This window comes from Micromonospora sp. NPDC093243, from assembly GCF_044753725.1.
GTDB lineage: Bacteria > Actinomycetota > Actinomycetes > Mycobacteriales > Micromonosporaceae > Micromonospora.
This window is the reverse complement of record NZ_JBIVNT010000007.1, coordinates 1-54,851: the sequence shown is the minus strand read 5'-3', so window position 1 is coordinate 54,851 and position 54,851 is coordinate 1. Positions and strand designations below refer to the sequence as shown.

57 protein-coding genes and 1 pseudogene are annotated in these 54,851 nt (G+C 72.9%); 35 read left to right on the top strand and 23 right to left on the bottom strand.

Annotated elements, in window-relative coordinates:
• Positions 1-18 precede the first annotated feature (18 nt).
• The 3 genes from ACIP9D_RS23590 (at position 19) to ACIP9D_RS23580 (ending at position 1,410) form a co-directional block, all read left to right on the top strand.
• Positions 19-510, top strand: a complete 492-nt coding sequence (locus tag ACIP9D_RS23590; RefSeq protein ID WP_350873022.1) for a hypothetical protein — start codon at positions 19-21, stop codon at positions 508-510.
• Positions 511-574: 64 nt separating this feature from the next.
• On the top strand, positions 575-1,132 hold the full coding sequence (locus ACIP9D_RS23585; RefSeq protein WP_350873021.1) for a hypothetical protein: 558 nt from the start codon (positions 575-577) through the stop codon (positions 1,130-1,132).
• Positions 1,129-1,410 (top strand): hypothetical protein, encoded by a 282-nt coding sequence (locus ACIP9D_RS23580; RefSeq protein ID WP_350873020.1) that lies wholly within the window; start codon positions 1,129-1,131, stop codon positions 1,408-1,410. Before ACIP9D_RS23585 ends, ACIP9D_RS23580 begins: the two co-directional genes overlap by 4 nt.
• Before the next feature lie 261 nt (positions 1,411-1,671).
• Here ACIP9D_RS23580 and ACIP9D_RS23575 read toward each other — a convergent pair whose 3' ends face one another.
• Both ACIP9D_RS23575 and ACIP9D_RS23570 read right to left on the bottom strand, forming a co-directional pair.
• Positions 1,672-2,622, bottom strand: coding sequence for a TIGR03557 family F420-dependent LLM class oxidoreductase (locus ACIP9D_RS23575; RefSeq protein WP_350873019.1), 951 nt, complete (start codon positions 2,620-2,622; stop codon positions 1,672-1,674).
• Positions 2,623-2,673: 51 nt separating this feature from the next.
• Positions 2,674-2,799: a hypothetical protein gene (locus ACIP9D_RS23570; protein ID WP_350873018.1), complete on the bottom strand. Its 126-nt coding sequence runs from the start codon at positions 2,797-2,799 to the stop codon at positions 2,674-2,676.
• A 214-nt stretch (positions 2,800-3,013) separates the two neighbouring features.
• On the opposite strand from ACIP9D_RS23570, the gene ACIP9D_RS23565 reads away from it, so the two are divergent.
• Positions 3,014-4,513, top strand: coding sequence for a glycoside hydrolase family 3 protein (locus tag ACIP9D_RS23565; RefSeq protein ID WP_350873017.1), 1,500 nt, complete (start codon positions 3,014-3,016; stop codon positions 4,511-4,513).
• Positions 4,514-4,557: 44 nt separating this feature from the next.
• Here the strand turns inward: ACIP9D_RS23565 and ACIP9D_RS23560 are convergent, their stop codons facing one another.
• Together ACIP9D_RS23560 and ACIP9D_RS23555 are read right to left on the bottom strand one after the other, a co-directional pair.
• Positions 4,558-4,845: a GNAT family N-acetyltransferase gene (locus tag ACIP9D_RS23560; protein WP_350873016.1), complete on the bottom strand. Its 288-nt coding sequence runs from the start codon at positions 4,843-4,845 to the stop codon at positions 4,558-4,560.
• Positions 4,842-6,068: a cysteine desulfurase-like protein gene (locus ACIP9D_RS23555; RefSeq protein ID WP_350873015.1), complete on the bottom strand. Its 1,227-nt coding sequence runs from the start codon at positions 6,066-6,068 to the stop codon at positions 4,842-4,844. Before ACIP9D_RS23555 ends, ACIP9D_RS23560 begins: the two co-directional genes overlap by 4 nt.
• 63 nt (positions 6,069-6,131) lie before the next feature.
• On the opposite strand from ACIP9D_RS23555, the gene ACIP9D_RS23550 reads away from it, so the two are divergent.
• From ACIP9D_RS23550 to ACIP9D_RS23520, 7 genes are all read left to right on the top strand, one after another.
• Positions 6,132-6,500, top strand: coding sequence for a hypothetical protein (locus ACIP9D_RS23550; protein ID WP_350873014.1), 369 nt, complete (start codon positions 6,132-6,134; stop codon positions 6,498-6,500).
• Positions 6,501-6,562: 62 nt separating this feature from the next.
• A complete protein-coding gene (locus ACIP9D_RS23545; RefSeq protein ID WP_350873013.1) occupies positions 6,563-7,384 on the top strand; it encodes a DUF1206 domain-containing protein in 822 nt (273 codons plus the stop codon).
• Positions 7,385-7,464: 80 nt separating this feature from the next.
• Complete coding sequence (locus ACIP9D_RS23540; protein WP_350873012.1) at positions 7,465-8,661, top strand: mechanosensitive ion channel family protein; 1,197 nt, start codon at positions 7,465-7,467, stop codon at positions 8,659-8,661.
• 249 nt (positions 8,662-8,910) lie between these two features.
• Positions 8,911-9,345 (top strand): phage holin family protein, encoded by a 435-nt coding sequence (locus ACIP9D_RS23535; protein WP_350873011.1) that lies wholly within the window; start codon positions 8,911-8,913, stop codon positions 9,343-9,345.
• A complete protein-coding gene (locus ACIP9D_RS23530) occupies positions 9,342-9,683 on the top strand; it encodes a DUF3618 domain-containing protein (RefSeq protein WP_350873010.1) in 342 nt (113 codons plus the stop codon). The genes ACIP9D_RS23535 and ACIP9D_RS23530 overlap by 4 nt, the downstream gene beginning before the upstream one ends.
• Positions 9,680-9,952 (top strand): DUF4235 domain-containing protein, encoded by a 273-nt coding sequence (locus ACIP9D_RS23525; protein WP_350873009.1) that lies wholly within the window; start codon positions 9,680-9,682, stop codon positions 9,950-9,952. The genes ACIP9D_RS23530 and ACIP9D_RS23525 overlap by 4 nt, the downstream gene beginning before the upstream one ends.
• Positions 9,953-10,239: 287 nt before the next feature.
• Positions 10,240-10,443: a cold-shock protein gene (locus tag ACIP9D_RS23520; RefSeq protein ID WP_007075740.1), complete on the top strand. Its 204-nt coding sequence runs from the start codon at positions 10,240-10,242 to the stop codon at positions 10,441-10,443.
• Positions 10,444-10,582: 139 nt separating this feature from the next.
• Here ACIP9D_RS23520 and ACIP9D_RS23515 read toward each other — a convergent pair whose 3' ends face one another.
• Positions 10,583-10,777, bottom strand: a complete 195-nt coding sequence (locus ACIP9D_RS23515; protein WP_350873008.1) for a hypothetical protein — start codon at positions 10,775-10,777, stop codon at positions 10,583-10,585.
• A gap of 79 nt (positions 10,778-10,856) precedes the next feature.
• Entirely contained in the window at positions 10,857-11,840 is a 984-nt protein-coding gene (locus tag ACIP9D_RS23510; protein ID WP_350873007.1) for an aldo/keto reductase, read from the bottom strand.
• Positions 11,841-11,923: 83 nt separating this feature from the next.
• Between ACIP9D_RS23510 and ACIP9D_RS23505 the strand changes: the two genes are divergently transcribed.
• Together ACIP9D_RS23505 and ACIP9D_RS23500 are read left to right on the top strand one after the other, a co-directional pair.
• The gene (locus tag ACIP9D_RS23505) at positions 11,924-12,718 is read left to right on the top strand and encodes a trans-aconitate 2-methyltransferase (RefSeq protein WP_350873006.1); all 795 of its coding nucleotides are present in this window, start codon (positions 11,924-11,926) and stop codon (positions 12,716-12,718) included.
• A complete protein-coding gene (locus ACIP9D_RS23500) occupies positions 12,715-13,740 on the top strand; it encodes an adenosine deaminase (RefSeq protein WP_350873005.1) in 1,026 nt (341 codons plus the stop codon). Before ACIP9D_RS23505 ends, ACIP9D_RS23500 begins: the two co-directional genes overlap by 4 nt.
• 259 nt (positions 13,741-13,999) lie before the next feature.
• On the opposite strand, the gene ACIP9D_RS23495 is transcribed toward ACIP9D_RS23500, so the two are convergent.
• Positions 14,000-15,397, bottom strand: a complete 1,398-nt coding sequence (locus tag ACIP9D_RS23495) for a HAMP domain-containing sensor histidine kinase (RefSeq protein WP_350873004.1) — start codon at positions 15,395-15,397, stop codon at positions 14,000-14,002.
• 29 nt (positions 15,398-15,426) lie between these two features.
• Positions 15,427-16,116 (bottom strand): response regulator transcription factor, encoded by a 690-nt coding sequence (locus ACIP9D_RS23490; protein WP_350873003.1) that lies wholly within the window; start codon positions 16,114-16,116, stop codon positions 15,427-15,429.
• 73 nt (positions 16,117-16,189) lie between these two features.
• Between ACIP9D_RS23490 and ACIP9D_RS23485 the strand changes: the two genes are divergently transcribed.
• Positions 16,190-17,110 (top strand): ADP-ribosylglycohydrolase family protein, encoded by a 921-nt coding sequence (locus tag ACIP9D_RS23485; protein ID WP_350873002.1) that lies wholly within the window; start codon positions 16,190-16,192, stop codon positions 17,108-17,110.
• Between the two features lie 346 nt (positions 17,111-17,456).
• On the opposite strand, the gene ACIP9D_RS23480 is transcribed toward ACIP9D_RS23485, so the two are convergent.
• Positions 17,457-18,584 carry a DUF1775 domain-containing protein gene (locus ACIP9D_RS23480; RefSeq protein WP_350873001.1) on the bottom strand — a complete coding sequence of 376 codons (1,128 nt, stop codon included), beginning with the start codon at positions 18,582-18,584 and terminating at the stop codon, positions 17,457-17,459.
• Positions 18,585-19,014: 430 nt separating this feature from the next.
• Between ACIP9D_RS23480 and thrS the strand changes: the two genes are divergently transcribed.
• Complete coding sequence (gene thrS / locus ACIP9D_RS23475; protein ID WP_350873000.1) at positions 19,015-21,021, top strand: threonine--tRNA ligase; 2,007 nt, start codon at positions 19,015-19,017, stop codon at positions 21,019-21,021.
• 59 nt (positions 21,022-21,080) lie between these two features.
• On the opposite strand, the gene ACIP9D_RS23470 is transcribed toward thrS, so the two are convergent.
• Positions 21,081-21,818: a D-Ala-D-Ala carboxypeptidase family metallohydrolase gene (locus ACIP9D_RS23470; protein WP_350872999.1), complete on the bottom strand. Its 738-nt coding sequence runs from the start codon at positions 21,816-21,818 to the stop codon at positions 21,081-21,083.
• 211 nt (positions 21,819-22,029) lie between these two features.
• Here ACIP9D_RS23470 and ACIP9D_RS23465 point away from each other — a divergent pair, with 211 nt between their 5' ends.
• Positions 22,030-22,542 carry an HIT domain-containing protein gene (locus ACIP9D_RS23465; RefSeq protein ID WP_350873373.1) on the top strand — a complete coding sequence of 171 codons (513 nt, stop codon included), beginning with the start codon at positions 22,030-22,032 and terminating at the stop codon, positions 22,540-22,542.
• Positions 22,543-22,638: 96 nt separating this feature from the next.
• Here the strand turns inward: ACIP9D_RS23465 and ACIP9D_RS23460 are convergent, their stop codons facing one another.
• Complete coding sequence (locus ACIP9D_RS23460; protein ID WP_350872998.1) at positions 22,639-23,121, bottom strand: hypothetical protein; 483 nt, start codon at positions 23,119-23,121, stop codon at positions 22,639-22,641.
• A 94-nt stretch (positions 23,122-23,215) separates the two neighbouring features.
• Here ACIP9D_RS23460 and ACIP9D_RS23455 point away from each other — a divergent pair, with 94 nt between their 5' ends.
• The gene (locus ACIP9D_RS23455; RefSeq protein WP_350872997.1) at positions 23,216-24,274 is read left to right on the top strand and encodes an aldo/keto reductase; all 1,059 of its coding nucleotides are present in this window, start codon (positions 23,216-23,218) and stop codon (positions 24,272-24,274) included.
• Positions 24,275-24,295: 21 nt separating this feature from the next.
• Here the strand turns inward: ACIP9D_RS23455 and ACIP9D_RS23450 are convergent, their stop codons facing one another.
• On the bottom strand, positions 24,296-26,458 hold the full coding sequence (locus ACIP9D_RS23450; protein WP_350872996.1) for an elongation factor G-like protein EF-G2: 2,163 nt from the start codon (positions 26,456-26,458) through the stop codon (positions 24,296-24,298).
• Between the two features lie 252 nt (positions 26,459-26,710).
• Here ACIP9D_RS23450 and pgsA point away from each other — a divergent pair, with 252 nt between their 5' ends.
• The 8 genes from pgsA to ACIP9D_RS23410 all read left to right on the top strand — a co-directional run bounded on the left by pgsA (position 26,711) and on the right by ACIP9D_RS23410 (position 33,428).
• On the top strand, positions 26,711-27,343 hold the full coding sequence (gene pgsA / locus ACIP9D_RS23445) for a phosphatidylinositol phosphate synthase (protein WP_350872995.1): 633 nt from the start codon (positions 26,711-26,713) through the stop codon (positions 27,341-27,343).
• Positions 27,340-28,251, top strand: coding sequence for a phosphatidylinositol mannoside acyltransferase (locus tag ACIP9D_RS23440; protein WP_350872994.1), 912 nt, complete (start codon positions 27,340-27,342; stop codon positions 28,249-28,251). The genes pgsA and ACIP9D_RS23440 overlap by 4 nt, the downstream gene beginning before the upstream one ends.
• Position 28,252: 1 nt before the next feature.
• Positions 28,253-29,413 carry a glycosyltransferase family 4 protein gene (locus tag ACIP9D_RS23435; RefSeq protein WP_350872993.1) on the top strand — a complete coding sequence of 387 codons (1,161 nt, stop codon included), beginning with the start codon at positions 28,253-28,255 and terminating at the stop codon, positions 29,411-29,413.
• An 81-nt stretch (positions 29,414-29,494) separates the two neighbouring features.
• On the top strand, positions 29,495-29,998 hold the full coding sequence (locus ACIP9D_RS23430; protein WP_350872992.1) for a hypothetical protein: 504 nt from the start codon (positions 29,495-29,497) through the stop codon (positions 29,996-29,998).
• Positions 29,999-30,230: 232 nt separating this feature from the next.
• Positions 30,231-31,148 (top strand): pyridoxal 5'-phosphate synthase lyase subunit PdxS, encoded by a 918-nt coding sequence (pdxS, locus tag ACIP9D_RS23425; RefSeq protein ID WP_350872991.1) that lies wholly within the window; start codon positions 30,231-30,233, stop codon positions 31,146-31,148.
• Positions 31,149-31,155: 7 nt separating this feature from the next.
• Positions 31,156-31,761: a pyridoxal 5'-phosphate synthase glutaminase subunit PdxT gene (gene pdxT, locus ACIP9D_RS23420; RefSeq protein WP_350872990.1), complete on the top strand. Its 606-nt coding sequence runs from the start codon at positions 31,156-31,158 to the stop codon at positions 31,759-31,761.
• 295 nt (positions 31,762-32,056) lie between these two features.
• Positions 32,057-32,806 (top strand): YebC/PmpR family DNA-binding transcriptional regulator, encoded by a 750-nt coding sequence (locus ACIP9D_RS23415; RefSeq protein WP_350872989.1) that lies wholly within the window; start codon positions 32,057-32,059, stop codon positions 32,804-32,806.
• Positions 32,807-32,813: 7 nt separating this feature from the next.
• Positions 32,814-33,428, top strand: a complete 615-nt coding sequence (locus tag ACIP9D_RS23410) for a DUF402 domain-containing protein (RefSeq protein WP_350872988.1) — start codon at positions 32,814-32,816, stop codon at positions 33,426-33,428.
• Positions 33,429-33,610: 182 nt separating this feature from the next.
• Here ACIP9D_RS23410 and ACIP9D_RS23405 read toward each other — a convergent pair whose 3' ends face one another.
• The 5 genes from ACIP9D_RS23405 to ACIP9D_RS23385 form a co-directional block, all read right to left on the bottom strand.
• Positions 33,611-34,672, bottom strand: coding sequence for an ABC transporter permease (locus tag ACIP9D_RS23405; RefSeq protein WP_350872987.1), 1,062 nt, complete (start codon positions 34,670-34,672; stop codon positions 33,611-33,613).
• On the bottom strand, positions 34,669-35,562 hold the full coding sequence (locus ACIP9D_RS23400) for an ATP-binding cassette domain-containing protein (RefSeq protein ID WP_350872986.1): 894 nt from the start codon (positions 35,560-35,562) through the stop codon (positions 34,669-34,671). The genes ACIP9D_RS23405 and ACIP9D_RS23400 overlap by 4 nt, the downstream gene beginning before the upstream one ends.
• 82 nt (positions 35,563-35,644) lie before the next feature.
• Entirely contained in the window at positions 35,645-36,337 is a 693-nt protein-coding gene (locus tag ACIP9D_RS23395) for a response regulator transcription factor (protein WP_350872985.1), read from the bottom strand.
• On the bottom strand, positions 36,334-37,608 hold the full coding sequence (locus ACIP9D_RS23390; RefSeq protein WP_350873372.1) for a sensor histidine kinase: 1,275 nt from the start codon (positions 37,606-37,608) through the stop codon (positions 36,334-36,336). The genes ACIP9D_RS23395 and ACIP9D_RS23390 overlap by 4 nt, the downstream gene beginning before the upstream one ends.
• Before the next feature lie 19 nt (positions 37,609-37,627).
• Entirely contained in the window at positions 37,628-38,017 is a 390-nt protein-coding gene (locus ACIP9D_RS23385) for a hypothetical protein (protein ID WP_350872984.1), read from the bottom strand.
• Positions 38,018-38,205: 188 nt separating this feature from the next.
• On the opposite strand from ACIP9D_RS23385, the gene ACIP9D_RS23380 reads away from it, so the two are divergent.
• Together ACIP9D_RS23380 and ACIP9D_RS23375 are read left to right on the top strand one after the other, a co-directional pair.
• On the top strand, positions 38,206-39,012 hold the full coding sequence (locus ACIP9D_RS23380; protein ID WP_350872983.1) for a helix-turn-helix transcriptional regulator: 807 nt from the start codon (positions 38,206-38,208) through the stop codon (positions 39,010-39,012).
• Positions 39,003-39,215, top strand: coding sequence for a DUF397 domain-containing protein (locus ACIP9D_RS23375; protein ID WP_350872982.1), 213 nt, complete (start codon positions 39,003-39,005; stop codon positions 39,213-39,215). Before ACIP9D_RS23380 ends, ACIP9D_RS23375 begins: the two co-directional genes overlap by 10 nt.
• A gap of 64 nt (positions 39,216-39,279) precedes the next feature.
• On the opposite strand, the gene ACIP9D_RS23370 is transcribed toward ACIP9D_RS23375, so the two are convergent.
• From ACIP9D_RS23370 to ACIP9D_RS23360, 3 genes are all read right to left on the bottom strand, one after another.
• Complete coding sequence (locus ACIP9D_RS23370) at positions 39,280-40,230, bottom strand: permease prefix domain 1-containing protein (RefSeq protein ID WP_350872981.1); 951 nt, start codon at positions 40,228-40,230, stop codon at positions 39,280-39,282.
• Entirely contained in the window at positions 40,227-40,568 is a 342-nt protein-coding gene (locus ACIP9D_RS23365; protein WP_350872980.1) for a PadR family transcriptional regulator, read from the bottom strand. Before ACIP9D_RS23365 ends, ACIP9D_RS23370 begins: the two co-directional genes overlap by 4 nt.
• Before the next feature lie 149 nt (positions 40,569-40,717).
• Entirely contained in the window at positions 40,718-41,371 is a 654-nt protein-coding gene (locus ACIP9D_RS23360; RefSeq protein WP_350872979.1) for a hypothetical protein, read from the bottom strand.
• 144 nt (positions 41,372-41,515) lie between these two features.
• Between ACIP9D_RS23360 and ACIP9D_RS23355 the strand changes: the two genes are divergently transcribed.
• Entirely contained in the window at positions 41,516-43,000 is a 1,485-nt protein-coding gene (locus ACIP9D_RS23355; protein WP_350872978.1) for a serine/threonine-protein kinase, read from the top strand.
• A 9-nt stretch (positions 43,001-43,009) separates the two neighbouring features.
• Here the strand turns inward: ACIP9D_RS23355 and ACIP9D_RS23350 are convergent, their stop codons facing one another.
• Together ACIP9D_RS23350 and ACIP9D_RS23345 are read right to left on the bottom strand one after the other, a co-directional pair.
• Complete coding sequence (locus ACIP9D_RS23350) at positions 43,010-43,561, bottom strand: hypothetical protein (RefSeq protein WP_350872977.1); 552 nt, start codon at positions 43,559-43,561, stop codon at positions 43,010-43,012.
• Positions 43,554-44,093 carry an RNA polymerase sigma factor gene (locus ACIP9D_RS23345; RefSeq protein ID WP_350872976.1) on the bottom strand — a complete coding sequence of 180 codons (540 nt, stop codon included), beginning with the start codon at positions 44,091-44,093 and terminating at the stop codon, positions 43,554-43,556. Before ACIP9D_RS23345 ends, ACIP9D_RS23350 begins: the two co-directional genes overlap by 8 nt.
• 224 nt (positions 44,094-44,317) lie before the next feature.
• On the opposite strand from ACIP9D_RS23345, the gene dnaE reads away from it, so the two are divergent.
• From dnaE to ACIP9D_RS23310, 7 genes are all read left to right on the top strand, one after another.
• Entirely contained in the window at positions 44,318-47,851 is a 3,534-nt protein-coding gene (dnaE, locus tag ACIP9D_RS23340; RefSeq protein WP_350872975.1) for a DNA polymerase III subunit alpha, read from the top strand.
• A gap of 381 nt (positions 47,852-48,232) precedes the next feature.
• A complete protein-coding gene (locus ACIP9D_RS23335) occupies positions 48,233-49,273 on the top strand; it encodes an aminotransferase class V-fold PLP-dependent enzyme (RefSeq protein WP_350872974.1) in 1,041 nt (346 codons plus the stop codon).
• 312 nt (positions 49,274-49,585) lie between these two features.
• Positions 49,586-50,347 carry an ABC transporter ATP-binding protein gene (locus ACIP9D_RS23330; RefSeq protein ID WP_350872973.1) on the top strand — a complete coding sequence of 254 codons (762 nt, stop codon included), beginning with the start codon at positions 49,586-49,588 and terminating at the stop codon, positions 50,345-50,347.
• The gene (locus ACIP9D_RS23325) at positions 50,334-51,026 is read left to right on the top strand and encodes an ABC transporter ATP-binding protein (RefSeq protein WP_350872972.1); all 693 of its coding nucleotides are present in this window, start codon (positions 50,334-50,336) and stop codon (positions 51,024-51,026) included. Before ACIP9D_RS23330 ends, ACIP9D_RS23325 begins: the two co-directional genes overlap by 14 nt.
• Positions 51,027-51,071: 45 nt before the next feature.
• Positions 51,072-52,322 carry an ABC transporter substrate-binding protein gene (locus tag ACIP9D_RS23320; RefSeq protein ID WP_350872971.1) on the top strand — a complete coding sequence of 417 codons (1,251 nt, stop codon included), beginning with the start codon at positions 51,072-51,074 and terminating at the stop codon, positions 52,320-52,322.
• A gap of 7 nt (positions 52,323-52,329) precedes the next feature.
• A complete protein-coding gene (locus tag ACIP9D_RS23315; RefSeq protein ID WP_350872970.1) occupies positions 52,330-53,211 on the top strand; it encodes a branched-chain amino acid ABC transporter permease in 882 nt (293 codons plus the stop codon).
• Positions 53,208-54,224, top strand: coding sequence for a branched-chain amino acid ABC transporter permease (locus ACIP9D_RS23310; protein WP_350872969.1), 1,017 nt, complete (start codon positions 53,208-53,210; stop codon positions 54,222-54,224). The genes ACIP9D_RS23315 and ACIP9D_RS23310 overlap by 4 nt, the downstream gene beginning before the upstream one ends.
• A 283-nt stretch (positions 54,225-54,507) precedes the next feature.
• On the opposite strand, the pseudogene ACIP9D_RS23305 reads toward ACIP9D_RS23310, so the two are convergent.
• Positions 54,508-54,851 (bottom strand): annotated as a pseudogene (locus ACIP9D_RS23305) (hypothetical protein); the annotation flags it as partial.

Here is a 54,851-nt window from a genome sequence, read left to right as displayed (position 1 = left end):
CTGTGTCAAACTCCGGCAATGCTCCGATCCGTAGAGATCAACACGGTCGTCGCCCTGCCGGAGTCGCCCTTCCACAACATCCATTGGCGCGACACACTGGAACTGAGTCTGGACTGCTTCATCTGCCAACGCAGTGGCCGCACCACCATCTTCGTCATGGGGGCGGAACGGGCCGTCTGTTCCGGCGACGACCAGACCGAGGAGCACTACACCGCCGGGCGGATCGCCGCGTTCGACCATACGCAGGAAGCCCGCCGAACCAGCCTTCGAGCCGTGGTCGACTACTGGTGGGCGCCCTTCCAGGATGCGAAGCGGGATGAGCCTGCCACCGCTCTCACCCGGAGACCGTGGGTCCGGCATCACCTCGGCTATTACTGCCCGGAGCAGAACAAGTCGGGCCAGCTCGCCATCCAGACGAACGAGATTCGGCCGGTCTCCGGCTCCTGTGAACACTGCTCCGCGCTCCTCGTCCAGAGCCGGGAGGCGCCGCACATTCGGCTGTTGACGTAGCTCGCCACAATCTGGCGGGCCGGTGATGTAGCTGTGGCAACCGAAGGCGTGAAGGGCGGGGACTGTGGGCGCCGATGCCGAGATATTCCTGTTCGACTACGAGCGCTACCGCGACAAGGTGGTGCCGGCGCTGACCGAGCTGCTGCGTACCGGAACGGTGGTGCCGTGGCTCGGCGACGTCTTCGAGTCCGCGACACCGATGGGTGAGTACGGCTACGACGTGACCTGGCCGCGGTTGGCCGCGCAGCTGCGTGAGCGGCCCGTGGACCTCGCCCGACACCGCACCTGGCTGGGTTCCGACCTGCGCTACATCGGCGAGCAACGGCCTGACCGATCCCTCGGGCACCAACGCAGCTGCCCGTCAGCCGGGCGCCCGGAGGGCGAGTGGTGTCGGTTACATCCGGACGACGGGCCGCATGCCATCGAGGAGCTGAACGCGCTCCACGAGGCGCTCGTGGCGCTGCACTGCCTCGGGCCCGCGCAGTTCCTCGGCCGTTCCGTCACCCCGGATTTCTACCTGCCGGTGCTCGAAGTCAGCGGGTTCCAGCCGAAGACCCGCTGCGGAGCCTGCTCACCGGGCTGGCCACCCGCGGTGCGGTGCTGGGTTACCAGTTCGGGGTGACGGAGGGCATCCACGGATGGCTGGACCTCCCCGAGACCGCCGAGCTGGCCGTACGCCTCGACCGACTGGACCTGCCCCGCTACGAGCCGACTCTCACCGCGATGACCGACCATGCGAAGCGCGATGGGTTCACGGCCGACGAATGGCGAGAAATGAGCCTGTCATTCGTACGCACCATGGCGACGATCGCCGCCGGCGAGGGTCGGGCGGTGCTGTGGGGCAACGACGTGTCACCCGGCACCTGGCGCGAGACCCTCGGCGCGGTCACGTCACCGTAGGCCGAGCCACTGCCGATTCCACGTCGGCGATCAGGTCCGGACGTCAGTCCGCTGTCGTCGTGCCGGCGGCGCTCCTAGGACCGGTGCGGTGGTCAGGCTCGGGTGGCGAGGTGGCCGACGAACCCCCGCCTGGCGACCCTTCAGGTCGAGGCGGCCGAACAGCTCGCAGAGGTGAACGAGACCGCCACCCCCGCTGCCCTCGGCCGACGCTTCATCGGCTGGGCCCGCGCCCGCTAGCCTCGCCCTGTTCCAGGGCGCGGCTCACCGGAAGCGGGGCAGGATCTCCCGCTGGTAGAGGTCGAACAGGCCCGTCCAGTTGGGCCCGGTGTTGGCCACGTAGATCTCGTCGAACCCGGCCTTGGCGTACTGGTCGATCATCTCCAGGTGCGCGTCGACGCTGTTGCCGCAGACGAACGTCTCCTTCATCATCTCCGGCTTGACCAGCTGCGCGGCCTGCTCGAAGTGGCGCGGTGAGGGGAGCACCTGGGACAGCTCACCGGGCACCCCGGAGTTCGGCCACCGCTCGTACGCGATCCGCATCCCCTCCTCCTCGCTGTCGGCGTACGCCGCCTTGAAGCCGGCCTGGCACGGCTTGTCGCCGCCCCCGCCGTCGCGGAAGCGCTGGACCAGCTCGGCGTCCGGGATGGTGCTGACGTAGCCGTCGCCGAGCCGGGCGGCGAAGTCGACGGCCTTCGGGCCGAAGCCGGAGATGTAGATCGGCGGCGGGGTGTCCGGCAGGGTGTAGATCCGGGCCTGCTCGACCGTGTAGTGCTTGCCGTGGTGGTTGACGAAGCCGCCGGCCCACAGATCACGCAGCACGCCGATCGCCTCCTCCAGCATCTCCAGCCGGACGTCGGTCTGCGGCCAGGCGTCGCCGAAGATGTGCTCGTTGAGCGCCTCGCCGGTGCCGACGCCGAGGACGAACCGGCCGGAGTGCAGCACCGCGCTGGTGGCCGCCGCCTGGGCGATGACCGCCGGGTGGATCCGGACGGTCGGGCAGGTGACCGCGGTCGTCACCGGGAGCCGGCAGACCTGGCTGAGTGCGCCGATCATCGACCAGACGAACGGGCTCTGCCCCTGGGCGTCGACCCAGGGGTGGTAGTGGTCGGAGATCCACAGCGCCTGGAAGCCGGCCTGTTCGGCGCCGCGAGCCTGCTCCAGCAGCTCGGCCGGCCCGTACTCCTCACTGGACAGGAAGTAACCGATCTTCATCGTGCCTCCTCGCACCGTCTACCCGGTCAACGAGGAAGGCGGTACCCCGGCTCAGCGCCGCCGGAACATCGCGCGGATCGCGGCCAGCAGCAACAGGCCGCCCACCACCAGCCCGAGCAGGCGTACGCCGGGGATCTCGGCCGGGCTGGTCGCGTCGGCCAGCAACGTCGGTTCCATCCCCGCACTCTGCCCACCGGAGGCCCCGGCCGGCAACTGTAAGGTTTATTGACTATTCGAACCCGCAGTGTGACCATGGCAGCACCGCCCGCCCGGGCGGACCGCCAGGCGCGGAAGAGTGGGGGTACGGGGGCCGCATGAGCGAGCGCGTGCAGCGGACGGTCGGGCGGGGCGCCGGGGCGCCCGCGAACGCCGACCGGCGGGAGGCGTCAGCATGAGCCTTCCGGCCGGCAACCTGGCCGCGCTCGCGGCCGCCGTCCTGCAACCCGGATTCGTCGGCGTCACGCCACCGCCCTGGGTCTGCCGGTGGCTCGGCGAAGGGCTCGGGTCGGTGGTGCTCTTCGCCCGCAACGTGGTCGACCCGGAGCAGGTCGCCGCGCTCACCGCCGCCTTGCGCGCGGAGCGTCCCGACATCATCGTCGCGATCGACGAGGAGGCCGGCGACGTCACCCGGATCGAATCCGGCCGGGGCAGCTCACGGCCGGGCAACTTCGCCCTCGGCGCGGTGGACGACCCGGAGCTGACCGAGGCGGTCGCCCGGGACCTCGGTGCCGATCTGGCCGGCCTCGGCATCACCCTGAACTACGCCCCGGACGCCGACGTGAACTCGAACCCGGCCAACCCGGTGATCGGGGTCCGCTCCTTCGGCGCGGACCCGGAGCTGGTCGCCCGGCACACGGCCGCCTGGGTGCGCGGGCTGCAGACCGGCGGGGTGGCGGCCTGCGCCAAGCACTTTCCCGGCCACGGCGACACCCGGGTGGACTCACACCATGACCTGCCGCTGATCGCCGGCGGCCGGGACCGACTGGACGGCACCGAGCTGGCCCCGTTCCGGGCCGCCGTGGCGGCCGGGGTGCAGGCGGTGATGACCGGCCATCTGCTGGTGCCGGCGCTGGATCCGGAGCTGCCGGCCACGTTGAGCCCGCGCATCCTCGGCGGGCTGCTCCGCGACGAACTCGGCTTCTGCGGCGTGGTGGTCACCGACGCCGTGGAGATGCGGGCGGTCGCCGACCGGTACGGCTTCGCCGGCGCCACGGTCCGGGCCCTCGCGGCCGGTGCGGACGCGATCTGCATCGGTGGCGAGCGGGCCGACGAGGCCGCCGCTTCGGAGTTGCGGGACGCCATCGTCGCCGCGGTGATCGCCGGCGAACTGCCGGAGGAGCGGCTCGCCGAGGCGGCCAAGCGGGTCGGGCAGCTCGCCGCCTGGAGCGTCGCCGCCCGCGCCGAGTTGCCCGGCCGGGCCGGCCACCGGGCCGACGGCTCGCACGTGGGGCTGGTCGCCGCCCGCCGCGCCCTGCGGATCACCGCGACGCCGGCCGCCGCCCGGCGGATCCCGCTGACCACCCCGGCCTACGTGGTGGAGTTCGAACCGCCGCGCAACATCGCGATCGGGGCCGAGACGCCGTGGGGGATCGGCGCGCCGCTCACCGACCTGCTCCCCGGCACCGTCACCCACCGCTATGCCGAGGCGGAGGTGCCGGCCGACCCGATCACCGGGGCGGGCGCGCGGCCGGTGGTGCTGGTGGTCCGCGACCTGCACCGGCACGACTGGATGCGCGACGCGGTCGGCCGGGCGCTGGCCGCCCGACCGGACGCGGTGGTGGTCGAGCTGGGCGTGCCCGAGCTGGTCACCGGCACCGTGCACGTGGCGACGCACGGGGCCACCCGGGCCAGCGCGCGAGCGGCCGCCGAGCTGCTCGTCGGCGCCGCCTGAGGCGGCCGTCCCGGCCGCCGGCAACGGCCTCAGGCGCTCAGCGGTCAGGGCTGGACGGCCACCATGGTCGCGTACTCGGGGTGCCGGTCGATGAAGGCGGCCATGAACCGGCACACCGGGACGATCTTGCCACCGCGCTCACGCACCTCATCGAGGGTCTGGCGGACCAGCGCCGCTCCGACGCCCATGTTCTGGAACCGGGGATCCACCTCGGTGTGGGTGAAGACCAGCAGTTCGCCCCGCGGCTCGTACGCGGTGAACCCGGCCAGCGCGTCGTCGACCAGGATCTCGAACCGGTGCTTGGCGGGGTTGTCCTCGACCAGGGTGCTCACCCCGCCATTGTCCCCGCCCCGCCGGCCAGCCGGTCCAGTTCGCCGAGCAACCGGTCGACCTCGTCGGCCGTGTTGTAGTGGTAGATGCTGGCCCGCACCGCGCCGCCGCTGTCCCGCAGCCCCATCGCGGTGAAGTACTCGTAGGCGTAGTAGTCGCCGGCGGAGAGGCAGACGCCGACGGCGCCGAGCGCCGCCTGGGTCTGCGCCGGGGACATCCCGGCGAGCCGGAACGAGACGGTGGGCCAGCGCCGGGCCGGTGAGCCGTAGACGGTGACCGCGGGCCGCGCGGCGAGCCCGGCGAGGAGTCGGTCCAGCAGCGCCTCCTCGTGCGCCTGCGCGGCGGTCAGCCCGGCCCGGACCCGGGCCCGCCGGTCGCCGGTCGCCGCCGGATCCAGCCCGGCCAGGTGGTCCACCGCGGCGGCCACCCCGGCGAGCAGCGGAAAGCTCGGTGTGCCGTACTCGAAGCGCTCCGGAACCGCGTCGGAGGAGGGGATCAGCTTCGCCGGGCGCAGCGCCGCCCAGAACGCCGGGTCGGCCACCATCGCGGCGAGGTGCGGCCCCGACCACTTGTAGGCGCTGGTGACCAGCACGTCCGCGCCGAGCGTCGCCAGGTCGGTCGGCGCGTGCGGCACCGCGTGCACGCCGTCCGCGACGACCAGCGCGCCGACCGCGTGCGCGGTCTTGGCGATCGCCGGCACGTCCGGGACGGTGCCGATCGCGTTGCAGCCGGCGGTCACCGCGACCAGCCGGGTCCGCTCGGTGACCAGGTCGGCGTACTGGTCGGCGGGCAGCTCGCCGGTGGCCCGGTCGAACTCCGCCCACCGCACGGTCGCCCCGGCGGCCTCGGCGGCCTGCACCCAGGGCCGTACGTTCGCGTCGTGGTCGAGCCGGGAGAGGACCACCTCGTCGCCGGGGCGCCAGCCGGCGCCGAGGGTGCGGGCCAGGGTGTAGAGCAGCGCGGTCGCGCTCGGCCCGAGCACCACCCCGGCCGGGTCGCCGCCGACCAGGTCGGCCACCGCCGACCGCGCCCCGGCCACCAGGTCCAGCGATCGCTGGCCGGGGCGGAAGGCGGTGCTGCGGTTGCCGGTCGCGGCGCGCATCGCCGCGGTGACGGCGTCGATCACCGACCCGGCGGCCTGGGTGCCACCGGCACCGTCGAGGTGGACGAAGCCCTCGGCCAGGGCGGGGTAACCGGCCCGGACCCGGGTGATGTCGAACGGCATGTCGCCGACCCTATCCGCCGTCGCCGCCCGGCCCGTTCGCGGGCGTCTCGTACCCTTGGCCGGGTGACGAATCGACTCGGCAACTCCCCGCTGACCCCCACCCGCCGCGCCGCCGGCCTGTTGGCCGGCCTGGCGCTCGGCGTCGCCGTGCTGGCCGGCTGCAGCTCAGAGGGCGCCTCCACCGACTGCAGTCTCGCCGGCTCCTGCACGGTCACCTTCCAGCGTGGCGTCGACGCGAGCGCCAACATCCTCGGCGTCGAGGCCAAGCTGGTCGGCGCGCAGGACGACCAGGTGACCGTCGAGGTCGCCGGCGAGCAGGTCACCCTGATCACGGGCCAGCAGGCGGCCGAGGTCGCGGGCCTCGCGGTCACCCTCGACAGCGTCAGCGACCAAGAGGTCAAGATCCGCGTTTCGCAGAATTCCGGCAGCTGACAGCGCCGCGGGCGGCGGTGGCCGACGTTTGGGGATCTTCGCATTCGGAGATTGAGGGCGGCATGTCTCTCACCCGGAACGCCGAAGCCACCGCCGCCCGTACGGCGAACAGCAGGTGGCTGGAACTCCTCGCCCGGGCCGGATTCATCGGCTACGGCATCGTGCACCTTCTGTTCGCCTGGCTGGCACTGCAGATCGCGTTCGGCAAGTCCGCCGACGACGGCGACCAGTCCGGCGCCCTGCGTACCCTCGCCGAGCAGCCGCTGGGCAAGTTCCTGGTCATCGCGACCGCCGTCGGCCTGCTCGCGATGGCGATCTGGCAGGCCCTGGAGGCCGCGGTCGGGCACCGTGCCGAGCGCGGCAAGGAACGCGTGTGGGAGCGGCTCGCCTCGGCCGGCCGCACGCTGGTCTACCTCTACTTCGCCTGGACGGCCTACAAGGTCTTCTCGGACGCCGGCTCGAACTCCGCCGACAAGCAGGAGGCGCTCACCGGGCAGGCGATGCACTCCACCGGCGGTCGCTGGCTGGTCGGGCTCGCCGGGCTGATGCTCGCCGGGATCGGCGTCGGTCTGGTGATCTACGGCCTGGTCAAGCGCTTCGAGAAGCACCTGAAGACCGGCGAGATGAGCCCGCGGACCCGCAAGACCGCCCGCCGGCTGGGCATCGCCGGCTACGTGGCCAAGGGCATCGCGTACGGCATCGCCGGGGTGCTCGTCGTCGTGGCCGCGGTGACCTACGACCCGGAGAAGGCCCGCGGCCTGGACGCCGCGCTGCGTACGCTGCGCGAGCAGTCCTACGGCACCCTGCTGCTGACCCTGGTCGCCCTCGGCATCGCGGCCTTCGGCGTCTTCTGCTTCCTCCAGTCCCGCTACCGCAAGGTCTGAACTGGTCGATACCGGTGATGCCGGGCACGATAGGGGTTTTGCCCGAGGCCCCTCGCGCCCGGCCCGGAGGGAGAGAGTCTGTGCAGAGTTACCTCGGGACGGTCGTCGTCGCGCTCGCCGCGGCGGCGATCGCCCTTCTCGTGGTGGCGGTGGTGCACGGGATGACCCGGCGCTTCGGTCGCCGGTCGCGGCTGATGACCGAGCTCACCGACCACGCCCACCGCCCGTTCCAGGTGGCCGCCACCGTGCTGGCGGTCCAGTTCGCCGTCCGGTTCAGCACCGGCTACGCGGTCGGCACCTCGTGGCGGCGCACGCTGCTGCACCTGCTGGTGCTGGCCGTCATCGCCAGCGCCGCCTGGCTGGTCGCCGCGCTGCTGGTGGTGGTCGAGGACACCGCGCTGGCCCGTTTCCGGGTCGACGTGCCCGACAACCGGCACGCCCGCCGGGTGCGTACCCAGGTGGTGATGCTGCGCCGGCTGACCATCGCGGTGATCGTGATCCTGGCGGTCGGCGTGATGCTGATGACCTTCCCCAGCGTGCGAGGCATCGGCGCCGGCGTGCTCACCAGCGCCGGTGTGGTCGGTGTGGTCGCCGCGCTGGCCGCGCAGAGCCTGCTCGGCAACGTCTTCGCCGGGCTCCAGCTGGCCTTCAGCGACGCGGTACGGCTCGACGACGTGGTGGTCGTCGAGGGGGAGTGGGGACGGATCGAGGAGCTGACCCTCAGCTACGTGGTGGTGCAGATCTGGGACGACCGCCGGCTGATCCTGCCCACCTCGTACTTCACCAGCAAGCCGTTCCAGAACTGGACCCGGACCGAGGCGGCGGTGCTCGGCACGGCCGAGTTCGACGTCGACTGGGCGATCCCGGTGCAGGCGATGCGCGAGGAGCTGCGCCGCCTGGTCGAGAGCACCGAGCTCTGGGACGGCCGGGTCTGCGTCCTGCAGGTGACCGACGCGACCGGTGGCACGATCCGGGTCCGGGCGCTGGTGAGCGCCGCCGACGCCGGCAGCCTCTGGGATCTGCGCTGCCTGGTCCGCGAGCACCTGGTCGCCTGGGTGCGCGACCAGCGTCCGATGGCGATGCCCCGGATCCGCACCGAGGTCGGCGACGCCGGCAGCCAGTTGCCGTGGCAGTGGGTGCAGCCTCGCCGCCCGGCCCGGCGGCTCGCCGACGGCGACGTGCCCGACGACGCCCGGCTCTTCGGCGGCAGCGATGACGGGGACGCCCGCAGCGAGGCCTTCGTCGGCCCGGACGAGCCCGCCGAGTCCCGCCGCTGACCCGACGGTCTCCGACGCCCCCGGCCCGACGGCCGGGGGCGTCCACGTTTCCTGCCGAAGGGTGACGGCGTTTTCCGTGACGGGGGGACTGAGCCGGCCCGCGAGGAGTCGCCCGATCCGGGAGGTTTGACCGCGCGGTGACGGGGGACGTGCTGCCGGACGTCTAGCTCCGAATCCGGCGGTCCACGCACAGGATTGGCGCGCGGCGACTCCGGGCATACAGCGCGGTGACGACGAAAGGAGGACAGCATGGCTGACGTGGCGAACGCCCGCACATCCCGCAACGGGAGCGAGCCCTCCACCGCCGAGCTGGTGCAGCGGGCGACCGAGCAGGTCTCCCGGCTGGTGCGGGACGAGCTGGCGCTGGCCAAGGCGGAGTTGACCAAGAAGGGCAAGCACGCCGGCATCGGCCTCGGCCTCCTTGGCGGCGGCGGTGCGCTGGCGTTCTACGGCCTGGGTGCGCTCTGCATCGCCGTGGGGCTGCTGCTGGATCTGGTGCTGCCAGGCTGGGCCGCCGCGCTGATCGTCGCGGCCGGCCTCTTCTTCGTCGCCGGCATCATGGCCCTGGTCGGCGCGCTGCAGGTCCGCCGGGCGGTCCCGCCGGTACCGGCGGCGACGGTCCGCAGCCTGCGGGCAGACGTGGACACGGTCGCCGCCGCGGTGAAGGACAGGGGACGGTCATGACAGGTAACGGGCGGGGTGACACCGAGGCGCTCCGCGAGGAGATCCGGCGGACCCGGGTGGAGCTGGGCGAGACGATGGAGGCGCTGGCCGCGAAGGCCGACGTCAAGGCCCGGCTGCGGGAGTCGGCCGACCACGCGAAGCAGCGGATGCGGGAACAGGCCGCGGAGACCGTGGCCCGGGTACGCGGGCAGGCGGCGCAGAAGGCCCAGGTGGCCCGCGCCCAGGCGCATGAGAAGAGTGGCAGCCTCCGGGACAGCCCGGTGCCGTGGGCCGCGGTCGCGGCCGGCGCGGTGGCCACCATGATCGTGCTGTTGATCATCCAAGGGAGGCGCAGGTGAGCAAGGCCATCGGCAGGGCCGCGTACCGGCCGGTCGGCGTGCTGCTGGGCATCGCGGCCGGCACGGTAGCCGGCGCGATCTTCCGCCAGGTCTGGAAGATGACCGCGGGCGACGGCGAGGCGCCCAGCGCCACCGACGAGGACCGGCGCTGGGGCGAGATCCTCGCCGCCGCGGCGTTGCAGGGCGCCATCTTCGCGGTCGTCCGGGCGGCGGTGGACCGGGGCGGCGCGGTGGGCGTCCGGCGGCTCACCGGGCGCTGGCCGGACTGACCGGACATCGAGCGGGGCCCCCTCTCCGGACAGCCGTGGAGGGGGCCTTTCGCATGCCGTGCACCGCCACCCAGCGGGTCTCAGACATCCGTCAGGTCACATGTCGGAGAAATTCGTCGCTTAGGTCGTGCAGAGTTTTTGCGTACGTGATTTGCTGTCTCGGCTGTTGCGAGATGGCGTGGGTTGAGAGAAGTCTCCTTCGTGGGGGCCGCCTCAGGCGCCGCTGCTCGAAAACGGCCAATCGGCCGCACGGCGTGCAAGGCCGCCAGTTTTAGAAGGAGATACACATGGCGCAGGGAACCGTGAAGTGGTTCAACGCTGACAAGGGCTTCGGCTTCATCACCGTCGACGGCGGGGGTGCTGACGTGTTCGTCCACTTCTCGGCCATCCAGACCAGCGGCTACCGCACGCTGGAGGAGAACCAGCGGGTGGAGTTCGAGATCGCTCAGGGTCAGAAGGGCCCGCAGGCTGAGCAGGTCCGCCCCATCTGAGCACTACCGGCCGGCCCCCGCCGGCCAACGGGCCGATCCACTTTCGGATCGACAGTGGAGCCCCGCATCCCGGCCCCGGGATGCGGGGTTTTCCCGTTGACCCACATCGTCTCCCGGCGCTACTCCGGTGACGGTCGGGTCAGGACCGGCGGCGGGCCCGCAGGCCGAGCCAGAGCACCACCAACCCGGCCAGCGCCACCACCGGCCCGATCACCACCCAGATCCGCTCACCGGTCATCACGCTCCCGCTGACGAAGCCGAGACCCTGGACCGTCCAGACCGCACCGATCACCACCGCCAGCACGCCGAGCGTGAGCGGGAACCAACCCCTCATCGCGTCCCCCTCTCCCCGCACCCCGGGCCTCCAGCATCCCCGGCCGGCGCGCCCGCGGCGAGCACCCGCGGTGGGCGGGTCACCACCGGTCGTGCACTTGGGGGCGGATCAGCTCGTCGTAGACCTCGCGGACGCCGGTCAGTTGCTCCTCGGTGAGCGGCGGCAACTCGGCCGCGGCCACGTTGCGCCGGGCCTGCCCGGAGTCGCGGGCGCCCGGGATGACCACCGTGACCCCGGGCTGGTCCAGCACCCATCGCAGCGCGAACTGCGCCATGGTGCGCTCCGCGCCGACCAGCGGCGTCAGCCGCCGCACCGCGGCCAGCCCCAGGTCGAAGTCGACCCCGGAGAACGTCTCGCCCACGTCGAACGCCGCACCGTGCCGGTTGTAGCTGCGGTGGTCGTCCGCCGGGAAGGTGGTGTGCTCGTCGTACCGGCCGGAGAGCAGGCCGCTGGCGAGCGGCACCCGGGCGATGATGCCGACTCCGGCCGCGGCGGCCGCCGGCAGGACCTGCTCCAGCGGCTTGTGCCGCAGCGCGTTGAGGATGATCTGGACGCTCGCCACGCCGGGCCGGGCGATCGCGGTGAGCGCCTGGTCGCAGGTCTCCACGCTCACTCCGTAGCCGGCGATCGCCTTCTCGGCCACGAGCGTGTCCAGGGCGTCGAATACCGCGTCGTCGGCGAACACGGCGGTGGGCGGGCAGTGCAGCTGGACCAGGTCCAGGGTGTCCACCCCGAGGTTGCGCCGGGACCGGTCGGTCCACTCCCGGAAGTGCGCCAGGGTGTACGCCTCCGGCCGCTGCTCGACCCGGCGGCCCATCTTGGTGGCCACGGTGAGCGCGGCGTCCGGCCGGGTGCGCAGGAAGCGACCGATCAGCCGTTCGCTGCGACCGTCGCCGTAGACGTCGGCGGTGTCCAGGAAGGTGACCCCGGCGTCAACGGCGGTGGCGAGGATCGCCATCGCGTCGTCTTCACTCACCGTGCCCCAGTCGGCGCCGAGCTGCCAGGCGCCGAGGCCGACGATGCCGACGGTCCGGCCGAGCCGGTCGAAGGTGCGCTGCTCCATGCACTGAGCCTAGTGATCGCCTTGCCCGGCCGCCCACCGGGCCGTACGGTCAACAAGACGGACGTACGGTTTGGGAGGCGGCCATGTGGGATCCGGCGACGTACCTGCGCTACGGCGACGAGCGGTCCCGGCCGTTCCACGACCTCCTCGCCCGGATTCCCACCGAGCGGCCGCGGACGGTGGTCGACCTCGGCTGTGGTCCCGGCCAGCTAACCGCGACCCTGGCGACCCGCTGGCCGGGCAGCCGGGTGCTCGGGCTGGACTCCTCACCCGAGATGATCGAGAAGGCCCGCGAGCTGGGCGCACCGGTCGAGTTCGCCGTCGGCGACGTGCGTGACTGGCGGCCCGGGCCCGACGCCGACGTGGTGATGAGCAACGCGGTCCTCCAGTGGGTCCCCGGTCACCAGGAGCTGCTGGGCCGCTGGGCGCGGGAGTTGCCCGTCGGAGCCTGGCTGGCGGCGCAGGTGCCGGGCAACTTCGACGCGCCCTCGCACCGGGCGCTGCGCGAGGTCGCCGGTCGGCCGGCCTGGCGGGCCGAGCTGCTTCCGCTGCTGCGTGCGGCCCCGGTCGACGACCCGGCCGACTACGCCGCGCTGCTGACCGGTGCCGGCTGCGCGGTCGACGCCTGGGAGACTACCTACGTGCACCTGCTCCCCGCCGGCGCCGACGCCGCGCACCCCGTGCTCGCCTGGATGGAGGGCACCGCGCTGCGCCCCGTCCGCGCGGCGCTGGACGCCGCGCGGTGGGCCGACTTCCGGGCCGAGCTCGAGGTACGCCTCGCCGAGGCGTACCCGGCGCGCCAGGGCCAGGTGTACTTCCCGTTCCGCCGAGTCTTCGTCGTCGCCCGTACCGGCGCCCGTGCCGAGGAGAACCTGTGACCGATCTGTCCACCTTCATCGCCGGACTGCCCAAGGTGGAGCTGCACGTGCACCACGTGGGCTCCGCCTCACCCCGGATCGTCGCCGAACTGGCCGCCCGCCACGAGGGGCGCAGCCCGGTGCCGGCGGATCCGGCGGCGCTGGCCGACTACTTCGCGTTCCGGGACTTCGCCCATTTCATCGAGGTCTACCTCAGCGTCGTCGACCTGATCCGCGATCAGGAGGACGTCTGGATCCTCACCCACGAGGTGGCTCGTGAGCTGGCCCGCCAGCAGGTCCGCTACGCGGAGCTGACCATCACCCCGTACTCGCACGTGCACCGGGGCATCCCCGCGCCGGCGTTCTGCGAGGCGATCGAGGACGCCCGCAAGCGGGCCGAGGCCGACTTCGGCATCGAGCTGCGGTGGTGCTTCGACATCCCGGGCGAGGCGGGGCTGCCGGCGGCCGAGGAGACCCTGCGCATCGCGCTGGAGGAGCGCCCGGACGGGCTGATCAGCTTCGGCCTGGGCGGGCCGGAGATCGGCGTGCCCCGGCCGCAGTTCAAGCCGTACTTCGACCAGGCCCGGGCGGCCGGGCTGCGGTCGGTGCCGCACGCCGGCGAGACCACCGGCCCGCAGACCGTCTGGGACGCGCTGCGCGAGCTCGGCGCGGAGCGGATCGGGCACGGCATCTCCGCCGCCGACGACCCGGAGCTGCTGACCTACCTCGCCGAGCGGCGCATCGCCCTGGAGGTCTGCCCCACCTCCAACGTACGCACCCGCGCCGTGACCGGCCTCGACGCGCACCCGCTGCCCCGGCTGGTCGACGCAGGGGTGCTGGTCACCATCAACTCCGACGACCCGCCGATGTTCGGCACCACCCTCAACGACGAGTACGCGGTGGCGGCCCAGCTGCTGCGGGTCGGACCGGAGGGGATCGCCGCGCTGGCCCGCGACGCCGTCACGGCCTCGTTCCTGGACCCGGCCGGCAAGCAGCGGATCACCGCCGAGATCGACGCGTACCTGGCCACGGCCGGGCGCTGACCACGGCGGGCGGAACGGCGAGGAGGAGGGCGCGCGGCGGGAGCTGGTGTGGGGGGACCTGTCTCCCGCCGCGCGCGCGGCTCCACCGACCGGTGGGTGCGCGAGGCGCTGGCCGGTGGAACTGATGGGTTCGTACCGGAATCCTGTCAGCCGCCGGCCCGGTCCGCGCCGTCGTTAACCCGGATCTAAGGAAGACTTGCGCCAGCCCACAACCCGGGCCGTGGCCGGTGCCGGAACGCGGGCCGTGGCCGGTGCCGGATCAGGGCTGGTTGGGCCGCTGCCGGGGCCAGCGGCGACCGGCGGACTTCTGCTCGCGGGCCTCCCGCGCCATCCGGCCGACCAGCCCGAACCGGTTGACCTGCCGGGGCGTCGCCTCCGGATCGGCGAGCAGCATCACCACGCTGGCCCCACCCAGCCGGGCCCGGTCGATGCTCACCGAGCCGTTGGCCTGCAACGAGACCCGCTTGGCGATGTCCAGGCCGAGGCCGGTGGAGCCCTGGTCGCTGGCGCCCCGGCGCAGCGCCCGATCCGGATTGGCGATGCCGGGGCCGGCGTCGTCGACGCGGATCGCCACATAGCCGTCCCGCCGGGAGACCGCCACCTCGAACGCGGTGCCCTGCGGGGTGTAGCGGAAGACGTTGCCGATAACCGCGTCCAGCGCGGCCGCCAGCTCGGCGCGCGGCACCGGCGCGGGGGTGCGCAGCTGCGCCCCGATCACCCGGTGCGGCCGGTTCTGGTCGCCGGCGAGCGCCGCCCAGAACACCATCCGGTCCCGGACCACCTCGCTGACGTCACACATCGCCGGCCCGGTCTCGTGGGCGACCGCCTTGCGAGTGGTCTTGATCAGTACGTCGATCTCGCCCTCGAGCGTCACGATGGCCTGCCGGATCCGCCGGATCCCGCGCCGGCGGTCCAACTCGGCCTCGCTGAACGTGCCCACGCTGGTGTCGTCGGACTCCAGCGCCTCGGCGTCCAGCCGGAGCACCGTCAGCGGGGTACGCAGTCGGTGCGACAGGTCGGCGACCAGCTCACGCTCGTCGGTGTGGGCCGCGACCAACCGCTCGGCCATCCGGTTGAACGCCAACCCGGCCTCGGCCAGCTCACGCGGGCCGTTCGGCTCGACGCGGGCCCCCAGGTCACCGTCGCCGACCGCGAGCGCGGCCTCGACCAGCCCTCGGGTGGCGTCCACGGTGCGCGTGGCGACCCGGTCGACCACCACGACGGCCGCGCCCACCAGGACTGCGGCGACCCCGAGGAGCAGCAGCCAGCGTCCCTCACCGCCCAGCGCGTCGTCGGGCACGAACACCTCGACCACCGCGACCCGGTCACCGAGCACCACCGGGTCGAGCCGGACGACACCGCCGGCCACCTCCACCACCACCGAGCGCCGCTGCGCGCGAGCCTCGTCGAGCTGCGCAGGGTCGGCCCGGCCGGCGGAGGCGTCCACGTCGAGGCCGTGCACCACCGGACGGGTGGCCTGGTCGCCGCCGGTGGCCGCCACCGCGCGCTCGATCACCGCCGCGTCGGTGCTGACCGCCAGTGCCCCGGTGACCAGGGCGCTGCGCCGAGCGGCGTCGGCGATGGCCTCCTCCCGGGCCCGGTCGCTGAGACCGAAGCCCAGCGGAACGAGGAAGGCGAGCGCCGCGAGGGCGCACATGCCGGCCGTGACGAGGGCCAGCGTCGTCCTCAGTCCGGCGCCACCAGGCGAAAGCCGACCCCCCGCACGGTGCGCAGGTAGCGCGGCTTCGCCGCGGACTCGCCCATTTTGCGGCGCAGCCAGTAAAGGTGAACGTCGATGGTCTGATCCTCGCCGACCGATGGCTGCCGCCATACCTCCTCCAAGAGCTCCCGGCGGGACACTACCCGCCCGGGACGTGCGGCGAGATACGCCAGCAGGTCGAATTCCTTGCGGGTCAGCGCCAGCGGCTCGCCGTCGAGCTGGGCGCTGCGCTCACCGACGTCGACCCGCAGCCCGCCGACGACGTGCACGGCGGGCTGGACGACCCGGCTGGCCCGGCCGGCCCGGCGCAGCACGGTGGTGATCCGAGCATCCAGGTGGGCGCCGGTGAACGGCTTGACCATGTAGTCGTCGGCGCCGGCGCGCAGCAGCTTCACCACGGACTGCTCGTCGTCGCGGGCGGTGGCGATGATGATCGGCACGTCGGTGATGCCGCGCAGCATCCGCAGCGCGTCCGAGCCGTCCAGATCGGGCAGGCCCAGGTCGAGTACGACCAGGTCGGGCGTCTCGGCGGCGACCCGGCGCAGCGCGTCCAGCGCCGTGCCGACGGCGTGCACCGCATGCCCCCGATCGGCGAGGGAACGCAACATCGCGCCGCGTACGACGTGATCGTCTTCGACCAGGAGGACGGTGGCCACCCCAAGACGGTACTTGGCCTGGCAAGTTGATCGCGTTGCGGCGCACCTCGGAACCCGGCAAGCTGGTACAACGATGTCCTTCACGCTCTTCGACGACGCGCGCCTGGCGCTCGCCCGGGACAGCCTCGCCGGTCTCTCCGTCGGCGACGCGCTCGGCTCGCAGTTCTTCGTCCCCGGCCGGCATCCGGGCGACCTGGCCGCCGGCCGGCTCCCGCCGCCGCCCTGGGAGTGGACCGACGACACCGAGATGGCGTGCTCGGTAGTGGCGGAGCTGGCCGAGTCCGGCCGAGTCGACCGGGACCGGCTGGCCCTCGCCTTCGCCCAGCGCGCCGAGCCCTACCGGGGGTACGGGCCGGGCGCGGTGACCATCCTGCGGCTGATCCGCACCGGCACGCCCTGGCCGATCGCCGCCGCCTCGGCGTTCGACGGGCAGGGCTCCTGCGGCAACGGCGCGGCGATGCGGGTCGGTCCGCTCGGCGCGTACTTCGCCGACTCGACCGCCCGGGCCGCGGCCCAGGCCACCGCCACGGCCGAGGTGACCCACGCGCACCCGGAGGGGATCGCCGGCGCGGTGGCCGTGGCGGTGGCGGCCGCGTTGGCTGCCCGCGGCCGGCTGGACGGCAGCCGCCCCGCCGCCGACCGGCTGCTCGCCGGGGTCGGCGCCGCCCTGAACCCGGGCACCGAGGTGCACCGCCGGGTACGCCGCGCGGCCGACCTGCTGGGCCGGCCGCTGTCCCAGGCGGTGGCGACGCTCGGCAACGGCTCGCGGGTGACCGCGCAGGACACCGTGGGCTTCACCCTCTGGGTGGCCGCCACCCACCTGGACGACTATCCGGCCGCGATCCGGGCGTGCGTCGAGGCGGGCGGGGACGTGGACACCACCGCCGCCATCGTGGGCGCGGTGGTGGCCGCGTACGCCGGCGTCGGCACACCAGGTGGTGTCCCGACCGACTGGCTGGCCGCCCGGGAACCCCTGCCCGACTGGCTCCCCTGACCAACCCCGCCCTGACCGACTCCGAGCTGGCCGATCTGGGCGTGGCCGATCCCGGCGGCCTGACCGGCCTGGCCGACTCCGGCCCGGTCGAGCCGGGCCTGGCCGCCGTGGGCCTGCCGGATTGCGGCCCGGCCAACGTGGGCCTGGCGGACTCCGGCCTGGCCGACTCCGGCCCGGTCGGCCTGGGCCTGGCCTGCCTCGGGCGGGTGATCAACACCAGTTCGCCGACGTGGGGGTATCCGGTGGGGTCGGAGACCGCGATATCGGCGACATGGAGTGGATCACGCCGGTCATCGGGTCTTGATCGACTCGGATTCCGGGAAACGGGGGTATCCGGGTCGCCCGGTCACCCCGACTTCCCAGAACCCGAGTGGATCAGGGTGGGATTGGTGTCGGGCTGCACCCGCGCGGACCCCTGCCCGGCACGCACGACCGGGTCGGTGGGCTCGGCGTGGCCGGCACCTGTGGCAGGGCCGTTGACCTCGGCGTGGTCGCCACCCGCGGCGAGACCGGGGCGCTCGGCGGAGTCGGTGCTTTCGGCGGGGTCGGTCGTGGCGGGGTCGGTCATGGCGGGGGCGGCACCCGAGGCGAGGCCGGTGGGCTCGGTGGGTTCGGCGCTTTCGGCGGGCTCGGTCGTGGCTGGGTCGGCGGTCGGGGAGCGGCGGCGCCAGCGGCTGGCCAGCCAACCGATCGCCGCGCCGCCACCGAGCCCGGCGAGCAGGCCCGCGGCGAGGAGCGCGTCGGCGTTCCCACCGGCCGCGTTCCCAGCGGCCTCGTTCGCGGCGCGCGCGCCGGCCGCGCCGTCCACCGCGCCCCGGGCGCCGGCCGGGTCGGGGCCGGCCGGACCCGCTACGCCGCCCTCGCCGTTCGCCGCGCCGCCGTTCGCCGCGCCGCCGTTCGCCGCGCCGCCGTGGCCGGTGTGCCCGGCCGGGGCGCCGGCGGCTGCGGGCAGCAGGGTGAGTACCGGGGCACGGTGCGCGCCGGTCGGGTCCGCCCAGCGCACCACCGTGCCGTCGGCGTAGGTCTGGATCACCGGGAAGGTGAGCCGGTCGGTGCGGGGGAGCGGGCCCATCGAGAGCGCCAGCCGTGCCGGGCCGGCCGGGGCTCCGTCGACCCGGATCCAGGTCACCGCCGTGGTGACCGTGGTCACCCCGGTCGAGTGGATGCCGGCCACCGGCTGATCGAGCGTGCGGGAGCTGATCCGGGGCGCCCAGCCGGGCACCGACATCGGGTAGACCTCGGCGATCGGGGCGTCCGCCGGCAGCCGGACCTCGATCTGGCGGGTACGGGTGCCGGGCCGCTCCTCGGGCACCACGAACTCCAGCCGGACCGCGTCACCCTGCCGGGCCTGGCCAGGGTTGGTCGTCACCTCCGCCGCGTGCGCCGTACCGGGCCAGCCGAGCACCGTGGCCGCGGCCAGGGCGGCCAGCGCCGCGGGCCGGTGCCAGCGGCGGTTGCCATCCGTCATCGCCATCTCGTGTCCCCATCCCTGTCCGCGCGACCGGCGCCGGTCTCCGGCCACACCGGGTAGTTCGGCTCCGAGCCGCGAAAGGTTCAATCGCCGGCACGCCGGCTGCACGGAAGCGGCCCGTCGGCCGGGCGGCACCAGCACGGGACGGGCAAGACCGGCCCGTCGGCGGCGCGAAACCGGGCACCCGGGCCGGCGGGACCGGCACGTCGGCCGGGCGGCAGCGGCCCGTCGACCGGACGGACGGGCACTTCGGCGGGTCGGCCTGCCGGCCAGGCGAGGCGGAGTCGGGCGGGCAGGCGGTGCCGCCGGTGCCGGCGGTCGGCGCCCCGGCGCGTGCCTGCGGCGTCGGCGGTCGGGTCGGGCGGGGCGACCGATAGCATCGGCAGGGGCCGGACGCCGGCCCGATCCGTACCGTCTGCTGCGAGGAGTCACCGTGTCCGCACCCCGTACCCCCGCCGTGGCCGACCCCGTCGTCGTCACCGCCGGGACCACGGCGGCCGACGCGGTGGCCGCGGCCGGGCTGCCCGCCGCCGGTCCGAAGGCGATCGTGGTGGTCCGCGATCCGGAGGGCCAGCTGCACGACCTGGACTGGCGGCCGGCGGCCGACACCGAGGTCGAGCCGGTCAGCCTCGAATCGCCGGACGGGCTGAACGTGCTGCGCCACTCCACCGCGCACGTGCTCGCCCAGGCCGTGCAGGACGTCTACCCCGAGGCCAAGCTCGGCATCGGCCCGCCGATCGACAACGGCTTCTACTACGACTTCAAGGTCGACAAGCCGTTCCAGCCGGACGACCTGGCCAAGATCGAGAAGCGGATGCAGGAGATCGTCAAGTCCGGACAGCGGTTCCGCCGCCGCCGCTTCGGCAGCCTGGACGAGGCGCGCGCCGAGCTGGCCGCCGAGCCGTTCAAGCTGGAGCTGATCGACGTCAAGGGCGAGGGCCTGGACTCCTCCGAGGTGATGGAGGTCGGCGGTGGCGAGCTGACCATCTACGACAACCTCGCCGCGAACGAGGAGAAGGTCTGCTGGTCGGACCTCTGCCGGGGGCCGCACCTGCCGAACACCCGGCTGATCGGGGCGTTCAAGCTGATGCGCTCGGCGGCGGCATACTGGCGCGGGTCGGAGAAGAACCCGCAGCTGCAGCGGGTGTACGGCACCGCGTGGCCGACCCGCGACGAGCTCAAGGCGTACCTGAAGCTGCTGGAGGAGGCCGCCCGGCGCGACCACCGCAAGCTCGGCGCGGACCTCGACCTGTTCAGCTTCCCCGACGAGATCGGCTCGGGCCTGGCGGTCTTCCACCCCAAGGGCGGCATCATCCGCCGGGAGATGGAGAACTACTCCCGCCGTCGGCACGAGGACGCGGGCTACGAGTTCGTCAACACCCCGCACATCACCAAGGCGCAGCTCTTCGAGACCTCCGGCCACCTGCCCTACTACGCCGACACCATGTTCCCGCCCATGCAGCTGGAGGGCGCGGACTACTACCTCAAGGCCATGAACTGCCCGATGCACAACCTGATCTTCGGGGCGCGCGGGCGGTCCTACCGGGAGCTGCCGCTGCGGCTCTTCGAGTTCGGCACGGTCTACCGGTACGAGAAGTCCGGCGTGGTGCACGGCCTGACCCGGGTGCGCGGCCTGACCCAGGACGACTCGCACATCTACTGCACCCGGGAGCAGATGGCCGGCGAGCTGTCCACGCTGCTCACCTTCGTGCTCGACCTGCTGCGCGACTACGGCCTGGACGACTTCTACCTGGAGCTGTCCACCCGGGACGATTCGCCGAAGTTCATCGGCTCGGACGAGGACTGGGCGGAGGCCACCGAGGCGCTGCGTACCGCCGCCGAGCAGTCCGGGCTGGACCTGGTGCCCGACCCGGGCGGCGCGGCCTTCTACGGGCCGAAGATCTCGGTGCAGGCCAAGGACGCCATCGGGCGGACCTGGCAGATGTCCACCATCCAGGTCGACTTCAACCAGCCGGAGCGGTTCGGGCTGGAGTACCAGGCGGCCGACGGCACCCGGCAGCGGCCGGTGATGATCCACCGGGCGCTCTTCGGCTCGATCGAGCGGTTCTTCGGGGTGCTCACCGAGCACTACGCGGGCGCGTTCCCGGCCTGGCTGGCCCCGGTACAGGTGGTCGGCATCCCGATCCGCGAGGACCACACCGACTACCTGCACGGCTTCGTCGCCGCGCTGCGCGCCGAGGGGATCCGCGCCCAGGTCGACGCGGGCGACGACCGGATGCAGAAGAAGATCCGCACGGCGCAGCAGCAGAAGATCCCGTTCATGGTGATCGCCGGTGACGACGACGTGGCGGCCGGCACGGTGTCGTTCCGCTACCGGGACGGCTCGCAGCGCAACGGGGTGCCGATGGCCGAGGCGGTGACGCACGTGCTCGACGTGGTCACCTCGCGTACCAACAGCGGTCCGTCCGCCGAGATGTGACGTCGACGGCCCCCCGTCCCGACCGGCCGGTCGGGACGGGGAGCCGTCGAGCCGGGGCGTCAGATGCCGCAGTTCGGCGCCGACCAGGTGCGGGTCGACTTGTGCGCGACGTGGGTGTGGTCGTTGTGCCCGGGGTAGCCGGGGCCGAGGATCTCGTTGAACCCGTGGTTGCGGGCCTGCTGGGCGAGCCGGCACAGCGAGTGCGGCCCGGCGCCCAGATCGACGGCGTCGCCGTAGAGGTGCCGGCTCGTCGACGACCCGCCCACCGCGCTGTTGCAGGCGTAGCTGCGGAACGCGCTGGTCACCACGATCTGCTGGTCGCCGAGGGCGTGCCGCATCGCCTGGAGCTTCCACATCGAGACCCGGGCGTTGAACCGGGCCGTGCTGGCCGAGACCGCCCCGCCGGACCAGTCGCTGTTGCAGTCGTTGAACTCGGCGTAGCTGAAGTTCACCGGGGTGCAGTCGTCGTCCTGCAACGCGTAGATCCGGTTGAAGGTCTGCGGGCCGGCGATGCCGTCGGCGGACAATCCGTACGCCTGCTGGAAGCGGCTGACCGCCGACCGGGTGGCCGGGCCGTACGCCCCGTCGAGGGTGAGCACCGCGCCGTTGCCGGGGTAGCCGGCGACGCGGATCTGGAGTTGCCGGACGTCTTCGCCGGACATCCCCTCGGACAGGGTGCGTCCCCAGGTGTAGCAACCGTCGGCGTGGGCCGCGCCGGCGGTGGCGGTGACACCGACCACCGTGCTGACGGCGGTCAGCGCGAGGGCTGCGAGGAAGGTGCCGATTCGTCGGATCACAGGAGTCCTCCATCAGTCCATGCAAGTACATGAATGTATGGAAGTTTCAGCTGCGGGCTTTGGTTCGTCAACAACTTCCATTTGACGCGTTCCTGAACAGACGACATTCCGGTCGGAGAGCGCTGCCCTGTGCCGGCCGTCGCCGCCGGCCGGGATGGTCCGTAGGATCGCCCCTGTGACTGGGGTGGAACGGCACGCGAACAGTGGCGGGATGGCCGACGGCCTGGAGCGGCTCTGGACGCCGCACCGGATGACCTACATCTCGGGCGAGGACCGCCCCGCCGAGGGCTACGAGAAGCCGAGCGGCTGCCCGTTCTGCCGAGGGCCGCAGCTGCCCCCGGAGGAGAACCTGCTCGTGGCGCGGGGGCAGCACGTCTTCGCGGTGCTCAACCTCTACCCGTACAACCCGGGGCACCTGCTGGTCTGCCCCTACCGGCACGTCGCCGACTACACCGAGCTGGACGAGTCGGAGACCGTGGAGCTGGCGTCCTTCACCCAGACCGCGATGCGTGTCATCCGCAAGGTGAGCAACGCCCACGGCTTCAACCTGGGCATGAACCAGGGCGGAGTGGCCGGCGCGGGCATCGCCGCGCACCTGCACCAGCACGTGGTGCCCCGCTGGGGCGGCGACGCCAACTTCATGCCGGTGATCGGTCGGACCAAGGTCCTGCCGCAACTCCTCGGCGACACCCGCGACCTGCTCGCCCGCGCCTGGCCGTCCTGACCGCGCCGGCCGGCCCGCCGCCAGCGCGGCCCGCCCGCGATCGCGGCCCGGCCCGGCGCCGCGCCGGTCGGCCGCCGCGGGCCGACGCCGCGCCGGTCAGCCGCCGCGCAGCGCGCTGACCAGCTCGGGCCAGCTCTCCACCCGGTGTACGAGCGGCAGGTGGGCGTCGTGCCGGGACACCTCCGCCGCCCGGGGGCGGAAGAGGAAGCGGTGCGGCACCGAGTCGAGGTAACCCAGCACCTCGAGCTTGTCGTCGACGAAGTGGGTCAGCCCGAGCCGGCGGGCGATCGGGGCCTTCGCCGGTCGGGTACGGCAGAAGTGCACCCGCTGCGCAGGTATCCCCGTGCGGGTGTGGAAGTCGTGATGGACCAGCCACTCCCGGGTCCGCCGCTCGGTGTCCTCGCCGCACTTGCTGACCAGGTGCACCTCGTCGAACGGCTCGGCGGCCAGCGTGGCCAGCGCCTCGAACGCCCCGGCGACGACCGGCGTGCGCAGGTAGTGCTCCCCGAAGAACGAGGTGTCGGCGTCGTCGTCGGCCGGTTCGATGATCACGCCGCCGATGTCCACTCCCAGCCGCATACGGTCGATCATGCCGTACGGGTCGGTGTGCCGCCGTCCGCCGGGTTGGGTCAGATGTTGCCGTCGAGCGGACTCGAGGTGGCAGGATCGGCCGATGGCAGTCACGACGCGCATTCTGGGGCGCAGCGGTATCGAGGTCAGCGCCCTGGGCATGGGGTGCTGGGCGATCGGCGGCCCCTGGGCCGAGGGCAGCCAGCCGCTGGGCTGGGGGACTGTCGACGACGAGGAGTCGGTCCGTGCGGTGCGCCGGGCGCTCGACCTGGGCGTCACCCTCTTCGACACCGCCGACACGTACGGGGCGGGCCACAGTGAGCGGATCCTCGGTCGGGCGCTGGCCGGCCGGCGCGACGCGGCGGTGATCGCCACCAAGTGGGGTTACACCTTCGACGAGGCGACCCGGCAGGCCACCGGGCAGGACGCCTCCCCGGCCTACCTGCGCCGGGCGGTCACCGACTCGCTGCGCCGGCTCGGCACCGACCGGATCGACCTGTACCAGCTGCACCTCGCCGACCTGCCGGTGTCCCGCGCCGAGGCGCTGATCGGCACGCTCGAGGAGCTGGTCGCCGACGGGCTGATCCGGGCCTACGGCTGGAGCACCGACCGCCCGGACCGGGCCGCCGCGTTCGGTCCCGGCGCCGCCGGCGCGACCGCCGTGCAGCACAACCTCTCCGTGCTCCGCGACGCTCCCGAGCTGCTCGCCATCTGCGACAAGTACGACCTGGCCAGCGTCAACCGGGGGCCGCTCGGGATGGGACTGCTCACCGGCAAGTACACCGCCACCTCGACGCTGCCTCGCGACGACGTACGCGGGCTCGCGCCCGGCTGGCTGGAGTGGTTCCGCGGCGGCCGGCCGGCGCCGGAGTGGCTACGCCGGGTCGCCGCGGTGCGGGCGGCGCTGACCGGCGACGGACGCACTCTGGCCCAGGGCGCGCTCGGCTGGATCTGGGCGCGCAGCGGTCGGACGATCCCGATCCCCGGCTGCCGGACCGTCGCCCAGGTGGTGGAGAACGCCGCGGCGCTCGACCGCGGCCCACTCGCCCCCGACCAGTTCGCCGAGGTGGAGCGGCAGCTGGCCGCCCTGCGCTCGGCGGCTCTGCGGGGGGCCGACCACGCCCACTGGCCCGCCCCCGCCCTCCCCGCCGTCCACCCCTGACCGGGCTCTGCCGACGCGGGGTCAGGGGTGGGAGTTCTGTTCCTTGCGGATCTGGTCGGCCAGGTGGGCGGGCATGGGGTCGTGGCGGACGAAGCCGCGGCGGAAGGTGCCGGTGCCGGCGGTCATCGAACGCAGCTCCACCGCGTAGCGCAGCAGCTCGGTGGCGGGCACCTCGGCGCGCACCAGGGTGCGGCCCTCGCCGTCGGGATCCGGCTCGGTGCCGAGCACCCGGCCACGCCGGCCGGAGAGGTCGCCCATCACCGCGCCGACCGAGCCGTCCGGCACCCGGATGGTCACCTCGTCGACCGGCTCCAGCAGGGTCGGCTGGCCCTTCTCGGCCGCGTCCCGCAGCGCCAGCGCGCCGGCGGTCTGGAACGCCGCGTCGGAGGAGTCGACGCTGTGCGCCTTGCCGTCGACCAGCGTGACCCGCAGGTCGACCATCGGGTGGCCGGCGAGCACGCCCCGCTCCATCTGGGCCCGGACCCCCTTCTCCACGGAGGGGATGTAGTTGTGCGGTACCGCGCCGCCGACCACCCGGTCGACGAACTCGAAGCCGCTACCGCGGGGCAGCGGCTCGACCTCGATGTCGCAGACGGCGTACTGGCCGTGGCCGCCGGACTGCTTGACGTGCCGGCCGTGCCCCCGCGCCGGGGCGGTGAACGTCTCCCGCAGCGCCACCCGCACCGGCTCGGTCTCCAGCTCGACGCCGCCGGCGCGCAGCCGGTCCAGCACGACGTCGGCGTGCGCCTCACCCATGCACCAGAGCACCAGTTGGTGGGTCTCCGGGTTGCGCTCCAGCCGCATGGTCGGGTCGCCGGCCACCAGCCGGGCCAGGTTGCGGGCCAGGGCGTCCTCGTCGGACCGGCTCTTGGCCACGATCGCCACCGGCAGCAGCGGCTCGGGCATCTCCCACGGGGCGATCAGCAGCGGGTCGTCCTTGGCGGAGACCGTGTCGCCGGTCTCCGCGCTGCCCGACTTGGTGATCGCGCAGATGTCGCCGGCGACGCAGGCCGACACCTCGCGCAGCGCGACGCCGAGCGGGGTGTAGACGTGCCCGACCCGCTCGTCTGCGTCGTGGTCGGGGTGTCCGCGCTCGGCCAGGCCGTGCCCGGAGACGTGCACGGTCTGCTCGGGGCGCAGCGTGCCGGAGAAGACCCGGACCAGGGAGACCCGCCCCACGTGCCGGTCGATCGTCGTCTTGACCACCTCGGCCACCAGCGGGCCGTCGGGGTCGCAGGTCAGCGGCGGCCGGGGGGAGCCGTCCACCCCGGCGACCGCGGGCAGCTCGTGCTCCAACGGCGACGGGAAGGCGGCGGTGAGCACCTCGAGCAGCGCGTCCAGACCGACGCCGGTCTCCGCGCAGACCGGCACCACCGGGTAGAAGTGCCCGCGCGCGACGGCCTTCTCCAGGTCGTCGATCAGCACATCGGTGCCGATCTCCTCGCCCTCGAGGTAGCGGTCCATGAGCGACTCGTCCTCGCTCTCCGCGATGATCCCCTCGATCAGCTCGTCGCGGGACTCGGTGATCGCCGGCAGGTGCTCCGGATCCGGCTCGCGGACGTCGGCGGGCAGCCCGCCGGTGTAGTCGAAGACCCGGCGGGTGATCAGGCCGAGCAGGCCGACCGTGGAGACCCCGTCGTCGCCGAGCATCGGCAGGTAGAGCGGCATCACGTTGTCGCCGAAGACGCGCTGGCAGAGCGCCACCGCCTCGTCGAAGTCGGCGCGCGGGTGGTCCAGTCGGGCGACGGCGACCGCCCGGGGCATGTCCACCGCCGCGCACTCCTCCCACAGCGCCGCGGTGGCCGCGTCCATGCCGTCGGCCGCGGAGACGACGAAGAGCGCGGCGTCGGCGGCCCGCAGCCCGGCGCGCAGCTCACCGACGAAGTCGGCGTAGCCGGGCGTGTCCAGCAGGTTGACCTTGATGCCGTTGTGCAGCAGGGGTGCGCAGGCCAGGCTCACCGAGCGCTGCTGGCGCACGGCGGCCGGGTCGTGATCGCAGACCGTGGTGCCGTCGGTGACCGTGCCGGCGCGGCTGATCGTGCCGCTCGCGGTGAGCAGCGCCTCGACCAGGGTCGTCTTGCCCGCGCCGGAGTGCCCGACGAGCACCACGTTGCGAACCCTGGCGGGGTCGGTCACCACCGGCGCGCCGCCGGTGACACCCTTCTCCTGACTCTTCTGCGCCATCGGGCGCACCTCCCTCAGCCGGTGGTTGGTGGCGAACGCCGCGCGTGACGGGAAGCGGCCCGGGGCGAGTGCGCGGCGATATCCTCCGGTGTCCGCTGCACAGCGGGTTTTCAGACGGTCAGGAGGGTGAGCTGGCTCACCTCCCTGGCTCGATCAGACACCCGTTACGGGGTGCGCACAAGCCTCCGCACCGAGGCTCCACTGACCGGCCGTATCGCCGGACCTGCGGGGACCGTTATCGTGGGGACCGCCATGGCGAAGATCTTCCAAGTGTCGGCCCGCGCGGGGATGACCCGCGTCATTGAGCCGCTTGCCCGCGCCCTGCTCCGTGCGGGCGTCACCCCCAACGCGGTCACCGTGACCGGGACCGTCGGCGTGCTGGTCGGCGCGCTCGGCTTCGGCGCCCGCGGTCACCTGGTCGCCGGCGCGCTGATCGTCACGGTCTTCGCGCTCACCGATCTGCTCGACGGCACGATGGCCCGGATGAGCGGCGGCTCCACCCGGTTCGGCGCGTTCCTCGACTCGAGCATGGACCGGGTCGCCGACAGCGCCGTGTTCGGCGCGGTGGCGTACTGGCTGGCCACTCAGCACCAGTTCTCCGGTGTGGCCGCCGCGCTGCTCTGTCTGGCCGCCGGCGCCCTCGTCTCGTACGTCAAGGCCCGGGCCGAAGGGCTCGGCATGACCTGCAACGTGGGCATCGCCGAGCGCACCGAGCGGCTGCTGATCGTCGGCGTCGGTGGCCTGCTCACCGGCTTCGGCGTCGACCCGGCGCTGGAGATCGCGCTCTGGCTGCTCGCCGCCGTGTCGATCTTCACGGTCGGTCAGCGGATGACGCACGTGTACCGGCAGGCCCAGCGGGTGCACACGCCGGGTGGAAACGGGTGAATCTCACCGAGCTCGGCTACGTCGCCGGCTGGCGGGTGATCCGCGCGTTGCCGCGGCCCGTCGTGGCCGCGGCGTTCCGGGCCGGCGCCGACCGCACCCACCGGCGCGGCGGCGGGGGTACGGACCGGCTGCGCGCGAACCTGCGCCGGGTGGTCGGGCCCGAGCTGCCCGAGGCCGAGTTCGACGCGCTGGTCCGGCGGGCCCTGCGGTCGTACGCCCGGTACTGGATGGAGGCGTTCCGGCTGCCCGCGCTGAGCCGCGAGCAGATCCTGGCCGGGTTCCGCCTCGACGGCGAGGAACTGCTCGCCGCCGACGTGGCCGCCGGCCGAGGCGCGGTGGTGGCGTTGCCGCACGCCGGCAACTGGGACGCCGCGGGCGCCTGGGTGGCCGCCACCGGCTGGCCGATCACCACGGTGGCCGAGCGGCTCAAGCCGGAGGGCGTCTACAAGCGCTTCCTCGCCTTCCGGCAGAGCCTGGGCATGGAGATCCTGCCCACCCACGGCGGTGCGCGTCCCGCGTTCGACGTGCTGGTCGACCGGCTGCGAGCCGGCGCGGTGGTGCCGCTGCTGGCCGACCGGGACCTCTCCGCGCGGGGCATCGAGGTCGACTTCTTCGGGGCCCGGACCCGGATGCCGGCCGGGCCGGCGCTGCTGGCCCTGCGCACCGGAGCGCCGCTCTACGTGGCCTCCATGTGGTACGAACCGGACGCGGCGCACGCGGCGCTCGAGGGGCCGCTGCCGGTGCCCGGTCCGGAGGAGGGGCCGCTCGACGAGCGGGTCCGGACGCTGACCCAGCGGGTCGCCGACTCCTTCGCCGCGGGCATCGCCCGGCATCCGGAAGACTGGCACATGCTCCAGCGGATGTGGCTGGACCAGCGGAGCCCGACGGTCGCGAACAAGGGTCGTTGACGTGCGGGTCGGCATCGTGTGCCCGTACTCCTTCGACGTGCCGGGCGGGGTGCAGAACCACGTCATGGACCTCGCCGAGGCGCTGATCGCGCTCGGTCACGAGGTCAGCGTCCTCGCCCCGGCCGACGAGGACTCCCCGGTGCCGCCGTACGTGGTGTCCGCCGGCCGGGCGGTGCCGCTGCCCTACAACGGCTCGGTCGCCCGGATCGCGTTCGGCCCGGTCTCCACCGCCCGGGTACGCCGTTGGCTCACCCGGGGCGACTTCGACGTGCTGCACGTGCACGAGCCGTTGACGCTGAGCCTGTCCCTGCTTGCGGTGCTCTCCGCCCGGGGGCCGGTGGTGGCCACCTTCCACACCGCGATCACCCGGTCCCGGGCGCTGGCCGCGGCCCAGGGCGTGCTCCAGATCGTGCTGGAACGCATCACCGCCCGGATCGCGGTCAGCGCGCTGGCCCGCAAGGTGCAGGTCGAGCACCTGGACGGTGGCGCGGTGGAGATCCCGAACGGGGTGGCGGTCGCCAAGTTCGCCGACGCGGAACCGCTGCCCGGCTGGCCGGGGGAGTGCGGGCCGGGCACCGGGGGCACGATCGGCTTCCTGGGCCGGTTCACCGAGGCGCGCAAGGGCTTCCCGGTGCTGCGCGACGCCTTCGTCGAGCTGGCTCCGCACCGCCCCGGCCTGCGGCTGCTGGTGGCCGGGCCGGGCGACCCGGACGATCTGTTCGACCAGTTTCCGGCCGCGCTGCGGGACCGGGTCACCTTCCTCGGCCTGGTGTCCGAGGCGGACAAGGCGCGCATGCTGCGCAGCGTGCACCTCTACGTGGCGCCGAACATCGGCGGCGAGTCGTTCGGCATGATCCTCACCGAGGCGCTGGCCGCCGGGACCACGGTCGTCGCCAGCGACCTCGACGCGTTCCGTCGGGTGCTCGACGGCGGCCGGGCCGGGCGGCTCTTCCCGACCGGGAACCCGGCGGCGCTGCGTGACGCGCTGGTCGAGCTGCTCGACGATCCGCCGGCCCGGGCGGAGTTGACCGCCTGCGGCGACCAGGTGGTGGCGCACTTCGACTGGCCCACGGTGGCGAAGCGGGTCGTCGAGGTGTACGCGGCGGCGATCGAGGCCACCGACGGGCGGGTCATCGACCAGGAGTGGGTGGGGCTGGGCTGAGCCGGATGCCGGACGGCGCCGGCGTGACCTTGTCCCCCGTGCCGGCCGGGCCGGCGGAACCGGAAGTGGAGCAGCACTACGATGCCGGGCATGTGGTGGGTGACGGGAGCGATCGTGGCCGTCGGGCTGCTCTCGACGTACCTGATCTGGACCGCCGGCCGGGTCGAGCGGCTGCACGCCCGCGCGGAGTCGGCCGCCCGCGCCCTCGACGCCCACCTGTTGCGCCGTGCGGCGGCCGCTGCGGTGCTCGCCGAACGGCGCTACGGCGTCGAGCTGTACGCGGCGGCGCGGATCGCGCTCGACGCCCGCCCGGACGAGCGCGAGGCCGCCGAGAACGACCTCACCCGGCAACTGCGGGTGGTGCAGCTCGACCCGGCCGACCCGGACTGCGAGGCGGTCATCGCGGCCAGCCGCCGGCTCGCCCTGGCCCGGCAGGTGCACACCGATCTGGTCCGCGACGCCCGGTCGGCGCGCGGTCGCCCACTGGTCCGCCTGCTGCGGATGGGACGCGGCCGGGAGTGGCCGCGCTACTTCGACATCGACGACCCGACGCTCACCGTCCCCGCCGACGTCCCCACCGGCTGACCGCCCCGGCGGCATTTGATCCACTCCGTTTCGCCGATAGGGCGGTGTCCCGGCCGCCCGGATACCGCCACATCGGCGACCTGGAGTGGATCAGGCGTGGCGAGCGGCGGGGCCGGTGACGGGCGACACATTGCAGGCCACCGGGGGTCTGATTGGCTGTCGGACCGGCGTTGACCCCGGCGTAGCATTTTCGCTTGCCACCCCCCCGAGCACGTTCGAGGAGCGATAACCCGTGCCCGAAGCCACCGCCCAGAACAGCAGCGCCAGCCCGGTCGTCGGCACCGCCCGCGTGAAGCGCGGCATGGCCGAGATGCTCAAGGGTGGCGTGATCATGGATGTGGTCACCGCCGAGCAGGCCAAGATCGCTGAGGACGCCGGCGCGGTCGCGGTGATGGCGCTGGAGCGGGTACCCGCCGACATCCGCGCCCAGGGTGGCGTGTCCCGGATGAGCGACCCGGACATGATCGACGGCATCATCAACGCCGTCTCGATCCCGGTGATGGCCAAGGCCCGCATCGGTCACTTCGTGGAGGCGCAGATCCTCCAGTCGCTCGGCGTCGACTACGTCGACGAGTCCGAGGTGCTGACCCCGGCCGACTACGCCAACCACATCGACAAGTGGGCGTTCACCGTCCCGTTCGTGTGCGGCGCGACCAACCTGGGCGAGGCGCTGCGTCGGATCACCGAGGGCGCGGCCATGATCCGCTCCAAGGGCGAGGCCGGCACCGGTGACGTCTCCAACGCCACCACCCACATGCGCAAGATCCGCCAGGAGATTCGCCGGCTCAGCTCGCTGCCCACCGACGAGCTCTTCGTCGCGGCCAAGGAGCTGCAGGCCCCGTACGAGCTGGTCAAGGAGGTCGCCGAGACCGGCAAGCTGCCGGTGGTGCTCTTCACCGCCGGCGGGATCGCCACCCCGGCCGACGCCGCGATGATGATGCAGCTCGGCGCCGAGGGCGTCTTCGTCGGCTCGGGCATCTTCAAGTCCGGCAACCCGGCGCAGCGCGCCGCGGCGATCGTCAAGGCGACCACCTTCCACGACGACCCGGACGTGCTGGCGAAGGTCTCCCGCGGCCTCGGTGAGGCGATGGTCGGCATCAACGTCGACGAGATCCCGCAGCCGCACCGGCTGGCCGAGCGCGGCTGGTGACCGCCGCGTGAGCGCCGTACCCGTCATCGGGGTGCTCGCCCTGCAGGGTGACGTCCGCGAGCACCTCGCGGCCCTGGCCGCGGCGGGCGCGGACGCCCGCCCGGTGCGTCGCCGGCACGAGCTGGACGCCGTCGACGGGCTGGTCATTCCCGGCGGCGAGTCCACCACGATCAGCAAGCTGGTCGACGTCTTCGAGCTGCGCGAGCCGATCGACAAGCGCATCGCCGCCGGCATGCCGGTCTACGGCTCGTGCGCTGGGATGATCATGCTGGCGACCGAGGTGCTGGACGGCCGGGCCGACCAGCGCGGGTTCGACGGCATCGCGATGACCGTCCGCCGCAACGCGTTCGGCCGGCAGGTCGACTCGTTCGAGGCGTCCGTGGAGATCGCCGGGGTCGACGGGGAACCGTTCCACGCGGTGTTCATCCGGGCCCCCTGGGTCGAGCGGGTCGGCGCCGACGTCGAGGTGCTGGGCCGGGTCAGCGAGGGCCCGGCGGCCGGGCGGGTCGTGGCGGTGCGGCAGGGCAACCTGGTGGCCACCTCGTTCCACCCCGAGCTGACCGGCGACCGCCGGCTGCACCGCTACTTCGTGGACCTGGTCCGCGCCGCCTGAGCCCCCGCCCGGCCCGCCCGTCCTCGGCCCCGCGCCGGTGGCCCAGGCGGCCGGCGGGCATGATTTGCGGCCCCCGGTCGTTGTGTCTGGGGTGCGCCCGGGTGCCCGGCGCCGTCCCCGGTGGTAGCCGGGTGTGACATGCAGGGGCATGACCTCGGTAGGATTGCCGCGGTTCGGCAGGGCCATCACCCGCGTGGCGTTTCCCGCGGGGGCCGACGGCCACCGGATCGGCCCGATGCGGCGTGAATCGGCGTGCCAGTCGACGCAGGCGTGGAATGACAGACGGAGGTAGCAGATGTCCGGCCACTCAAAGTGGGCGACCACCAAGCACAAGAAGGCCGTCATCGACGCCAAGCGCGGCAAGATGTTCGCCAAGCTGATCAAGAACGTCGAGGTCGCCGCGCGGACCGGCGGCGGTGACCCGGCCGGTAACCCGACCCTCTACGACGCCATCCAGAAGGCGAAGAAGAACTCGGTCCCGAACGACAACATCGACCGCGCGGTCAAGCGCGGCTCCGGCCTGGAGGCCGGCGGCGCCGACTGGCAGACGATCATGTACGAGGGGTACGGCCCCAGCGGCGTGGCGATGCTGATCGAGTGCCTGACCGACAACCGCAACCGGGCGGCGACCGAGGTGCGTACCGCGCTGACCCGCAACGGCGGTTCGCTGGCCGACGCCGGCTCGGTGTCGTACATGTTCTCCCGCAAGGGCGTGGTGATCGTCCCCAAGACGGGGACGACCGAGGACGACGTGATGATGGCCGTGCTCGACGCCGGCGCCGAGGAGGTCAACGACCTCGGTGAGGCGTTCGAGGTGGTCTCCGAGCCGACCGACCTGATCGCGGTGCGCACCGCGCTGCAGGACGCCGGCATCGAGTACGAGTCGGCCGAGTCCTCGCTGATCCCGAGCGTCAACGTCCCGCTGGACGAGGAGGGCGCTCGCAAGATCTTCAAGCTGATCGACGTCCTGGAGGACTGCGACGACGTGCAGAACGTCTACGCGAACTTCGACGTCAGCGACGAGATCATGGCGGCGGTCGGCTGACCCGGCCGTGACGGCACGACGTTTCGCGCCGGGCGACGTGGTCGTCCGGCGCGAAGTGCTGCTCGGCGAGGTCTGGTTCGGTTGCCCGACCATCTGCGTCGAGGACTCGCCCGACCTGCTCGCCCTCTACCTGCCGCCGGGCGCCGAATTCGGCTTCCCGGAATCCGGCACGTTTCCGTGTGGCCGGCACCCGTGGCAGACCGCCGGGCATCGGGCCTGGAGCGGCCACGGCAAGCTGATGCTGCAACGCCCCGGCGAGGCGCACTCGGTGGACGTCTTCTGGTCGGGGCCGGAGCGCGCCTTCGCCGGCTGGTACTTCAACCTCCAGGACCCGCTGCGGCGCACCCCCGTCGGGGTGGACACCCTCGACCACGAGTTGGACCTCTGGTGGGGCGCGGACGCCGAGCGCTACGTCTGGAAGGACGTGGAGATGTTCGCGCAGCGCCTCGAGGAGGGGCGCTACCCGGGGATGGCCGACGCGATCCGCGACGAGGGCGACCGGATCGCCGCGCTGCTCGACGCGGGCCGACGCTGGTGGGACGAGAGCTGGGCCTCCTGGCAGCCCGACCCGGCCTGGCCGGTGCCCCGCCTGCCCGCCGGCTGGGACACCGTCCCCTGCTGACCGGCGCGACCCCCGCGCCGGACCGGCCAACCCCGCCGGGCCTGCCAGCCGGAACCCGCCGGACGGCCCGCCCGGCGGGGTGATCCACTCCAGATCGCCGACGTGGCGGTGTCCGCGTGACCGGGACACCGCCACGTCGGCGACGTGGAGTCGATCGTGTCGCTGCGCCGGGCTCGGCCGGTTCAGCCGAGCGTCTCGCGGGTCCGCCAGGCCGTCCGCACCGAGGTGCGCCCGTTGGTACGCAGCAGCGCGCCCTCGTACACCCGGGCGCCGGCCAGCAGGAACGCGGCGGCCGTGGCCAGCAGCAGGATCAGCGACAGCACCGGCTCCCAGCCGGCCGCGTCCCCGGTGAACAGCCGCAGCGGCATCGCGGTCGGCGCGGAGAACGGCAGGTAGGACAGCACCCGCATGGCGGTGGCGTTGTCGTTCAGGAAGATGACCGCGAAGAACGGCAGCATCACCGCGAGCTGCACCGGCATCGACACGCCACCGATGTCCTCCAAGCGGTTGACCAGCGCCCCCGCCGCCGCCCACATCGCCGCGATCAGCACGAAGCCGAGCAGGAAGAACGGCACGAACCAGCCGATCGCCGGCCCCAGCAGGGTCAGCAGCCCGGTGTCGCCGCCGAACGCCATGCCGGCCACCGCGACCAGGGCGACCAGGGCGATCTGGCCGAGGGCGAGCAGGGTGCCGGCGACCATCTTGCCGGCCAGCAGAGCCCGTACCGGCACCGCGGCGACCAGGATCTCCACGATCCGGGTCTGCTTCTCCTCGATGATGCTCTGCGCGATCTGCACGCCGAAGGTCTGCGACGTCACGAAGAAGACGAACGCGAAGACGAACGGCACCAGGAAGGCCACCACCGGGTCCACCGCGTCCGGGTCCAGCAGCCGGACCGGCGGCTCGCTGCTCAGCGCGGCCACCACGTCGTCGGGGGCCTCGTCCATGGCGAGCACCGCCGGGCCGGCGACGACCGCGGCGTCCACGTCGCCGTCGCGTACGGCCTGCTCGGCGGCGCGGTCGTCGGGCACCGTCCGCACCTCCAGCCCGGCCGCGCGCAGCGGCCCGGCCGCCTGCTCGGTCACCGCCACAGTGGACGGCCCGCCGGAGAACAGCGGCGGCAGGATGGTCGCCGCCGCGGCGATGAGCAGGAAGAACAGCGTGCTGATCAGGAACGTGCGGTCGCGTAGCTTGACCCGGATCTCCCGGGCGGCGACCAGGCGGGTGGCCTCGAAGGTGTTCACTGGGCGACCTCTCGGAAGATCTCGGCGAGGGAGGGGCTGACCGGCCGGAAGGCGCGGACCGGACCGCGGGCCAGCGCCGCGTGCAGCACCGGCTGCTCGTCGGCGCCGGGGGCGAGGTCGAAGACCGCGCGGGCGCCGTCCAGGTCGACCAGGGTCACCCCGGGCTGATCGCGCAGCCAGCCGGCGTCGGCCTCCACCACCAGCTCGAAGCGGGGCGAGGTGTACGAGGCGCGCAGCTGCTCACGGCTGCCGGCGGCCCGGATCACCCCGTCCCCGATGATCACAAGGTCGTCGCAGAGCCGCTCCACCACGTCCAGCTGGTGGCTGGAGAAGAGCACCGGCACCCCGGTGGCGGCCCGCTCGCGCAGCACCGCGACGACCGTGTCCACGGCCAGCGGATCGAGACCGGAGAAGGGCTCGTCGAGCACCAGCACCGCCGGGTCGTGCACCAGCGCGGCGGCGATCTGGGCCCGCTGCTGGTTGCCCAGCGACAGCGTCTCCAGCAGATCGTCGCCGCGCTCGCCGAGACCGACCCGCTCCAGCAGCGCGTCCGTGCCGCGGCGGGCGGCCTCGGCGGTCATGCCGTGCAGCCGGCCCAGGTAGGTCACCTGTTCCCGGACGCTCATCTTCGGATAGAGGCCGCGCTCCTCCGGCATGTAGCCGAAGCGCCGACGGATCTCCCGGGTCAGCGGCGCGCCCTGCCAGCTCACCCGCCCGGCGTCGGCGGCGAGCACGCCGAGGATGATCCGCATGGTGGTGGTCTTGCCGGCGCCGTTGCCGCCGACGAAGCCGGTCATCCGACCGGCGACCACGTCGAAGGACACGTTCTTGAGCACCTGGCGGTCGCCGAAGCTCCGGTCGATGCCGTCGAGGCTTAGCACACTGGTCACGGCGTCCACGCTAGATCCGCGGCTGCCGGCCGCCGTCCGCCCGCCGGTGGAGATCCGGGGTCCACCGCGCGGGGGAGGCCCGTCACCCGCCCGGCCGGACCACCCCGTGCTCGTAGGCGAAGACCACCGCCTGGACCCGGTCGCGCAGGCCGAGCTTGGCCAGCACCCGACTGACGTGTGTCTTCACCGTCGCCTCGCCGAGGTGCAGCTCGGCGGCGATCTCCGCGTTGCTGGCGCCCCGGGCGAGCCGGGCCAGGACGTCACGTTCGCGCGGGGTCAGTTCGTCCAGCGCCGCCTCGCCGGTCCGGGGGTCGGCGGCGGCGCCGGGCCGGGCGAAGGTGGCGATCACCCGTCGGGTGATTTCCGGGGCGAGCAGGCCGTCGCCCCTGGCCAACACCCGGATCGCCTCGACCAGCGCCTCCGGGGTGCCGTTCTTGAGCAGGAAGCCGCTCGCTCCGGCGCGCAGCGCGGCGAAGAGGTAGTCGTCCCGATCGAAGGTGGTGAGGATCAGCACGGCCGGCCCGTCGGGGTCGTCCGTGCCGGTGATCCGCCGGGTCGCCTCCAGGCCGTCGACGCCGGGCATCTGCACGTCCATCAGCACCACGTCGGGGCGTACGGCGCGGGTCATGCTCACGGCCCGCTCCCCGTCGGCGGCCTCGCCGACCACCTCGATGTCCTCCTCCACCTCGAGGATGACCCGGAACCCGGTACGGACGAGGTGCTGGTCGTCGGCGAGCAGCACCCGGATCGGCCGGTCGACGCCCGGTGCGCTCACGCCGACTCCCGTACGGTGGCCGGCACCGGGAACCGGGCGCGTACCCGCCAACCGCCGCCGGCGCGCGGGCCCACCTCCAGCTCGCCGTCGTGCGTGGTGACCCGCTCCCGCATCCCGACCAGGCCCAGCCCGTCGGCGTTGGGCGGGCGGGTGGCCCGTCCGTCGTCGGTCACGTCGACCTCCACCTCGGTGGCCAGGTACCGGATCCGGACGTCGAGCACGCCGGCGCCGGTGGCGTGTCTGAGCACGTTGGTCACCGCCTCCTGGACGACCCGGTACACCGCCTGGGAGAGCGACTCCGGCAACGGCGCCGGGTCCCCGTACACCCCGAGGGTCGCCCGGAGCCCGGCGTCGCGGGCCCGCTGCACCACCGCGTCGACCTGGTCGATGCCGGCGGGCGGCTCGGCGCCCGCCGGGCCGACCTCCGAGGCGCGCAGCACGCCGAGCATCCGGCGCAGCTCGTCGACGGCGTTGCGGGCGGACTCCTCGATCGCGGTCAACGCCGTGCGGGCCTTGTCCGGGCTCCGGTCGATGACCCGCCGGGCCGCTGACGCCTGCACGCCCATCACCGACACGTGGTGGGCCACCACGTCGTGCAGCTCCCGGGCGATCCGGACCCGCTCGCCGATCACCGCCCGCCCGCGCGCCTCGGCCTGCGAGCGGCGCAGCTCCTCCGCCTGCGCCGCCAGCTCGTGCTGACGGCGGGCGGCCAACCACGCGGTCTCCCCGAAGAAGTACGCGAGACCGAAGTAGAGCACGTTCACCAGCACGCCGCTGACGATCGCGGCGAGCACGGGAGGCACCGGCCCGACGGCGTGGGCGAACGCGTCCTCGGGGATGCCGCCGATGGAGATCGCGTAGTACACCCCCAGCCAGACGAACATGGTGGCGATGACGCCGATCCGCAGCCGCCGGGCCAGCCGGCGGTCCTGCCCCCACGCGCCCAGGGTGTAGAGGGCGGCGAACAACGCCCACGAGGAGAGCTGCGTCTCCGGGGCGGAGCGCGCCTGCGCGGCGATGAACGCCGCCGACACGACCAGCGTGGTGGTCGCGGGGAACCGCCGCCGCCAGATGAGCGGCAGGGTCACCGCGACGGTCCAGAGGATCTGCTCCGGCCAGGACGGCGGCGGGCCGAGCAGGAACGCTCCGGTGCTGCGGGTCAGGGTGAGGCTGAACAGGGCAAGCACGGTGATGGCCAGCCCGCCGTAGAGGTCCAGGCGCCGCTGCTCCGGGGTCGGCCCGCGCCGACGCCAGTCGTCGCCCGTGTCGATGTTCACCTGGTCAACGATCTCATCCCGCCGGCCGGCGCCGTCCGGGTGCCCGGCCCGGCCGAAGAATCCCGCTCGGGTGGCGGGTGCCGCGCTGCGGCGCGGGTGATGTGGCGGCCACCCGGTCGAGCAACCGGTCCACCCGGCCGCGCTCGGCGTCCGACCCTGTCGGTCGGGTCCATGCGACGAAGCGCGTGAACAGTTCCGCCGGGTCCGGCGGGTGTGGCCATAGCCGCAGCCAGTCTCCGGCGGCCTCGTGCAGCAGCACGCAGAGGTAGACCGAGAGCCCCACCGGGTCGTGCGCGTACTCGACACGCAGCGCCAGCTTCGCCGGCTGGCACGGCCACGGTGCGGCGCAGGCCCGGCACCGCCAGGCCGGCCGAGCGGCGACGTGCCGGTCCCGGCCGGTCACCGTTCATCCCGGCGTACGAACTCCGCCCAGTCACGCATGTCGCTCCTCCTCGTCGTGCCTTGTTCACACTCTGCTGCCGAGCCGACTACGGTCGGAAGGCGTCGACGGTCCACCGCCCGGTGGTGCCGCCGGCGCGGCCATCGGTGGTTGGCAGTGGCGGACGGTGGCGCGGTTGTGGTGGAGGCGTGATGGGCGAGGGGCAGCTGTCGACGTTGGAGTTTCTCGGTGGCGAGCTACGCCGAAGTCGTCGTGATCGCGGGCTGAGTCAGGAGGAATTGGCCCAGCAGATCAACTACTCGTCGTCGCTGATCGGCATGGTGGAGATCGGCCACCGGACCCCGTCGCAGGATTTCGTCGGTCGGGTGGACGCGGCGCTGGAGTCCGGCGGCTTCTTCGAACGCCTGCTGACGCTGGTCCGGGCGGACGCCGCTCCGCCGTGGCTACGGGAATGGATCTCCGTCGAGGCGGAGGCCACCCTGATCCGCTGGTTCGAGCCGTCCCTGATCCCCGGCTTGCTCCAGAGCGAGGCGTACGCCCGCGCGGTGCTCACCGGCGGCGGCATGCTGCGCGAGGCCGAGGTCGAGCAGCGGGTAACCTCGCGGCTGGCCCGCCAGGCCGTGCTGACCCGGGAGAGCCCGCCCGAGGTGGTCTTCGTCGTCGACGAGACGGTGCTGCGCCGGCAGATCGGAAGCTCGGCGGTGATGGCCGATCAGTTCGGGCGCCTGCTGGACGTCACCGCGCTGCCGCACGTCGACCTGCTGGTGGTGCCCGCCGACGCCGGCATGCACGCCGGGCTGGCCGGCGCGTTCATCCTGGCCCGGACTCCGGAGGGGGGCGAGGTGGCGCATGTCGACACCCCGCTGCGCGCGCACGTGAGCGACCGTTCAAATGACGTTGATAGCCTTCAACGCAGGTGGGAGAGCCTGCGCGGCGAGGCGTTGCCCCGCCGGGCGTCGCGGGAGCTTATTGCGGAGGTGGCGCAGTCATGGACCTGATCGGTGCGATCTGGCACAAGTCCACCCGGAGCGACAACGGCGGGTCCACCTGCGTCGAGGTGGCGACGAACCTGGCCGGCGTGGTCGGCGTACGGGACAGCAAGGACCGGGGCGGGCCGGTGCTGGCCTTCGCCCCCGCCGCCTGGACCGGCTTCCTCGCCGCAGCCACATCCGGGGAACTGCGGGCCGGCGAAGGCCGGTAGCCGACCCGAACGCGCCGCGGCCCGGCACCCCTCGGGGGTGCCGGGCCGCGGCGTGATCCGTCGGTCAGTGCCGGTTGCGGTAGGCCTTGATCGTGCTGTCGACGACGTCCCAGAGCGTGATCAGGATCGTGCTGACCACCACCACGGTGGCGACGGTGTTCAGGTTCTCCTCCCGCCCGAGCCACTCCCAGCGGGCCACGAAGTCCGGGTTGAGCAGCCGGTCGGTCGACATCAGCCAGATCACCGGCACCGCGAACGCCAGGTCGAGCAGCGCGTTCACCGCCACCAGCGGCCAGGTCCAGCGCCCGGCCCGGTACTTGGCGAACTCCAGCCCGACGGTGGCGACCAGCACGGCGATCAGGAACGGCAGCCAGAAGCTCCACAGGGCCGGGTCGAGGATCGGCAGGTTGCCGCCGTTCGGGTTGGGGACGAACGAGTGGAAGTGCTGCACCGGCAGGTACGCGATGACCAGGACGAGCCAGCCGATGCCGGCGGCGGTGTCGGTCAGGGTGATCTGCCGGTCGGCGCGGTATTCGGGGAGCTGGTCGACGGTCCAGTCCGGCAGGTTGAGCGGAGTGTTGGTCCGCTCGAGGATCGCGAAGACCAGGGTGACCCAGAAGGCGATCTGGATCGCGACCTCGATGGCGCTGCCGATCCCCGCGCCGACCGCCCCGCCCGTCTTGTCGCCGTCGGTCGCCTCCAGCAGGCCGACCACGATGCCTACCAGGGCCGGTATGAAGGAGAGCAGCAGCTTGAGCAGGCGTTCCCAGGCCAGGTAGTAGGTCGGCCCGATGAGCTGCAGCCGGCGGTCGGCGTAGCGGGCGGCGAGCTGCGCCGGGTTGCCCAGCTCGGTGAGCACCTCCCGCTCGGCGGTGGCGGTGTCGTGTCCGTCGGCCGTCCGGCCCTCGATCATGTCGTCGATCGACGCGCGCAGCTCGGTGGCGATCTCTTCGCGGCGCGCGGCCGGGACCGAGCGCAGGGTGGCGGCGAGGTAGCGGTCGGTCAGGGAGGTCATCGGTCCACTCCTTGGATCAGGCCGGTCAGGGAGGTCTGTACGGCGGCGAGGTCGTCGAGGAGTCGGCCCAGCAGCGCCTCGCCCGAGTCGCTGGTCCGGTAGAACTTGCGCGGTCGGCTCTCTTCGGTGTTCCACTCGCTGGTCAGCAGCCCCTGCTCTTCGAGGCGCCGCAGCAGCGGGTAGAGCGTGTTGGCGTCGACCGGGAAGCCGTGGCCGGTGAGCCGTTGTAGCAGCGCGTAGCCGTAGCCGGGTTGGCGCAGGGCGACCAGGCTCGCCACCACGACCGTGCCCCGCCTCAGCTCCTGAAGATGGGTCCGGAGGATCTCGTCGCTGACCATGCGTCACACGATACTGTGTGCCACACAGCATTGTCTACCCCCATAACATCGTGGCAGCTCACGATGATGTGAGCGAGCCGCGCCTGGGCGGGGGTGGCACGCCGACGGCCCGGTCCGCGAGTGCGGACCTGGCCGTCGCGTCGCTCGGGTCAGCAGGACGGCGCGTGCCGGAAGTTCCGCTCGACGAAGGAGGCCGGCCCGACCTGGAAGTAGCCGACCCCCGGACGGATCGGGTGACCGGTGAAGAGCTCCACCCGGGATCCGTACCGGACGAGGTAGGCCGAGGCGGTTCCGGCGTCGTTCCAGACCAGCGCGCCGCGCCGGCCGTAGATCGCCTCCAACTCGGCGAAGGACATGCCGACGGTCGCGCCGGCGGGAGAGTGCGGCGGCGCGGTGGCCGTACCCACCTCGATCAGCCGACCGGCCGAGAAGGCCAGCAGGATCACGCCGGCCCAGGCGCCGGTGACCCCGGCGTGCTGGACGCCGGCGCACCCCGGCGCCACCCAGTCGATCAGGCCGGCCGCGGTGAGCCGATCCAGGCGCGCGCCGATGCGGAACGGGCCGGCACCCCGGACGCTCAGCACGGCGGTCTGCGCGGGCCGGACGGCGGTGGCTGTCCGGCCGCTCGCCGAGCCGGCGGAGGCCGCCACGGTCGCCGGCACCACCGCCCGGACGGGCGCGGGCGAGGCGTCGGCGAGGGCGGCGGCGTGGGGCGCCGCGACGGCCGGGGCGGCGACGGCCACCGGCGCGACGGCGGTGAGCGCCAGCAGGCCGGTGAGGACGGTGGACGGGAGACGGTTCATGGTGGATCTCCTTCCGGAATTCGAGCTCCTGTCCTGTTGGTCTCCGCCACGGCCGCTCCGGTTCGTCGGGTACCCGACCCAGCCGGCGGACGTCTACCGTCGAGGGATACGGCGGCCCGGTGCCGATCGGCGGGGGTGATGTGGTTGACCGCGCCGAGCTGGATCGGGCCCTACCGGGTCGAGCGGCTGCTCGGCGCGGGGTCGTTCGCGACGGTGTGGCTCGGCCACGATCCGGTCCTCGACTGTCGAATGGCGATCAAGGTGCTGGCCGAGAACTGGAGCCACGACCTGCGGGTCCGGGAGCGGTTCCTCGACGAGGCCCGGCTGCTGCGGCGGCTGGAGCACGAGCGGCTGGTCCGGGTGCACGCCGTCGGCGAGCTGACCGACGGCCGCCCGTACGCCGTGCTGGCCTGGGCCGACGGCGGCAGCCTGCGGGACCGGCTGGCGCGCGGGCCGCTGCCGGTGCCGGACGCGCTGGCCCTGCTGGACCAGATCGCCGCGGGCGTCGCCGTTCTGCACCGGCACGACGTGGTGCACCGCGACCTGACCCCGGGCAACATCCTCTTCCGCAGCGGACCGCGGGCCGGGTCCGGGCCGCCCGGCGAGCACGGATCGGGGCCCGAGCGGGTGCTCATCGCCGACCTCGGGCTGGCCAAGGCGCTCGCCGCCGCGTCCGGGCTGACCGCCCGGGCGGGCACCCCCGGCTACATGGCGCCCGAGCAGGACGACCCGCTGGCCGTGGTGGACACCCGCGCGGACGTGTTCGGGCTGGGCCGGCTCGGCCTGCGCCTGCTCGGTGCCGCCGCCGTACCGCCCAACCCGCCGGCCCGGCCGCCCGACCGGGATTCCGGCGCGCCGGTCCGGCTGCGCGACGGCGTACCGCCGGCGGTCGCCGCCGTGCTGACCCGGGCCACCGCCTCCCGCCCCGCCGAGCGCTACCTGGACGCGGCCGCGTTCCGGGCGGCGCTCGCCCGGGCCGTCGGCGGCGGCTCGGAGCGGGCGGCGGTCGCAAAGAGGCGGCCGGTCCGCCGTCGAACCGCCAGCGCCGGCTCGGACCGGGCGACGGGTCGAGGGAGGGGGCCGGTACGCCGCCGGCTCGCCACCGCCGGCGCGGGCCTGCTGGCGCTCGCCGCGCTCGGCCTGCCGGCCGGCGACGCGGGCACCCGCCGCCACACCGCCGGCACCGCCGCCAGCGGGCCGGTGAGCGTGGCACTGCCGGCCGGGTGGCGGGCCACCGGCACCGGCTGGTCCGGCCAGTACGGCGACGACGGCCTCCTGGAACCCGCGCTGGTGATCTCGCCCGAGCCGGCGCGGTGGGCGGCGGACCCGAGCGTGCCGGGCGCCTTCGTCGGCCTCTCCGCCAGCACCGCCCGGCGCACCACCGTCGAGGGCTGGTTGGCGGAGCGTCCGCACGCGGACTGCGTGCCGCAGCCGGTGCGGCGGACCCGGCAGGGCGGGATCGACTGGGTGGTGGCGGGCTTCACCTGCCCGGCGGGGCGGTCGGTCATCGTGGAGGCGGCCGGGCTCGCCGCCGGGTCGGCCGGCCTGCTCTACGTGCAGGTCACGCCGCCGCCCGGACGCGGCGCGGACTTCGTCGACGCGCTGCTCGCCGGGGTGCGGGTCGGTTGACCCGGCCGGTCAGACCACCACCACGCTGATGGTGTGCGCCGCGTCGGCCTGCGGGATGGTCACCGCGACCGTGCCGGCGCGCAGGAACCGGATGTCCACCACCCCGGCCTCGTAGCTGCGGGAGACCAGGTCCTGCCGGTCCACGGTGACCTCGCCCGGGCCGATGCCGATGATGCGCAGCACCGCGCCGGGGGCGAAGCAGAGCGACCGGATCAGGGTCAGCTCGGTCTCGGCGAGCACCAGGTCGTAGCGGACCGCGCCGAGGCAGGCGCTCGGCAGCGCGGTCGGCGAGGCCGACGGCGTCCGCGTGGCCGGAGTGCGAGTCGGTGCGGGCAGGGCGGCCGGCGGCCGGCGTACGGTCGGCGCGCCGGTGCTCGGCGGCGGGGATGCCGCCGCGGTGGTCGGCCCGGCGGCGGTGGTGGGGCTGGTCGGCGCCGGCGGCCGCACCGGCAGCGGCGCGACCGGGGTGGCGTCGCCGCAGGCCGCCACACTCACGGCCAGCGCGGCGGCGATGGTCGCCACCGCGCCGGGCCGGCGGGCCGGGCGGCCGGGCTCAACCACCGGACATCCGCTGCCGGACCTGCTGCCGGGCCTGGTGCAGGCGGGACTTCACGGTGCCCTCCGGCACGTCGAGCAGGGCGGCTATCTCCCGGTAGTCCAACCCGAGCACGTCGCGCAGGGTGACCGCCTCGGCCAGTTCGGGCCGGACCGCGTCGAGCGCGTCGAGCAGGTCGAGCCGGGTGCCGGCCACCACGCTGGTCCGCCGGGGATCCGGCGCCTCGGGCAGCGGCACGCCGCCGGCCTCCACCAGCCAGCGCCGGCGCAGCACCCGGTAGGTGGAACGGGCCCGGTTGGCGGTGAGCCGGTACAGCCAGGTGTGGAACGCCGAGCGCTGCTCGAACCGGCTGATTCCCCGGGCCACCGCCAGCAGCGCGTCCTGGCAGGCCTCCTCGGCGTCCTCGCGGTGCGGCAGCAGGCGGGCGCAGAGTCGCAGCACCTCGGGCCGTATCGCCGCCAGCAGCGCGTCGAGGGCGGCCGGGTCGCCGCGCGCGGCTGACCGGGCCAGCTCGTCGGTACCCTCCGGGAGGGGCATCGGCGCCTCCAGTCGTTCGCCGGAGTGCGGGCCCATCCAGGCTATGGCCGCCGCGGCCCGGGCGCGCGGGGGAGTCCGGCAGCCGACTGCCGGCGTCCGGAGAGATCCACACCACCCGGCCCGTGGATCCTCCGCGCGGCTGCTGGAGAGGGCCCCGGCAGCGGGGATAGGGTAGGCCGACCGACCTCGACCATCCCATGATCCGACCCGGGGGGGCGCTCTGCATGGGCGATTCGTTCGCGCATCTGCACGTGCACACGGAGTACTCGATGCTCGACGGAGCGGCCCGGCTCAAGGATCTGTTCGCCGAGGTCAGCCGGCAGGGAATGCCGGCGGTGGCGATGACCGACCACGGCAACATGCACGGCGCGTACGACTTCTACAAGCAGGCGACGGCGGCCGGTGTCACCCCCATCCTCGGCATCGAGGCGTACGTGGCGCCGGAGTCGCGGTTCCACAAGCAGCGGGTGAAGTGGGGCCGCCCGGAGCAGAAGAGCGACGACGTCTCCGGCAGCGGCGGCTACACGCACAAGACGATCTGGGCGCGGAACAAGACCGGCCTGCACAACCTCTTCGCGCTGACCTCCCGCGCGTACACCGAGGGTTTCTTCGTCAAGTGGCCGCGGATGGACGCCGAGCTGATCGCGGAGTACTCCGACGGCCTGATGGCGACCACCGGCTGCCCCTCGGGTGAGGTGCAGACCCGGCTGCGGCTGGGCCAGGACGCGCAGGCGTTGGAGGCCGCGGCGAAGTACCAGGAGATCTTCGGCCGGGAGAACTACTTCCTGGAGCTGATGGACCACGGCCTGGACATCGAGAAGCGGGTCCGGGACGGTCTGGTCGAGATCGGCCGCAAGCTCGGCATCCCGCCGGTCGTCACCAACGACTCGCACTACACCCACGAGGTGCAGTCCGAGTCGCACGACGTGCTGCTCTGCGTGCAGACCGGCAGCAACATCGCCGACCCCAACCGGTTCAAGTTCGGCGGCAGCGGCTACTTCATCAAGTCGGCCGACGAGATGCGCGGCGTCGACGGCTCCGACGTGTGGCTGGAGGGCTGCCGCAACACTTTGCTGGTGGCCGAGAAGGTCGACCCGGCCGGGATGTTCGAGTTCCACAACCTGATGCCGCGCTTCCCGGTACCGGAGGGCGAGACCGAGGAGTCCTGGTTCCGCAAGGAGACCTTCGCCGGGCTGGTCCGCCGCTACCCGGGCGGCATCCCGGAGGGGCACGTCGTCCAGGCGGAGTACGAGCTGGGCGTCATCAACCAGATGGGCTTCCCCTCCTACTTCCTCGTGGTCGCCGACTTCATCCAGTGGGCCAAGAAGCAGGGCATCGCGGTCGGTCCGGGCCGTGGCTCGGCCGCCGGCTCGCTCGTCGCGTACGCCCTGGGCATCACCGACCTCGACCCGATCCCGCACGGCCTGATCTTCGAGCGGTTCCTCAACCCCGAGCGCGTCTCCATGCCGGATGTCGACATCGACTTCGACGAGCGTCGGCGCGGCGAGGTCATCCGGTATGTGACCGAGAAGTGGGGCGAGGACAAGGTCGCCCAGATCGCCACCTTCGGCACCATCAAGGCGAAGGCCGCGATCAAGGACTCGGCCCGGGTGCTCGGCTTCCCGTACGCGGTGGGCGACCGGATCACCAAGGCGATGCCCCCGGCCGTGATGGGCAAGGACATCCCGCTCACCGGCATCTTCGATCCGAAGCACCCGCGTTACGCCGAGGCCGGTGAGATCCGTGGTCTCTACGAGTCCGACCCGGACGTGCGCAAGGTCATCGACACCGCGAAGGGCATCGAGGGGCTGATCCGGCAGACGGGCGTGCACGCCGCCGGCGTCATCATGTCCGCCGAGCCGATCATCGACCACATCCCGCTGATGCGCCGGGACGCCGACGGGGCGATCATCACCCAGTTCGACTACCCGAACTGCGAGTCGCTCGGGCTGTTGAAGATGGACTTCCTCGGCCTGCGAAACCTGACGATCATCGACGACGCGGTCAAGAACATCCAGCTCAACCACGGCAAGCAGCTCGACCTGCTGGCGTTGCCGCTGGACGACAAGGCCGCGTACGAACTGCTCGCCCGGGGCGACACCCTCGGCGTGTTCCAGCTCGACGGCGGGCCGATGCGCTCACTGCTGCGGCTGATGAAGCCGGACAACTTCGAGGACATCTCGGCCGTCCTGGCGCTCTACCGGCCCGGCCCGATGGGCGTCGACTCGCACACCAACTACGCGCTGCGCAAGAACGGCCTCCAGGAGATCACCCCGATCCACCCGGAGCTGGAGGAGCCGCTGCGGGAGATCCTGGAGCCGACCTACGGCCTGATCGTCTACCAGGAGCAGGTGCAGCGCGCCGCGCAGATCCTCGCCGGCTACACCCTCGGCCAGGCCGACCTGCTGCGCCGGGCGATGGGCAAGAAGAAGAAGGAGATCCTCGACAAGGAGTTCATCCCGTTCCGGGACGGCTGCCGCGAGCGCGGCTACTCCGACGAGGCGATCCAGGCGGTGTGGGACGTCCTGGTGCCCTTCGCCGGCTACGCGTTCAACAAGGCGCACTCCGCCGCGTACGGGCTGGTCTCCTACTGGACGGCGTACCTGAAGGCGCACTACCCGGCCGAGTACATGGCCGGGCTGCTCACCTCGGTCGGTGACGACAAGGACAAGATGGCGCTCTACCTGTCCGAGTGTCGCCGGATGCGCATCCAGGTGCTGCCGCCGGACGTGAACACCTCCGCCGGGCCGTTCACCCCGGTCGGCAAGGACATCCGGTTCGGCCTGGCGGCGGTGCGCAACGTCGGCGCGAACGTGGTCGCCTCGATCATGCGCTGCCGCGACGAGAAGGGCGAGTACGGCGACTTCTACGACTTCCTGTCGAAGGTCGACGCGGTGGTCTGCAACAAGAAGACCATCGAATCGCTGATCAAGGCCGGTGCGTTCGACTCGCTCGGGCACACCCGCAAGGCGTTGCTCCAGGTGCACGCGGACGCCATCGACGCGTACGCCGACGTGAAGCGCAAGGAGGCCACCGGCCAGTACGACCTCTTCGGCGCCGGCTTCGGCGATGTGGAGACCTCCGGCAGCAGCACGGTCATGCCGGTGATCGGCGACGGCGAGTGGGACAAGCGCGACAAGCTCGCCTTCGAGCGGGAAATGCTCGGCCTCTACGTCTCCGACCATCCGCTGTTCGGCCTGGAGCACATCCTCAACGCCGCCGCGGACACCACCATCGCCGCGCTCGCCGAGGACGGCGCGGTGCCGGACGGCGCGGTGGTCACCCTCGCCGGCATCCTCTCCGGCGTGCAGCGCCGGGTCACCAAGCAGGGCCGGGCCTGGGCCTCGGCCACCCTGGAGGACCTCGCCGGCGGGGTGGAGACCCTCTTCTTCCCCAACACCTACGAGGTGATCGGGCAGTACATCGCCGAGGACGCGATCGTGGTGGTCAAGGGGCGGGTCGACCGCCGCGACGACACCCCGCGCATCATGGCGATGGACATGTCCATGCCGGACGTCAGCACCAGCGCGACGAACAAGCCGGTGACCCTGACCATCCCGGTGCACCGGTGCACCCCGCCGCTGGTCGAGCGGCTCAAGGAGACCCTGGTGCTGCACCCGGGCGACACCGAGGTGCACGTCAAGCTGCTCAACGGCGGCAAGACCACCACCCTGCGGCTGGGTCCGTTCCGGGTCGCGGCCACCACCGCGCTGATGGGCGACCTGAAGAGCGTCCTCGGCCCGGCCAACGTCAGCTGACCCCGCCCGGCGACCCGTCTGACCAGCAGATATAACGCTGAGTACACCTCCGCGCCAGGTAGCGGCCCTACGGTCGTCCGGGGCGCACCGGGGTGGTGCGCACGACCCTCGACCCTGGGAGCCACCATGGAGCAGGTGCTCATCGCCATCGCGGTGAACGTCCTCAGCGCCGCGCTGATCGCGCTCGTCACCGCCGCCGTCCGACGCTTCGCGGCGCCCGCGACCTGACCCGTTCGGTCTCGCCCCGATCCTCGACCGCGTCGCCGCGGCGATCCGGGCCGCCCGGGCAGGGCGACTGACGCCGGATTCCGGCGCGCGGCGAAGGCCGCCGACCTCGCATTGGCCGTCCGCCGAAACGACGGGCGGCGTTAGCGTCGGCCCATGGAACTCGACGAGGCGCAGAAGTTGTGGCAGCCGGAGCCCGGCTGGTTGAACACCGCCAGCTACGGGCTGCCGCCCGAGCCGGCCTGGGCGGCGTTGCAGGAGGCGCTGGCCGACTGGCGGATCGGCCGGACGTCCTGGGAGGGGTGGGGCGAGGCGGTCAACCGGTCCCGCGCCGCCTTCGCCCGGCTGATCGGCGGCGTACCGGCCGAGGACGTGGCGGTCGGCAGTACGGTCTCCCAGCTGCTCGCCCCGGTCGCGGCGGCGCTGCCCGCCGGCTCGACCGTGGTGGTGCCCGAGGTCGAGTTCACCTCCAACCTCTTCCCCTGGCTGGCGCAGGCCGAGCGGGGCGTGCAGGTGCGCACCGTTCCGCTCGCCGGGCTGGTCGACGCGATCGACGCGGACACCGACCTGGTCGCGTTCAGCCTGGTGCAGTCCGCCGACGGCGCGCTCGCCGCGTACGACGAGATCGTGGCGGCGGCCCGCGCGCACGGCGCCCTGGTCGCGGTCGATGCCACCCAGGCCTGCGGTTGGCTGCCGTTCGACGGCGGCCTGGCCGACGTGGTCGCGGTGGCCGCCTACAAGTGGGTGATGGGGCCGCGGGGCGCGGCGCTGGCCTACCTGGCTCCGACGCTGCGCGAGCGGCTGCGGCCGGACGCCGCCGGCTGGTACGCGGGCCGTGACCCGCACGCCTCCTACTACGGCCCGCCGTTGCGGCTGGCCGAGGACGCCCGCCGCTTCGACATCTCGCCGGCCTGGTTCAGCTGGGTCGGCCTGGCGCCCGCCCTCGACCTGCTCCTCGACGTCGGGCTGCCGGCGATCCGGGAACACGACGTCGCGCTGGCCAACCGCCTGCTCACCGGGCTCGGCCAGCCGCCGGGGGAGAGCGCGATCGTCACCGTCGAGGTGCCGGACGCGCAGCACCGGCTGGAGCGGGCCGGCGTCCGCGCGGCGGTACGCGCGGGCCGGGTCCGCGCCTCCTTCCACCTCTACTCCACGGTGGACGACGTGGATCTGGCCCTGGACGCGCTCACCTCCTGACCGACCAGCGCGCCGCCCGGACGCCGGGCGGCGCGCGGCCCCGGCGGCGTCGCAATCACCGGATGCCCGCGCGGTCGAGGTGGGGCCGCCACATGCCCGGTGGTCGCATCCCGGGCACTGACCACCCTCGATGGCTGTCGAGCCGGGCCGTAACGGGTGGCGGTGGTGACCGGGTACGGGTCGACGCATAGGAATATGTGGCTGATCGACATGGCTCGACTCCGGCACCCCGCCGTAGGTTTCCTGCACGCGACGGCCATGTGACCACGGTCACCGTTCCGACCGTCGCCGGAGACCTCGGAGGACATGGCGATGGCCGGGCAAGCGATCCTGTCGGCTCGCGGGCTGACCCGCGATTTCCGGGGCTTCCGGGCGGTCGACGGGGTCGACCTCGACATCGCGCCGGAGAGTGTGCACGCGCTGGTCGGCCCGAACGGCGCCGGCAAGACCACCCTGTTCAACATGCTCACCGGGTTCCTGCGGCCCAGCAGTGGGCGGATCGAGCTGGCCGGCCGGGACGTCACCGGGCTGCCCCCGGAGCAGGTCGCCCGGCTCGGCGTGGCCCGCTCCTTCCAGATCACCAGCCTCTTCCCGCAACTCTCCGCGCAGGAGCACGTCGAGCTGGCGTTGCAGTCGCCCAGCGGGCTGGGCTGGCGGTTCTGGCGCTCGGCGAAGCTGATGGGCCGCTACCGCGACCGGGCCGCCGAACTGCTCGACATGGTCGGGCTCACCGAGCTGGCCCTGGCGCCCGCCGAGGCGCTGGCGTACGGGCGCAAGCGCGCGTTGGAGCTGGCCATCGCCCTCGCGCTGGACCCGAAGGTGCTGCTGCTCGACGAGCCGACCGCGGGCATGGGCCTGGAGGACGTCGACCGCACCGTCGAGCTGATCGGGCGGGTCCGCCAGGGCCGGACCGTGGTGATGGTGGAGCACAACATGAGCGTGGTCGGCCGGCTCGCCGACACGGTCACCGTGCTCCAGGCCGGCAAGGTCCTCCTCGAAGGCCCGTACGACGAGGTCCGCGCCGACGAGCGCGTGATCACCGCCTACCTGGGAGCCGCTGATGCTGCGCATTGAGAACCTCTCCGCCGCCTACGGCGAGGCGCAGGTCCTGCGGGACGTCAGCCTCGACGTCGCCGCCGGCGAGGTGGTCACCCTGGTCGGGCGCAACGGGGCCGGCAAGTCGACGCTGCTGCGCTGCGTGATGGGCCTGCACCAGGGTCAGAAGGGCACGGTGGAGTTCGACGGGCGGGACATCGGCCGACTGCCGGCCTACCGGCGGGCCCGGCTCGGGCTCGGCTGGGTGCCGGACGACCGGGGCAGCTACGCCACCCTGAGCGTCACCGAGAACCTCACCCTCCCGCCGACCGTCGGCCCCGACCCCTGGTCGCTGGAGCGGGTGTACGAGGCGTTCCCCGCCCTCTACGACCGACGCGACTCGGCCGCCACCATGCTCTCCGGCGGCGAGCAGCAGATGCTCGCCCTGGCCCGGGTGCTGCGGATGGGCGCCCGGCTGCTGCTCTGCGACGAACCGACCGAGGGGCTCTCCCCACTGCTGGTGCAGCAGGTCGGCGACCTGCTGCGCGAGGCCAAGCGGCACGGCGTCACCGTGCTGCTGGTCGAGCAGAACCTGCACTTCGCCACCGGCGTCGCCGACCGGCACTACCTGCTGGCCGAGGGGCGTGTGGTGGAGGCGATGGACAACTCCGAGGTGCGCTCGCGGGAACGCGAGCTGCTGTCGTACCTCGGCATCTGATCTGGACTGCTGACCCGCGCGTCACGCGCGGATGGAGGGAATGGCATGCGTAGGACCGTGGGTGTGGCCGCGGCGTCGGCCGCGGTGGTGCTGGTGGCCGGCTGCGGCGGAGGCGGGCCCCAGTCGGGCGGCGACCAGAAGCTGACCGGCGACAAGATCGTGCTGGGCGTGCTCAACGACCAGTCCGGGGCGTACTCCGAGCTGTCCGGCAAGAACTCGGTCAAGGCCGTCGAGATGGCCATCGCCGACTTCAAGGCCAAGCACGGCGACCAGGCGGTGACCAAGAACATCACCGTCGAGACCGCCGACCACCAGAACAAGCCGGACATCGCCAACAGCAAGGCCGCCGAGATGTACGACCGCAAGGGCGTCGACCTCATCCTTGACGTGCCCACCTCCTCGGCCGCGCTGAAGGTCGCCGACGTGGCGAAGGAGAAGAAGAAGCTCTACTTCAACATCGGCGCCGCGACGACCGACCTGACCGGCAAGAGCTGCAACAAGTACACGTTCCACTACGCGTACGACACGTACATGCTGGCCAACGGCACCGGCAAGGTCACCACCGAGCAGGTGGGCAAGAACTGGTACATCCTCTACCCGAACTACGCCTTCGGGCAGGACATGGAGAAGAGCTTCTCCGCCGCCATCACCGCCGCCGGTGGGCAGGTGGTCGGCAAGGACGGCGCGCCGTTCCCGAACACCAGCGGCGACTACTCCACCTACCTGCTCAAGGCCCCGACCCTGAACCCGAAGCCGCAGGTGCTCGGCACCATGCAGGCCGGCGCCGAGCTGGTGAACGTGGTGAAGCAGTACAACGAGTTCAAGCTGCGGGACAAGGGCGTCGGCCTCGCGGTCGGCCTGATGTTCATCACCGACATCCACTCGCTCACCCCGGCGGCGCTCGCCGGCACCACCTACACCGACGCCTGGTACTGGAACTTCGACCAGGAGAACCGGGCGTTCGCCGACCGGTTCCAGAAGGAGACAAGCACCCGGCCGTCCTTCGCCCACGCGGCCAACTACTCCGCGGCCATGCAGTACCTGGAGGCTGTGCAGGCCGCCGGCACCGACGACGCGGACACCGTGGTCAAGGGGCTGGAGGGCAAGGAGGTCAACGACGTCTTCCTGCGCAACGGCAAGATCCGCGCCGAGGACCACCGGGTCGTGCACGACGCGTACCTGGCCCAGGTGAAGCCGCAGTCCGAGGTCACCGAGCCCTGGGACTACGTCAAGGTGCTCAAGACCATCCCCGCCGCGGAGGCGTTCGCCGCCCCGTCGGCGGACTGCAAGATGTGACCAGGGCATGACCGGTTTCCTGCAGAACACGTTCAACGGGTTGGTGAGCGGGGCGTTCTACGCCCTGCTCGCCCTCGGGCTCGCGGTCATCTTCGGCATGCTGCGGGTGGTCAACTTCGCCCACGGCGCCTTCTACATGCTCGGCGCGTTCGGCGCCTACGTCCTGCTCGCCGAGGCGGGCGTGCCGTTCTGGGCGGCGCTGGTGATCATGCCGGTGGGGCTGGGCCTGCTCGGCATGGCGCTGGAACGGGCGGTCATCCACCGGCTCACCCGGCTCGACCCGCTCTACAACTTCCTGCTCACCTTCGGCCTGACGCTGATCCTCCAGGACCTGGTCAAGTCCCGGTACGGCGTGCAGTCCAGCCCGTACGCCACCCCGTCGGCGCTCAGCGGCTCGGTGAACTTCGGGCTCTTCGACTTCCCCACCTACCGGGTCTTCATCCTCGGCTTCGCCGTCCTGCTCTGCGTGGCCGTCTGGTGGGTGCTGACCCGCACCCGGATCGGGATGGTGGTCCGGGCGTCCACCGAGCGACCCGAACTTACCCAGGCGTTCGGTATCAACGTCGGACGCTGGGTCACCCCGGTCTTCGGCTTCGGCATCGGCCTGGCCGGTCTCGCCGGAGTGCTGGCCGCGCCGATGCGGGCGGTGAACCCGCTGATGGGCGCCGACCTGATCATCGTGGTCTTCGCGGTGGTGGTGATCGGCGGGCTGGGCTCGATCTTCGGGTCGGTCGCCGCGGGCTTCGGCATCGGCCTGGTCCAGGCGTGGGGCGAGGCGTACCTCTCGGACTTCCCGATCGTGTCCCAGACGATCGTCTTCATCGTGATGGCCGTCGTGCTGCTCTGGCGCCCGGCCGGGCTCTTCGGCCGTGAGGAGGCACCGGCATGACCAGCACCGTCGACACCCCGGAGAAGGCCGGCCGCCCGGCGCCGCCGTCCGGCCTGGTCGCGGTGGCCCGCGCCCCCGGCTGGGTCCGGTACGCGCTGCTCGGCGTCGGGCTCGCCGCCGCGCTGTGGCTGCCGAACGGGCTCTACCCCGCGGTGGCCGTGGACATCCTCTGCTGGGCGCTCTTCGCCGTCGCGGTGGACCTGCTGCTCGGCTTCACCGGGCTGATGTCCTTCGGGCACGCCGCGTTCTGGGGCACCTCCGCGTACGTCACCGGGCTGGTCGCGATCCACGCCGGCCTGCCGTTCCCGGCGGCCGTGCTGGCCGGGGCGCTCGCCGCCGCGGCGCTCGCCGTGCCGATCGGCTACCTGGCGGTGAAGCGGACCGGCATCTACTTCGCGATGGTGACCCTCGCCTTCGCGCAGATGGTCTACTACGTGGCGAACGAGTGGCGTTCGGTCACCCGGGGCGAGAACGGCCTGCAGGGCGTGCCCCGGTCGTTCTTCGGGATCGACCTGACCGACGACTTCTACTTCTACTACGCGATCCTGCCGATCGTGCTGCTCGGCCTCGCCGCCGCGTGGCGGATCGTGAACTCGCCCTTCGGTCGGGTGCTGGTCGGCATCCGTGACAACCCGGCCCGGGCCCGGGCACTGGGCTACCCGGTGCACCGGTACAAGCTGACCGCGTTCGTGCTCTCCGGATTCATCGCCGGGCTCGGCGGGGGTCTCTTCGCCGTCGGGCACCGCTTCGTCTCCCTCGACACGCTGCACTGGACCACGTCCGGCAAGGCGGTCATCGTCGTGGTACTGGGCGGCATCGGCACGCTCTGGGGCGGGGTGCTCGGCGCGGCCATCGTGGTCCGCTTGGAGGACTGGCTGTCGTTCTCCGGCTTCGAGGCGATCGGGCTGGTCACCGGCGGCATCTTCGTCCTGGTCGTACTGCTGTTCCGGCGCGGCATCTGGGGCAGCGCCGCCGCCCTGGCCCGACGCTGGATGGCCCGCCGCCAGCGCTAACCCCACCCGCCCGGGCGGCGCGAACGGAGACTCGGTGGCTGCCGGACGGCAACCGACGCCGCCGGACCCGTTCCGACTGCGTGCCGGCGGTGGCGGCTTGTGACGCCATCAGCTACCGGCGCGTGGTTGTGCGGCGCGCCTGACCGGTTCGCCGGCGCAGAGGAGATTGGAGATCTTGGACAGTTTCCGTTCGCGGCTGACGGTAACTGTCCAAGATTGGCGCCGAAGACGCCGCTGGCCGGCACCCGTGTCGGGTGCCGGCCAGCGGTCAGATCGTGCGGTGTCAGCTGTTCCAGTGCTGGGCGACGAGGTCGGCGGCCTGCTGCTCCCACTGGGCGTAGGCGTCCGGGTAAGCCGACACCTGCACCGTCTGGGCGGCTTCGGTCAGCGGCATGTCCTGCCACCCGTCGACCTGCTTGAGACCCTTCTGGAACGCCATCGTCGAGTAGATGGGGTCGGTGATCTGCTCCGGGGTGCCCCAACCACTGGAGGGGCGCTGCTGGAACAGACCCAGCGAGTCATGGTCGTTGGCGTCGCCGAGGTGGCCGAGGTTCTCCAGCTTCGACTCCTGCAGGCTGGTGGCGATCGAGATGACCGCGGCCCGCTCGTCCAGACCCGACTTCTTCG

What these genes read in the sequence shown, in the direction of transcription:
- ACIP9D_RS23590 (WP_350873022.1), top strand. Translation starts at nt 19, where the DNA reads ATGCTCCGATCCGTAGAGATCAACACGGTCGTCGCCCTGCCGGAGTCG.
- ACIP9D_RS23575 (WP_350873019.1), bottom strand. Translation starts at nt 2,622, where the DNA reads ATGAAGATCGGTTACTTCCTGTCCAGTGAGGAGTACGGGCCGGCCGAG.
- ACIP9D_RS23570 (WP_350873018.1), bottom strand. Translation starts at nt 2,799, where the DNA reads ATGGAACCGACGTTGCTGGCCGACGCGACCAGCCCGGCCGAGATCCCC.
- ACIP9D_RS23565 (WP_350873017.1), top strand. Translation starts at nt 3,014, where the DNA reads ATGAGCCTTCCGGCCGGCAACCTGGCCGCGCTCGCGGCCGCCGTCCTG.
- ACIP9D_RS23555 (WP_350873015.1), bottom strand. Translation starts at nt 6,068, where the DNA reads ATGCCGTTCGACATCACCCGGGTCCGGGCCGGTTACCCCGCCCTGGCC.
- ACIP9D_RS23545 (WP_350873013.1), top strand. Translation starts at nt 6,563, where the DNA reads ATGTCTCTCACCCGGAACGCCGAAGCCACCGCCGCCCGTACGGCGAAC.
- ACIP9D_RS23535 (WP_350873011.1), top strand. Translation starts at nt 8,911, where the DNA reads ATGGCTGACGTGGCGAACGCCCGCACATCCCGCAACGGGAGCGAGCCC.
- ACIP9D_RS23530 (WP_350873010.1), top strand. Translation starts at nt 9,342, where the DNA reads ATGACAGGTAACGGGCGGGGTGACACCGAGGCGCTCCGCGAGGAGATC.
- ACIP9D_RS23520 (WP_007075740.1), top strand. Translation starts at nt 10,240, where the DNA reads ATGGCGCAGGGAACCGTGAAGTGGTTCAACGCTGACAAGGGCTTCGGC.
- ACIP9D_RS23515 (WP_350873008.1), bottom strand. Translation starts at nt 10,777, where the DNA reads ATGAGGGGTTGGTTCCCGCTCACGCTCGGCGTGCTGGCGGTGGTGATC.
- ACIP9D_RS23510 (WP_350873007.1), bottom strand. Translation starts at nt 11,840, where the DNA reads ATGGAGCAGCGCACCTTCGACCGGCTCGGCCGGACCGTCGGCATCGTC.
- ACIP9D_RS23505 (WP_350873006.1), top strand. Translation starts at nt 11,924, where the DNA reads ATGTGGGATCCGGCGACGTACCTGCGCTACGGCGACGAGCGGTCCCGG.
- ACIP9D_RS23495 (WP_350873004.1), bottom strand. Translation starts at nt 15,397, where the DNA reads ATGTGCGCCCTCGCGGCGCTCGCCTTCCTCGTTCCGCTGGGCTTCGGT.
- ACIP9D_RS23485 (WP_350873002.1), top strand. Translation starts at nt 16,190, where the DNA reads ATGTCCTTCACGCTCTTCGACGACGCGCGCCTGGCGCTCGCCCGGGAC.
- ACIP9D_RS23480 (WP_350873001.1), bottom strand. Translation starts at nt 18,584, where the DNA reads ATGGCGATGACGGATGGCAACCGCCGCTGGCACCGGCCCGCGGCGCTG.
- ACIP9D_RS23465 (WP_350873373.1), top strand. Translation starts at nt 22,030, where the DNA reads ATGGCCGACGGCCTGGAGCGGCTCTGGACGCCGCACCGGATGACCTAC.
- ACIP9D_RS23460 (WP_350872998.1), bottom strand. Translation starts at nt 23,121, where the DNA reads ATGCGGCTGGGAGTGGACATCGGCGGCGTGATCATCGAACCGGCCGAC.
- ACIP9D_RS23455 (WP_350872997.1), top strand. Translation starts at nt 23,216, where the DNA reads ATGGCAGTCACGACGCGCATTCTGGGGCGCAGCGGTATCGAGGTCAGC.
- ACIP9D_RS23450 (WP_350872996.1), bottom strand. Translation starts at nt 26,458, where the DNA reads ATGGCGCAGAAGAGTCAGGAGAAGGGTGTCACCGGCGGCGCGCCGGTG.
- pgsA (WP_350872995.1), top strand. Translation starts at nt 26,711, where the DNA reads ATGGCGAAGATCTTCCAAGTGTCGGCCCGCGCGGGGATGACCCGCGTC.
- ACIP9D_RS23430 (WP_350872992.1), top strand. Translation starts at nt 29,495, where the DNA reads ATGCCGGGCATGTGGTGGGTGACGGGAGCGATCGTGGCCGTCGGGCTG.
- ACIP9D_RS23415 (WP_350872989.1), top strand. Translation starts at nt 32,057, where the DNA reads ATGTCCGGCCACTCAAAGTGGGCGACCACCAAGCACAAGAAGGCCGTC.
- ACIP9D_RS23380 (WP_350872983.1), top strand. Translation starts at nt 38,206, where the DNA reads ATGGGCGAGGGGCAGCTGTCGACGTTGGAGTTTCTCGGTGGCGAGCTA.
- ACIP9D_RS23375 (WP_350872982.1), top strand. Translation starts at nt 39,003, where the DNA reads ATGGACCTGATCGGTGCGATCTGGCACAAGTCCACCCGGAGCGACAAC.
- ACIP9D_RS23370 (WP_350872981.1), bottom strand. Translation starts at nt 40,230, where the DNA reads ATGACCTCCCTGACCGACCGCTACCTCGCCGCCACCCTGCGCTCGGTC.
- ACIP9D_RS23365 (WP_350872980.1), bottom strand. Translation starts at nt 40,568, where the DNA reads ATGGTCAGCGACGAGATCCTCCGGACCCATCTTCAGGAGCTGAGGCGG.
- ACIP9D_RS23360 (WP_350872979.1), bottom strand. Translation starts at nt 41,371, where the DNA reads ATGAACCGTCTCCCGTCCACCGTCCTCACCGGCCTGCTGGCGCTCACC.
- ACIP9D_RS23345 (WP_350872976.1), bottom strand. Translation starts at nt 44,093, where the DNA reads ATGCCCCTCCCGGAGGGTACCGACGAGCTGGCCCGGTCAGCCGCGCGC.
- dnaE (WP_350872975.1), top strand. Translation starts at nt 44,318, where the DNA reads ATGGGCGATTCGTTCGCGCATCTGCACGTGCACACGGAGTACTCGATG.
- ACIP9D_RS23335 (WP_350872974.1), top strand. Translation starts at nt 48,233, where the DNA reads ATGGAACTCGACGAGGCGCAGAAGTTGTGGCAGCCGGAGCCCGGCTGG.
- ACIP9D_RS23330 (WP_350872973.1), top strand. Translation starts at nt 49,586, where the DNA reads ATGGCCGGGCAAGCGATCCTGTCGGCTCGCGGGCTGACCCGCGATTTC.
- ACIP9D_RS23325 (WP_350872972.1), top strand. Translation starts at nt 50,334, where the DNA reads ATGCTGCGCATTGAGAACCTCTCCGCCGCCTACGGCGAGGCGCAGGTC.
- ACIP9D_RS23320 (WP_350872971.1), top strand. Translation starts at nt 51,072, where the DNA reads ATGCGTAGGACCGTGGGTGTGGCCGCGGCGTCGGCCGCGGTGGTGCTG.
- ACIP9D_RS23315 (WP_350872970.1), top strand. Translation starts at nt 52,330, where the DNA reads ATGACCGGTTTCCTGCAGAACACGTTCAACGGGTTGGTGAGCGGGGCG.
- ACIP9D_RS23310 (WP_350872969.1), top strand. Translation starts at nt 53,208, where the DNA reads ATGACCAGCACCGTCGACACCCCGGAGAAGGCCGGCCGCCCGGCGCCG.